The organism is Ferrovibrio sp., assembly GCF_964218355.1.
Taxonomy (GTDB): domain Bacteria; phylum Pseudomonadota; class Alphaproteobacteria; order Ferrovibrionales; family Ferrovibrionaceae; genus Ferrovibrio.
Map to the genome: position 1 here is coordinate 1 of NZ_CAXPMC010000004.1, position 45651 is coordinate 45651.

The window sequence follows — 45651 nt, forward strand, 5'->3', positions numbered from 1 at the left end:
TCTTCAAGCTGGACGGGCGTGCCGCCGGCGGCGGCGCACAGGCACAGGCCGCAGCCAGACCCGCCCAGGCCGCACCGGCCAAACCCACACCGGCCCAGCCCGCACCGGCCAAACCCGCACCGGCCAAACCCGCACCGGCCAAGCCCACACCGGCCCAGCCCAGGCCCCAGCCCAGCCCAGCCCCCGCACCGGCCGCCGCCGCAGACGACAGCGACTGGCAGGAATTCTGAGCCGCTTCAAAGGCTTTCCGCGGCCCCGCAGCATGGGTTGACGGGGCCCGGTTTGCCCGGCATGGTCGCGCCGCTTTCGACTCCGGAGCGGGATTCCCGACACATGCAGCAGGCCGTTTCCACCGCCGTCCCCACCCACAAGGCAGCCGCCAGCCACGCCGACATGGCCAATGCCATCCGGGCGCTGGCCATGGATGCCGTCCAGAAGGCGAATTCCGGCCATCCCGGCATGCCGATGGGCATGGCGGATGTTGCCACGGTGCTGTTCAGCCGCTTCCTGAAATTCGATCCGCAGAATGCCGCCTGGCCCGACCGCGACCGCTTCGTGCTGTCGGCCGGCCATGGCTCGATGCTGCTCTACGCCCTGCTGTATCTGACCGGCTATCCGGACATGACGCTGGACGAGCTGAAGAATTTCCGCCAGATCGGCAGCCGCACGGCCGGCCATCCGGAATTCGGCCATGCCGGCGGCATCGAGACCACCACCGGCCCGCTCGGCCAGGGCATCGCCACCGCCGTCGGCATGGCGCTGGCGGAGCGCATGCTGGCCGCGCAGTTCGGCGATGCGCTGGTCAGCCACTACACCTATGTCATTGCCGGCGACGGCTGCCTGATGGAAGGCATCAGCCACGAGGCGATCTCGCTGGCCGGCCACCTCAGGCTCGGCAAGCTGATCGTGCTGTTCGACGACAACGAGATTTCGATCGACGGGCCGACCAGCCTGTCGGTGTCGGACGACCAGCTGGCGCGTTTCAGGGCCAGCAACTGGGCCGTCACCCGCGTCGACGGCCATGATCCGGAAGCCGTGGCTGCCGCCATCGCCGCGGCGCAGAATAGCGACCGGCCGAGCCTGATCGCCTGCCGCACCGTGATCGGCTATGGCGCGCCGACCAAGGCCGGCACCGCCGCCACCCATGGCTCGCCGCTGGGCGCCGAGGAAATCAAGGGCACCCGCGAGAAGCTGGGCTGGCCGCATGCCCCCTTCGAGATTCCCGACGCCGTGCTGAAGGCCTGGCGCGAGACCGGCACCGCCGGTGCGGCGAAGTCGAAGGCCTGGCAGGGCGTGCTGGACGGGCTGTCGGCGGAGCAGCGCGCAGACTGGACCCGCCGCATCAGCGGCGACCTGCCGGCGGCTTTTGAGAAGACGATGGCCGAATACAAGGCCAAACTGGTGGCCGACAGGCCGAAATGGGCCACCCGCAAGTCATCGCAGATGGCGCTGGAAGCGATCAATCCGGTGGTGCCGGAAACCATCGGTGGCTCGGCCGACCTGACCGGCTCCAACAACACCAAGACCGCCGGCCTCGCACCGGTGAAGCCCGGCGACTTCGGCGGCCGCTACATGTATTACGGCGTGCGCGAGCATGGCATGGCGGCGGCGATGAACGGCATCGCGCTGCATGGCGGCCTGATCCCCTATGGCGGCACTTTCCTCGTCTTCACCGACTATTGCCGCCCGTCGATCCGCCTCTCGGCCCTGATGGAGCAGCGCGTCATCTATGTGATGACCCATGATTCGATCGGTCTCGGCGAGGATGGCCCGACGCATCAGCCGGTCGAGCATCTGGCCGCCCTGCGCGCCATCCCGAACCTCCTTGTGCTGCGCCCGGCCGATGCGGTCGAGACCGCCGAGGCCTGGCAGGTTGCCCTGCAGCAGAAGCATCGCCCCAGCGTGCTGGCGCTGACCCGCCAGGATCTGCCGGCCCTGCGCATCACCGACAGTGCGGAGAATCTGGTGGCGAAGGGTGGCTACGAGCTGCTGGCCGCCGAAGGTGGCAAGGCGAAGGTCACCCTGCTGGCCACCGGTTCCGAAGTCAGCATCGCCGCCGCGGCGCGCGACCTGCTGCAGAAGGACGGCATCGCGACCCGCCTCGTCTCCATGCCGAGCTTCGAGCTGTTCAACGAGCGGCCCGAGGCCGAGCAGGAAGAGGTGCTGGGCCCGGATACCGTGCGCATCGCCGTCGAGGCCGGCATGCGCCAGGGCTGGGACCGCTATCTCGGCACCCGCGGTGGTTTCGTCGGCATGACGGGCTTCGGTGCCTCCGGCCCCTACGACCAGCTCTACCGCCATTTCGGCATCACGCCCGAGGGCATCGCCGAAGCGGCCCGCAAGCGGCTCTGATCGCAGCCAAATCCCGTCTTTCGCAGATTTCCGGCACTGCCGCCCCTGTTCCCCGGGGGCGGGACTGCACATTTTGTGACGGGCTTCTGTTGGCCGGTCCGGCAGCCCCATGGTATAGCAGCCCTTCGATAACCGATTGATTGGACCGGATTTCCCGTGACCGATACTTCCGACGCCAGCCCGGACCGAGACGCGCCGGCCGGATCTGCCGCCCTGATCCGCCGCCTGCTGGCCGAGCAGGTCCGGCCCCATGTCGGATCGCTGGCGCTGGCGCTGGTCAGCATGGCCGTCGTTGCCGCAATGACGGCGGCCACCGCCTGGCTGCTGAAGCCGGCCATCGACCGCGTCTTCACCGACCGCGACCCCTACTGGACCCTGGCCGTGCCGCTGATGGTCGTCACCGTCGTGGTGATCAAGGCGATTGCCTCCTATTTCGAGGGCACGCTGATGACGCGTTTCGGCGAGCGCATCATCGCCGATACCCAGATCCGCATGTATGCCCATCTGATCCGCTCCGATCTCGCCTGGCTGCATGATTCCCATTCGGGCCGGCTGATCGCCAGCTTCCTCTACGATGCCACGCTGCTGCGCGAGGCGGTCAGCAAGGCGCTGACCGGGATGGTCAAGGACAGTTTCAGCCTGATCTTCCTGACCGGCGTGATGTTCGCGATGCACTGGCAGTTCGCGCTGATCGTCTGCGTGATTTTCCCCTTCGTCGGCCTGACCACCCGCCGGCTGGGCAAGAAGGTGCGCAAGGGTTCGGCGCGCAGCCAGCAGGAAACCGGCAAGCTGACCACCATCCTGAGCGAAACCTTCGACGGCGCCCGCATGGTCAAGGCCTATGGCATGGAACAGCGCGAGATCGAACGCGCCCGTGTCTCGGTGGAGACGCGGCTGAACCATGTGATGAAGGTGGTGCGCGCCCGCGCGGCCGCCAGCCCGGCCACCGAGGCGCTGGGCGGGATCGCCGTGGCCATCATCATCTATATTGGCGGCGTCAGCGACACCCTGACGCTGGGCACCCTGATGGCCTTCATCTATGCCGCCCTGTCCGCCTACCAGCCGCTGAAGTCGCTGGCCAACCTGAACACCGCCCTGCAGGAAGGACTGGCCGCGGCCGAACGCATCTTCGCCCTGCTGGATATCGAACCGAAAATCCGCGAGGCGAAGGATGCGCCCGCCCTGGCCGTGGCCGGCGGCGAGATCCGGCTCGAACAGGTGCGCTTCCGCTACACCGACGAGAAGTCGGCGCTCGATGGCGTGACTCTGGCGGTGCCATCGGGCCGCAAGGCGGCCTTGGTCGGTGCCTCCGGCGCCGGCAAGTCGACCGTGCTGAACCTGATCCCGCGCTTCTACGATGTCATGGAAGGCCGCGTCACCATCGATGGCCAGGATGTGCGCGATGTCAGCCTTGCCTCGCTACGCCGCTCGATTGCGCTGGTCAGCCAGGAACTGACCCTGTTCGACGACACCGTGCGCGCCAACATCGCCTATGGCCGGCCCGAGGCCAGCCAGGCAGAGGTCGAGGCGGCGGCCCGCCATGCCGCCGCGCATGACTTCATCATGGGCCTGCCACAGGGCTACGACACGCTTGTCGGCGAAAACGGCGTCAAGCTGTCGGGCGGCCAGCGGCAGCGCATCGCCATCGCCCGCGCCATGCTGCGCGATGCGCCGATCCTGCTGCTGGACGAGGCCACCAGCGCGCTGGACAGCGAATCCGAGCGCCTGATCCAGGCGGCGCTGACCGAGCTGATGCGCGGCCGCACCACGCTGGTGATCGCCCACCGCCTGAGCACGGTGATCGATGCCGATGTGATCTTCGTGCTCGACCAGGGCCGGCTGGTGGAACAGGGCACGCATCCGGAGCTGCTGGCGCGCGACGGCGCCTATGCCCGGCTCTATGCCACCCAGTTCGCGGCCGAGGCCGCGGTTTCCTGACCGGTCGATGCGCGCCCTGCTCAAGCGGTTTCTGCACAGCCGGCTGGCCGTCCGCATCGGGGCCGATGCCGTCGCCCTCTATGTGCGCCTCGTCCGCTTCTCCTCGCGCTGGCAGCTGCTGGGCAGCGAACATCCGGCGCCGTTCTGGCAGGATGGCAGGCCGTTCATCACCGCCTTCTGGCATGGCCGGCTGCTGATGATGCCCACGGCCTGGACCGGGCGGCGGCCCGTATCGGTGCTGATTTCCCAGCATCGCGACGGCGAGCTGATCGCCCGCGCCATGAGTGCCTTCGACATCGGCACCATCCGCGGCTCGGCCGCCAAGAACGGCCGCGACAAGGGTGGCGGCGCCGCCCTGCGCGCCATCGTGCAGCGGCTGCGGCAGGGCGAATATGTCACCATCACCCCGGATGGCCCGCGCGGCCCGCGCATGCGGGCCGGGATCGGCATCGTCGCCGCCGCCCGGCTCGCCCGGGTGCCAATCCTGCCCGCCGCCTATGCCGTGGCGCGGCGGCGGGTCGCCCGCTCCTGGGACCGCTTCATCATCCCCTGGCCGTTCAATCGCGGCGTCTTCATCTGGGGCGCCCCCATCGATGTCAGCGACGCAGAGGAAAGCATCGAGCAGGCGGCACAGCGCGTCGAGGATGCCCTGAACCGCCTGACCGCCGAGGCCGACCGCCTGTGCGGCCAGATGCCGGTCGAACCGGCCGAGCGACAGGCTGATGAGCGACAGGCCGATGCCTAGCGCCCCCGCCTTCTGGGCCGCCGGCAGCCCGTCGCCCTGGCCCGCCCTGCTGGCCCCGGCCGCCGCACTCTACGGTCTTGGCAACCGGCTGAAGCGGGCCTTCACCACGACACAGGCAGCCGCATTGCCGGTCATATCGGTCGGCAACCTGGTGGCCGGCGGCGCCGGCAAGACCCCTGCCGCCCTCGCGCTCGCCCCCCTGCTGGCGCAGCAGGGCCGGCAGCCGCATTTCCTGACCCGCGGTTATGGCGGCCGTGTGGCCGGGCCGCTGCGGGTCGATCCGGCGCACCACGATGCCGCGCAGGTCGGCGACGAGGCCCTGCTGCTGGCTGCCGCCGCGCCCGCCTGGGTGGCGCGCGACCGGCCGGCCGGCGCCCGCGCCGCGAAGGCCGCCGGCGCCGGCTGCGTGATCGCGGATGACGCCCACCAGACCTGGGCACTGGCGCGGGATCTCTCGCTGCTGGTGGTCGATGGCGGCTACGGCTTCGGCAACGGGCGGCTGCTGCCAGCCGGCCCGCTGCGCGAGCCGCTGGCCGCGGGGCTGGCCCGCGCCGATGCCGTCATTCTTGTCGGCCCTGTCATGGCGCCGCTGCCGGATATGGGCGGCCGCCCGGTTTTCGGCGCCCGCCTGGTTGCCGATCCCGCCGATGCCGCCCGCCTGCGCGGCCGCAGGGTGCTGGCCTTCGCCGGCATCGGCCGGCCGGAGAAATTCTTCGCCACGCTGGAGCAGGCCGGTGCGGTCGTGGTCGGCCGCGAGAGCTTTCCCGACCACGCCCCCTACAGCCCCGACACGATCATGCGGCTGGCCGAAACGGCACAGCAGGCCGATGCCGTGCCGGTGACCACGGCCAAGGACCATGTGCGCCTGCCCGTCGAGGCCCGGCCGATGGCGGAAGCCCTTCGTGTCAGCCTGCGCTTCGACGATCCCGACGCCGTCGGCCGCTTTCTGCAGGAAAGGCTGCCCCGTGCCTGACCGCGTCCGGCCGCATGAATATCTTGCCGCCTGCGGCGCGCATTTCGCCGTATGGCTGTTCCGCCGGCTGCCGCTGGAACGCGCATCGGCGCTGGGCGGCTGGCTGGCACGCCGGCTCGGCCCGCTTTTCAGCGTGCACCGGCTTGCCGCGCGCAACCTGGCCCGGGCGATGCCGGAACTGGACGCGCCCACCCGCGCGCGCATCCTCGACGGCATGTGGGACAATCTCGGCCGCGTGCTGGCCGAGTATCCGCATCTCGGCCATATGCAGCAGGGCCCGGCCGATGCGCCGGGCAGGATCGAGGTGGTCGGCATCGAGCATCTGGCCGGTATCCACGAGAACGGCCGGCCGGCGATCTTCTTCTCGGCCCATTACGGCAACTGGGAACTGCCGGGCCTGGCCGCCTCCTGGCATGGCCTGGCGCTGGTGCAGGTCTACCGTGCCGCCAACAACCCGCTGACCGAGAATCTTCTGCAGCGCCTGCGCGAGCCGGTCGGCGGCCGGCATTTCCCGAAGGGTGCCGAAGCCGCCCGCGAACTGATCCGGGCCCTGAAGCGCAACGAATCCCTGGGCCTGATGGTCGACCAGAAGCTCAATAACGGTGTCGCCGTGCCGTTTTTCGGCCGCGACGCCATGACGGCGCCGGCCATTGCCGAATTCGCTTTGCGCTTCGGCTGCCCGGTTTTTCCCGCCCGCGCCGAGCGCCTTGGCGGCACGCGCTTCCGGGTCACCGTCGAGCCGCCGCTGACCTTCACATCGACGGGCGACCGCGAGGCCGACGTCTACGCGGCATTGCTGCAGATCAACCGCAAGCTGGAAGACTGGATCCGCGACCGGCCCGATCACTGGTTCTGGGTGCACAGGCGCTGGCCGAAGGACTGAGAACTGCCGGAATCCCCGCTCAGGGTTTGCGGGCCGGCAGCAGCAGCAGCGGATCAAGCCGCACATCGAACCAGTTGACCCGCCAGTCGAGATGCGGGCCGGTGGCACGGCCGGTGGCGCCCACCGTGCCGATTGCTTCGCCCTGCTTCACCTGCTGGCCCACTGTCACACCGACCTCCCGCAGATGGGAATAGGCCGCCGTGATGCCCATGCCGTGATCCAGAATGACGGTGCCGCCGGTATAGTACAGGTCCTTCTCGGCCATCACGACGATACCCGCGGCAGACGCCACCACCGGACTGCCGGCCGGCGCGGCGATGTCGACGCCGAAATGCGGCTGACGCGGTTCGCCGTTCAGGATGCGCTGGCTGCCATAGACGCCACTGACCGGGCCGTCCGCCGGCCAGATCCAGCCCTGCAGGAAATCGGTGCGCGGGCTGTTCTGCCGGCGCACCTCCGCGATCTTCTCGTTTTCGCGGCGGATGCGCTCCAGCACCGCGGCCGGCGGCGTCACCTGCGCCGGTGGCAGTCCGTCGATGCGCTGGATATCGTAATCGCGGCGGGCGATCTGCAGCCGCACCAGAACCTGTTGGCCATCCGGCTGGCGCACCTGCAGCGGCATGTCGGCCGCCTCGTCGCGGCCGAAACCGAAGACATACTCGCCATTCGGCCCCACCGGCACCGGGCGGTCGCCCAGCCGCAGCACCGTGCCCGGCACCACACTGCCGGTGATCATGCCGCCCTGGATGAAATCGCCGCGCCAGGACATGCCGGCCGGCGGCTCGTTCGCCAGCGCCGGCGCGATGCCCAGCAAAGCGACGAGAGCGGCGAAAAGGTGCTTCATGAGCCGGCGCCCGGATCGCCGTAGATGCCGCGCAGGGCGGCCACGGCATCGGCATAGGCCTCCTGCCGCTCGACGCTCCAGTAGCGCAGGCGGTCGAGCCGTATCTGCACCCCGGTCACGGCGCAGACGACATAGGAGCCCGGGAACACGATATCGAAGGCGGCATCGCGATAGCGCAGCCTGGCTTCGATATCGCGGGACAGCGGCGGCGTCTGCATCAGAACAGTTCCCCCTGCTTGACCGGCTTGCGCGGGACGGCGGCGGGCGCCGCACGCCGCGGCGATTTGACCGGCGCCGGGGCATCCCCATCGCCATCGATGCGGGCCGCGCGGCGGCCATCCTGCATCTCGATGCTGATGGCATCGCCCGGCTGCAGGCCGGTCACCTGTTTCAATGCCCGGCCGTCGGCGCCATAGACAACGGCAAAGCCGCGTGCCAGCACGTTGCGGTAAGACAGACTCTCCAGCAGCTTGGCCGGCTGCGCCAGGCGCTGCGCCGCATCGGCCTGACGCTGGCGCAGCGCGCGCAGCAGCCGCGCATCGGCCTCGGCCAGGCGACGGCGATAATCGGCCACCTCGCGCTTCAGCAGGGTCGGCCGCAGCTTGGCGATCTGGGTGTCGAGCCGGCCGCGCTGCACCTGCAGGCCGACTTTCAGGCCGGCCTTCAGCCGTTCGGACAGATCGTCGAAACGCTGGCGCGCCATCTCCAGCTGTTCGCGCGGGCCACGCAGGCCACGGGCCAGTGCATCGAGGTTATGGCGCTTTTCGCGCGCCAGCCGCAGCATGGCGCGGCGCAGGCGGTCGTCGAGGCTGCCGACATCGCCGATCAGGTCCAGCCGCACCGGTACCGCCATCTCGGCCGCCGCCGTCGGTGTCGGAGCCCGGCGGTCGGAGGCGAAATCGATCAGCGTGGTATCGGTCTCGTGGCCCACCGCTGAGATCAGCGGAATGGCGGATTCGGCGGCAGCCCGCACCACGGCCTCTTCGTTGAAGGCCATCAGGTCTTCGAGACTGCCGCCGCCGCGCGCAACGATCAGCAGGTCGGGACGCGGAACCGGCCCGTCCCCGGCCAGCGTGTTGAAGCCGCGGATCGCGCGGGCCACCTGCTCGGCGGCGCCCTCGCCCTGCACCAGCACCGGCCAGACGATCACATGGGTCGGGAAGCGGTCTTCCAGGCGGTGCAGGATGTCGCGGATCACCGCGCCGGTCGGCGAGGTCACCACGCCGATCACCCGCGGCAGGTAGGGCAGCGGCTTCTTGCGTTCCTGGGCGAACAGGCCCTCTGCGGCAAGTTTCTGCCTGCGCTGTTCCAGCAGGGCCATCAGGGCGCCGAGCCCCGCCAGCTCCATCCGCTCGACCACCATCTGGTATTTCGAGCGGCCCGGATAGCTGGTCAGCTTGCCCGAGCAGATCACCTCCATGCCGTCTTCCGGCCGGATGCCGAGCCGGGCGGCGCTGCCCTTCCAGCAGACCCCGTCCAGCACCGAATCGGCATCCTTGAGGGAAAAATACAGATGGCCGGAGGCGGCCCGCTTGAAGCCGGAAATCTCGCCGCGCACCCGTACCCAGCCGAAGGTCTCCTCGATGCTGCGTTTCAGGCGCAGCGAGAGCTCGGTAACGCTGTATTCCGGGACGTTGCTGGCCGTCTGGGCCTGGGCTGAATCACTCATCCTGCGAACCTTGCATGCCGCGCCCGCATGATACAAAGATTGCCCCCGCCGCTCTAGGCCTCCGGGCCGCCAGACCCCTCTTTTACGGGAAGCCGGACATGAATGTTCTCGTCATCGGATCGGGCGGGCGCGAGCACGCCCTGTGCTGGAGCCTCGCCGCCTCGCCGCTGGTCAACAAGCTGGTCTGCGCCCCGGGCAATCCCGGCATCGGCCAGGTGGCGAAACTGGTTGCCGTCGATCCGCTCGACCGCGATGCCGTGCTGCAGCTCTGCCGCGACGAGCATATCGACTTCGTGGTGGTCGGACCGGAAGCCCCGCTGGTGGCCGGCTTGGTGGATCATCTCGAAGCCGCCGGCTTTGCCTGCTTCGGCCCGACGAAAGCTGCCGCACGGCTGGAGGGCTCGAAGGGCTTCATGAAAGACCTCTGCGCCAAATACGGTATCCCGACCGCTGCCTATGGCCGCTTTTCCGATGCGGCCGAGGCCGCGGCTTTCATCCGCAAGCAGGGCGCACCGATCGTGGTGAAGGCCGATGGCCTCGCCGCCGGCAAGGGCGTGACCGTGGCGATGACCCTGGACGAGGCGCTGGCGGCCAATGCCGCGCTGTTCACCGTGCCCGGCGCCGAGGTCGTGATCGAGGAATTCCTCGATGGCGAAGAAGTCAGTTTCTTCGCGCTGGTCGATGGCGAAACCGCGCTGCCGCTGGCATCGGCGCAGGATCACAAGCGGGTCGGCGACGGCGATACCGGACCCAATACCGGCGGCATGGGCGCCTATTCGCCAGCCCCGGTGCTGACGCCGGAGCTGGAGCGCTTCGTGATGGAGCGCATCGTGCAGCCGACCGTGGCGGCGATGAAGGCCGAGGGTTGCCCGTTCAGGGGCGTGCTGTTCGCCGGCCTGATGCTGACCGCCACCGGGCCGAAGCTGCTGGAATACAATACCCGCTTTGGCGACCCGGAATGCCAGACCCTGATGCTGCGGCTGAAATCCGACCTGCTGCCGGCCCTGATGGCATCGCGCGACGGCGTGCTGAAGGATTTCGACCTGCGCTGGCGCGACGAGCATGCCGTGTGCATCGTGATGGCCGGCGAAGGCTATCCGGGCGAACCCCGCAAGGGCACCATGATCAAAGGCCTTGATGCCGCTGCGTCTCTGCCAGATGTGGTGATCTTCCATGCCGGCACCAGAGCCGGGCCGGATGACACCATCCTTGCCAATGGCGGCCGGGTGCTGGGCATCTGCGGCCTTGGCGCCACCACCCGCGAGGCCCAGGCACGGGCCTATGCCGCTGTGGACAAAATCGACTGGCCGGAAGGCTTCTGCCGCCGCGACATCGCCTGGCGCGCCATCGCGCGCGAAGGCTGAGCCGGATTTCTCCGGGCGATTCCAGCCGCATCCGGACGGTCCGCAAGCGGGCGGTTGCGCCGCCCGCCATCGCTTGGCTATCGTGTCCGGGAGTGCCCGGTCCGGCGCTCCAACGACACGAGGAAACCGAAGTATGAGCGATCAGGATCGCTTCGCCGGCACCATGCCGGTGCAGGAGCGCCACAGGTTTGACGAAGCCGCGCTGGAGCGCTGGCTGAAAGAGAATGTGCCCGACTACAAGGGGCCGCTGACCATCCTGCAGTTCAGGGGCGGCCAGTCCAACCCGACCTTCATGCTGGCCACCCCGGCGAAGAAATATGTGCTGCGCCGCAAGCCGCCGGGCAAGCTGCTGCCCTCGGCCCATGCCGTCGACCGCGAATACCGGGTGATCACCGCGCTGGGCAAAACCGACGTGCCGGTGGCCCGCACCTACGGCCTGTGCGAAGACGACAGCGTGATCGGCACGGCCTTCTATGTGATGGACTGCGTCGAGGGTCGCATCTACTGGGACCAGCGCCTGCCGGACCTGAGTCGCGACGAGCGCGCCGGCATCTTCGATGCCATGAACAGGACCATCTCTGCCCTGCACAAGGTCGACTACAGCGCCATCGGTTTGGGCGACTATGGCAAGCCGGGCGACTATTTCGCCCGCCAGATCGCGCGCTGGAGCAAGCAGTACAAGGCCTCCGAGACGGAAGAGATTCCGGCCATGGACAGGCTGATCGAGTGGCTGCCGGCGCATATCCCGCCGGGCGAAGAGACCAGCATCGTGCATGGCGACTACCGGATGGACAACATGATCTTCCATCCGACCGAGCCGCGGGTGATCGCCGTGCTCGACTGGGAACTGTCGACGCTGGGGCATCCGCTGGGGGATTTCACCTATCACCTGATGTCGTGGCGGCTGGCGCCGGAAACCTTCCGCGGCATTGCCGGCGTCGATTATGCCGCGCTCGGCATCCCGACCGAGGCCGAGTATATCGCCGCCTATTGCCGGCGCACCGGCCGCGACGGCATTCCGCATCTCGATTTCTACATGGCCTACAACATGTTCCGCATTGCGGGCATCCTGCAGGGGATCATGGGCCGGGTGAAGGACGGCACCGCTGCCAGCCAGCATGCGATCGAATCGGGCAAACGCGCCCGCCCGATCGCCGAGCAGGCCTGGGCGCTGGTGGAGAGGATGACGGGAGGCAAATAGGCATGGCAGCATCCGCCGACCTGACCCCCGTACAACCGCAACACCGGTTCGACGAGGCCAGGCTGGCGGCGTATCTTGCCGACCATCTGCCGGATTTCCGCCTGCCGCTGAATGTGCAGCAATTCCGCGGCGGCGGTGCCAATCCCGCCTTCCTGCTGCATGCGCCGGGCCGCAGCTACGTGCTGCGCAAGCGCACCCTGCCGAAAAAGGGCCTCGACATTGCCGCGTCCACCGCGCGGGATTTCGGCCTGATCAGCGCCCTGCACGAGGCAGCCCTGCCGGTTGCCGCGCCGCGGCTGGTCTGTGCCGATGCCAGCGTCATCGGCACGCCTTTCTACCTGCTGGACCACGTGCCGGGCCGGCATTTCCGCGATCCCAACCTGCCCGGCATGGACCCCAAGCAGCGCCATGCCCTCTATGACGCGATGGCGGCCGCGCTGGCGCAGATCCATGCCCTGCCGCCAGCGCAGACCGGCCTGCCGGCCAATGGCGACGGGCAGGATTATCTGGTCCGGCAGATCGCCGCGCTGATCGAGCAGTATCGCGGCAACCGCACCGAAGAGATCGCGCCGATGGAGCGGCTGCTCGACTGGCTGCCGGCTCATGTGCCTGCCGAACGCACGGCCACGCTGATGCACGGCAATTTCCGTATCGACAACCTGGTCTTCCACCCGGCCGAACCGCAGGTGGTTGCCGTGCTCGACTGGGATCTTGCGCTGATCGGCCACCCGCTGGCCGACCTTGCCATCAACTGCATGCCCTACCGCGTCACCATCCCCGGCATGGGCAGCCTGCAGGGACTCGACTTCATCGAAAGCGGCATCCCCGGCGAAGCCGATTACGTCGCCGCCTATTGCCGCCATGCCGGCCGCCCGGCTCCCGAGGAAGGCGGCATCGCGCACTGGAATTTCTATCTCGCCTTCGCGCTGTTCCGGGTGGCCGTGATGGCGCAGGGCATCGTGAAGCGCAGCCAGGCCGCCGGCAACGGCACAGCGCCGCCCGCGCCGGCACTGAAGGCCTATGCTGCCGTGGTCCGTTCGGTGTCGCACCAGGCCTGGCATCTGGTCGATGGCGGCGACGACTGATGCTGCGGCTGCGGCCGGCACGGGCGGATGAGCTGCCGGCAGTGACCGAACTCTGCCTGCGGTCCAAGGCCGTCTGGGGCTATGACGCCGCCTTCATCGCCGCCTGCCGCACCGAACTGACGGTGACGCTGGACGATCTGCGGGGCTCCTGCTGCGTGGTCGCCGAGCAGGCTGGCGAGGCCGTCGGCTTCGCCCAGGTCTCGGTTGCCGGCGATACCGCCGTGCTCGACAAGCTGTTCATCGAGCCTGCCTGCCTGCGCAGCGGTATCGGCCGGCGGCTGTGGGTCTGGGCGGTGGAAACGGCAGGCCGCCTGGGGGCCCGCCGCCTGCTCATCGATGCCGACCCTGATGCCGCGGATTTCTACCGCCGCATGGGCGCCCGCCCTGCCGGCACGGCCCCTTCCGGCTCCATCCCCGGCCGCCGGCTGCCGCGCCTGGCCCTCGACCTGTAGCAGCTCAGCCGGCCAGCCCGCGGAAGGCGCGCAGGGCGAAATCGGCGGCGCGGCCGTAGACGGCGGCCTTCCACGGTGCCGTATCCGTGTAGAAGGCATCGCGGATATTCCGCTTCAGCCGCCGCCCCAGTTCGGACTCCGCATCGCCCCTGGCATGCAGCCAGTGGTCGCCGCGCAGCGCCTCGGTCACCATCGGCATCGGCACGGTGCCGTATTCGAGCGCGATGGCGATCAGTTCCACCTGCGGCGGCAGGTCGCGGAAGGCTTCCGGCAGGGTGCCGGTCACCTTCGCCGAGGTCGAGGTGCCGGAATTCGGATTGGTCACTTCCGGACCGAACACGGCGCGCGAGCGCTCCTCGCTGCCCATGCCGTCGGGGCCGATATAGATCGGCTCGCCATAGCCCATCGGCCCGAGGCCGGTATGGAAATCGATGCTGGCGAGTTTCTTCACCCCGGCCGGCACATGCTCCCGCAGGATGCGGCGGAAGGTGTCGTTCGACCAGGTCGGCTTCTGCCCGCCGAAGAACAGACCATCGGGCCGGGTATACTGGCCGCCCGACATCGCCGACTGGAAGGCGAAGGCGCCATGCTTCTGCTGGTAGGCCATGATCGCCGCATCCGCGGCGGCGCGGCCTTGGCCCTCCCAGTGATCGGGGATCAGGAAATCATGGACCTCCTCGTAGGGCCTGTTCTCGGGCAGCGGCTTCGAGAAGTCCTGGAAATTGCGGTTGAGGTCGACATTGTCCTCGGTCACCCGGCGCAGCCAGGCAAAGCCGTGGGGATTGATGGCATGCACCATCACCGCCCTGCAGCCGGCCGGCATCGCCTCGAACAGGCGGTCGCGGAAATGGCCGATCTGGGCGCCCGACCCGCAGAAGCCCTCGGCACCATGGGTGCCGGAGATGGTCAGATACACCCGGTCGGCATCGGCCGGACCGAGACAGGCGACATCGGTGGTCAGCACCTCGCCGCCGGGCCCCCTGGCATGGGGATTCTCGTAGGCGGTCAGCGTGGCGCCGGCCGCCTTCGCCTCGGCACGGAATTTCTCCCGTGCCTCGGCGTAGGTGGCAGAAAAATACTGCTCGACTGTCATGGGGGGGAGGCTTTCTTTTTTACGAGCTCAGTTCCAGCGGGCGAGTTCCAGCCGCCCGATCTGGTTGCGGTGCACCTCGTCGGGGCCGTCGGCAAAGCGCAGCGTGCGGGCCTGGGCATAGGCCGCGGCGATGCCGAAATCCGAGGTCACGCCGCCGCCGCCATGCACCTGCATGGCCCAGTCGATCACCTGGCAGGCCATGGTCGGCGCCACCACCTTGATCATGGCGATTTCCTTGCGCGCCGCCTTGTTGCCGACGGTGTCCATCTTCCAGGCCGCATGCAGGGTCAGCAGGCGGGCCTGGTCGATCAGGCAGCGGGCCTCGGCGATGCGCTCCAGCGTGACGGTCTGCTCGGAGACCGGCTTGCCGAAGGCGACACGGCTCTTGGCGCGCTTGCACATCTTCTCCAGCGCACGCTCGGCCTGACCGATCAGGCGCATGCAATGGTGGATGCGGCCCGGACCGAGGCGGCCCTGCGCGATCTCGAAACCGCGCCCCTCGCCCAGCAGCATGTTCGAGGCCGGCACACGGACATTCTCGAACACCACCTCGCCATGGCCATGCGGCGCATCGTCATAGCCGAAGACCGGCAGCATGCGCAGCACCTTCACACCCGGTGCATCGCGCGGCACCAGGATCATCGACTGCTGCTTGTACTTGTCCGGATTCTTCGGGTCGGTCTTGCCCATGAAGATCAGGATCTTGCAGCGCGGATCGCCGATGCCGGAGGTCCACCATTTGCGGCCGTTGATCACATACGAGTCGCCATCGCGCCGGATCTCGGCCTCGATATTGGTGGCATCCGACGAGGCCACCGCCGGCTCGGTCATGGCGAAGGCCGAGCGGATCTTGCCCTCCAGCAGCGGCGCCAGCCATTCCTTCTTGTGCTCCTCGGTGCCGTAGCGTTCCAGCACTTCCATGTTGCCGGTATCGGGCGCCGAGCAGTTGAACACCTCGGGCGCCCAGTGCACGCGGCCCATGATTTCGCACAGCGTGGCGTATTCGTGGTTCTTGAGCCCGGCGCCGCGCTTGGATTCCGGCAGGAACAGGTTCCACAGGCCCTGCGCCTTCGCCTTTTCCTTCAGCTCCTCGATCACCTTGGTCGGCTGCCAGCGGTCGCCCTCGGCAACCTCCTGTTCGAAGCGGTGCTCGTTCGGATAGACGTGGTCGTCCATGAAGCGGCTGACTTTTTCCTGCAGCTCCTTGACGCGATCGGAGAATTCGAAGTCCATGATGTTTCATCCCTTGATTTATAGTGAACCGATATCGGTAGACCCGGGCAGTCTATGCCCGTCGCCCCGGCTCGGCTAGGCACAGGGATCAGCGCCGGGCGGCGAAAAACTGCCGCAGCAGCCCGGCGGCTTCGTCCTCGCCGATGCCCGGATAGACCTCCGGGCGATGATGACAGGTCGGCTGCGCGAAGAACCGCCCGCCATGGGCGACGCCGCCGCCCTTGGGATCCCCGGCACCGTAATACAGCCGCCGCAGGCGGGCGAAGCTGATGGCGCCGGCGCACATGGCGCAGGGCTCCAGGGTGACGTAGAGGTCGCAACCGCTTAGGCGCTCGGCGCCGAGCGTGGCCGCGGCCCGGCGGATCGCGAGGATTTCCGCATGGGCGGTGGGATCGTTCAGCGCCCGGGTCTCGTTGCCGGCCCGGGCGACAACCGCTCCGCCGGCCGGATCGACGATCACGGCGCCGACCGGCACCTCGCCGCGGGCGGCGGCGGCACGGGCCTCCTCGAGGGCGATGTCCATGGGCGACGACATGGCCGGCAGCCTGCGGGAGGCTTCCGCGGGCGTCAAGCTGCTGCCCCTTGTTGCCCGGCGATTCCGCTGCGCCTATAAGGGGCTATGCGCAACCCCGCCCCGCCCGCCGCCGCGCCCCTGATCGGCATCACCCTCGACTCGGAAGAGCCCGGCGGCTATTCGAAATTCCCCTGGTATGCCCTGCGGCAGAATTACTGCTCGGCGGTGACGGCGGCCGGCGGCATCCCGCTGGTGCTGCCGCATGAGCCCGGCGCCGTGCCCGCCTATCTCGACCTGCTCGACGGCCTCGTGGTGACCGGCGGCAATTTCGATGTCGACCCGGCCCTGTTCGGCGCCACCGAGAAGCACGGCACGGTGAAGACCAAATCCGCCCGCACCGATTTCGAATGGGCGATCACCCGCGGCATGCTCGACCGCGACAAACCGGTCTTCGGCATCTGCGGCGGCCAGCAGCTGCTGAACGTGGTGCTGGGCGGCAGCCTGATCCAGCATATCCCCGATGCGGTGGCCGATGCCCTGCCGCACGAGCAGCCCAATCCGCGCGACCAGGCCGGCCATACGGTCGCCATCGCCGCCGGCACCAGGCTGCATGCCATCACCGGCGCCGCCGAGCTGCCGGTCAATTCCGCCCATCACCAGGCCGTCGACCGGGTCGCCCCCGGCGCGGTGACCGATGCGGTGGCGCCCGACGGCGTGATCGAGGGCATCGAGCATCCGGGCTACCGCTTCTGCATCGGCGTGCAGTGGCATCCGGAATTCTTCATCAGCGAGGGCGACCGCAAGCTGTTTGCCGCCTTCATCGAGGCCTGCCGCCGATGACCGACGAAACCGCACCCGGCGAAAAGGGCGAGCGCATCGCCAAGCGGCTGGCCCGGGCCGGCATCTGCTCGCGCCGCGATGCCGAACGCTGGATCGAGGAAGGCCGCGTTTCGGTCAACGGCAAGAAACTCGCCACCCCCGCCTTCCTGGTCGGCCCCGGCGACCGCATCGTGGTCGATGGCAAGCCGGTGGCCGCCGCCGAGAAGACCCGGCTGTGGCTGTATCACAAGCCGCGCGGCCTGATGACCACCCACCGCGACCCGGAAGGGCGGCCGACGGTGTTCGAGAAGCTGCCGAAGGAGATGCCGCGCGTCATCTCGGTCGGCCGGCTGGATTACAATTCCGAAGGCCTGCTGCTGCTGACCAACGATGGCGCGCTGGCCCGCAAGCTGGAACTGCCGGCCACCGGCTGGCTGCGGCGCTACCGCGTGCGCGTCTACGGCCATCCCACCGACGAGACGCTGGCGGTGCTGCAGAAGGGTGTCAGCGTCGATGGCGTCGCCTATGGCCCGATCCATGCCAGCGTGGAGAAGGCCCAGGGCGACAATACCTGGCTGGTCGTCAGTCTGCGCGAGGGCAAGAACCGCGAGGTGCGCCGGGTGATGGAGCATCTCGGCCACCAGGTCAGCCGGCTGATCCGCGTCGCCTACGGCCCCTTCCAGCTCGGCACCCTGCCGCCCGAGGGCGTGAAGGAAATCCCCGGCAAGATCGTCGCCGAGCAGACCGGCGACGCCATCACCGCCGGCCGCACCGGCGCCAGGCCGAAAAAGCCCGGCGGCTGGGCCAAGGCGGCGCCGAAACCGAAACGCGGCCAGAAGCCGGCGGCCAGGAAAAAATGAGAATCGTCGGCGGCAGCCATCGCGGCCGGCCCCTGATCGCCCCGCCCGACCGCACCACCCGGCCCACGACTGACCGGGTGCGCGAAGCCCTGTTCAACATGCTGCTGCATTCGCCGAGCCTGATGACCGACGAAGGCAAGTCGCGGCTGGAGGCCGGCATCGTGCTGGACCCCTTCGCCGGTTCCGGGGCACTGGCTTTCGAGGCCCTGTCGCGCGGCGCCCTGCATGCGCATCTGTTCGAGATCGACCCGGCGGCACGGCGGGTGATCCTGCGCAATGCCGCCGATCTCGGCTTCGGCCCGCAGATCACCCTGCGCGGCGCCGATGCCCGCAATCCCGGCAAGCCGGTGGAACCCGCCAGCCTGGTCTTCCTCGATCCGCCCTACCGCTCCGGCCTCGGCACCCCGGTGCTGGCCGGGCTGGACCGCGAGGGCTGGCTGCGGCCGGACGCCCTGGTGATGGTCGAGACGGATGCCAAGGGCAGCTTTGCCATCCCGCCCGGCTTCGCCCTGCTGGAGGAACGCCAGCAGGGGCCGGCGCGGCTGACCTTCCTGCTGAAACAGCCGGCCTGACCGGCCAGTCCGGGCCAATTCAGGCCCATGGACACCAAGCGGCGCCAATCGGAGCCGGTTCCGGCCAACGGAACGCCAATCCGCGCCGATCCCGGCCGGTAAAATCCCGTTCAGGCCATAGGAATTCGCGGATAACCGGGATAAAAGCCAATTCGGTCCCGCTTCCCGGCGGATTCGCCTTCCTGCAGATTCACGATGTCCGACAGCGGCCGGCGGCCTGGCCGCCGGATCGGAACAATATAGGAACATATTGTGAGGAAACAAGCCCCGGCTCAGCGCCGGCCGAACAGCTTCTCGATATCGGCCAGCCGCAGTTCGACATAGGTCGGGCGGCCGTGGTTGCACTGGCCGGAATGGGGGGTCGCCTCCATCTGGCGCAGCAGCGCGTTCATCTCGTCGAGCGTCAGCCGGCGGCCGGCCCGCACGCTGCCATGGCAGGCCATGGTGCCGCAGACATCCTCCAGCCGCGCCTTCAGTGGCTGCACGCTGTCGTATTCGGCCAGCGCATCGGCCAGATCGCGCACCAGCGTCTGCACGGCGACATCGCCGAGCAGGGCCGGCACCTCGCGCACCACCACGGCGCCGCCGCCGAAGCCTTCCAGCACCAGGCCGAGTTCGGCCAGTTCGTCGCTGCGCGCGGCCAGCCGCGCGGCCTCGGCCTCGCTGAGATCCACCACCTCGGGCAGCAGCAGCGCCTGGCGCGGCACCCGGCCGCCCTCCAGATGCTGTTTCATGCGTTCGTAGACCAGCCGCTCATGGGCGGCATGCTGGTCGACGATGACGATGCCGTCCGCCGTCTGCGCCACGATATAGGTCTCGTGCAGCTGGGCGCGGGCGGCACCGAGCGGATAGGCCTGCAAAGGCACCGGCGCCGGCATGTCGTCCCGCGCGTCGCTGCCGCGCGCACCGGGCGGCAGTTCGTCGCCGTCTGCCGGGAAATCGCCCGAGAAATCCCCTTGCGGTGCGTTATAGAGCGCGGCGGCCTCGGCCAGCCCCGGCACCGATGCCGGCCGCAGATTGTCGTAGCCGCGCCAGCGGCTGCCGCCGCCGAAGGGCAGGTTGAGGTTGGGTGCAGTCTGGGGTTTCAGCGCGCCCAGCGCCGCCTGCGCCACCGTGGTGCTGGCGCGGTGGCCGGCCTCGGCCAGCGCATGGCGCAGGGCACCGACGATCAGGCCGCGCACCAGTCCGGCATCGCGGAAGCGCACCTCCGCCTTGGCCGGATGCACGTTCACGTCGACCTGGTCGGCCGGCACATCGAGAAACAGCGCTGCCACCGGATGCCGGTCATGCGACAGGAAATCGGCATAGGCGCCCTTCACCGCACCGACGAACAGCTTGTCGCGCACCGGCCGGCCGTTGACGAAGAGATACTGGTGCTGGGCATTGCCGCGGTTGTAGGTGGGCAGGCCGGCATGGCCGGTCAGGCGGATGCCTTCGCGCTCGGCCGCGATCGGCAGCGCGTTGTCGGCGAAATCGCGCCCCAGGATCTGTTCCAGCCGCGCCAGCCGGCGGTCGGCCAAGTCCGCCTGCATCAGATCGGGCGCGATGGCGCCGGCGCGGAACGACACCCGGCCGTCCTGCTGCAGGGTGAAGGCGATATCGGGATGCGCCATGGCCAGCCGGCGCACGATCTCCTGCACGGCCAGTTCTTCCGACCGGTCGGATTTGAGGAATTTCAGCCGCGCCGGCACGGCATAGAAAAGATCGCGCACCTCGATGCGGGTGCCGGGCCCGGCGGCGGCCGGCTTCACGGTGCCGACGCGGCCGGCATCCACCTCGATGCTGTGGGCGGTGCCGTCATCGGCGCGCCGGCTGGTGATGGTCATGCGGCCGACGGCGCCGATGGACGGCAGCGCCTCGCCGCGGAAGCCGAGCCAGCGGATATCCAGCAGGTCGTCGGAAGGCAGCTTGGAGGTCGCATGGCGCTCGACCGCGACCGGCAGTTCGTCAGGCCCCATGCCGCGGCCGTCATCGGCGACGCTGATCAGGTTGCGGCCACCGCCGGCAATGGCGATGTCGATCCTCGTGGCACCGGCATCGATGGCATTCTCGACCAGCTCCTTGATGGCGCTGGCCGGCCGCTCGATCACCTCGCCGGCCGCAATCCGGTTGACCAGCGTCTCCGGCAGGCGGCGGATCGTGCTTGCGGTTCCGGTCATGCCGGCCTCAGCCGCCAAGGCCGGCCGGCTGGCCGACCACCACCACCAGCAGGCGGCCATCGCCAAACAGCCGCCGCGCCACCCGCTGCACGTCGTCGCGGGTGACGGCATTGATCAGGCCCGGATAGGCCTGGATGTAATCGGGCGGCAGGTCGGAGATGCGCATCGCCACCAGCATGCCGGCAATGGCGCTGTTGGAGGTCAGGCGCAGGGGGAACGAACCGGTCATGTAGGCCTTGGCATCGGCCAGTTCGTCTGCACCGACGCCGTCCTTCGCGATGCGGGCGAATTCGCCGCGCACCAGCGCCAGCGCCTCGCCGACCTGGGCATTGGCGGTGGCAAACGAGCCGGCGAACAGCGCACCGGCCTTGCGCGGGCTGAGCTGGACGCCGATGCCGTAGACCAGGCCGCGCTTTTCCCGCAGTTCCTCGAACAGCCGCGACGACATGCCGCCGCCGCCGAGAATCTGGTTCAGCACGCTGGCGGCATACCAGTCCGGATCGTCGCGCGGGATGCCGGGGCCACCGAACAGCACCTGGCTCTGCGGATTGGGATAGTCGATCACCACCGGCGCCGCGGCGGTCTGCGGCACCACCATCGGCGGCAGCGCCACGGCGGCACGGGCCGGCAGCTGGCCGAAGCTGGCATCCACCAGGGCGGCCAGTTCGCCCGGCTCGATATCGCCGACGGCGCCGATCACCAGATTGTCGCGCGCCAGCACGCCGCGGGCATAGGCCGCCATCGCCTCCGCGGTGATCTGCGGCAGGCTGTCGGCCGACGGCGACGACCGTCGGCCATAGGCATGGTCGCCCCAGGCGAGCTGCACGAAACGTTCGCCGGCCAGGGTGTTCGGATTGCTGCGGCTGCGCTGCCACGACACCAGCGCCTGCGCCTTCACCCGCGCCACCGGCTCGGCGTCGAAACGCGGCGCCGTCAGCGCCAGTTTCAGCAGCTCGAAGGCGCGGGCCCGGTTGGCGGTCAGGGTCTTCAGGTCGACGGTGACATAGTCGCGGTCGGCACCGAAGGCGAGCGAGACCGCCTGGTCGCGCAGGGCATTCTGGAAGGCATCGGCGGCAAGATCGCCGGCACCTTCGGTCAGCAGCTCGGCGGTCAGCGAGGCCAGTCCCTCCTGCCCCGCCGGATCGCTGGCCGAGCCGCCGCGCCAGGCCGCCTGCAGGGCGAGGATCGGGATCGCCGGTTCGCGCACCAGCCACACCTCGATGCCGGCGGCGGTGGTCACCTTCTCGATCTGCGGTGCCGCCAGGGCAGCGGCCGGCCCGGCGGCGGACACCAGCAGAAGCAGGAAACAGGCGAAGAAACGCGGAAGGGTCTGTCGCATCGGCCGCGATCCTCAGCTCTGGTCCCTGGGCAGCAGGCGGCCGGTGACCGAACGCCGCAGATCGAAGACCGCGCGCGCCGCCGCCAGCACCTGCTCGGCGGTGACGGCCTGCACCAGCCGCGGCCAGGCCTCGACATCCTCGACCGTCAGGCCGGTGGTCAGCGCCATGCCGAACAGCCGCGCCGCGCCGGTCAGGCTGTCGCGGGCATAGACGGCCTCGGCCAGCATCACCGATTTCGCCTGTGTCAGTTCTGCCGCCGTCACGCCATCCTGCAGCAGGGTGGCCAGCACCCGGTCCAGGGCGGCTTCCGCCTCGTCGAGGCTGCGGCCGGATTTCGGCGCGATGCCGAAGCCGAAACTGGTCGGGTCGAGCGACAGCGAGGAATACCAGCTGCCCGCCGAGGCGGCCGGGCCGTCGCCCTCGACCAGGGCCTTGTAGAGGCGGCCGGCCGGGGCATTGAGGATTTCGGCCAGCACCTCCAGCGGCAGGGCATGCTGCGTCTCGCCGGCCGAACGGCTGGGGGCCAGATAGCTGCGGCGCAGGCTTGGCTGCGCAACCCGGCCGTCGCGCATCACGATGCGGCGCTCGGCCAGCTGCGGCGGTTCCTGCACGCGGGCACGCGGCGGCACCGGCCGCATCGGGATCAGGCCGTAATACTTTTCCGCCAGCCGCTGCAGCTCGGCCGGCCCGACATCGCCGGCAACCACGAGGATGGCGTTGTTCGGCGCGTAATGACTGCGGTAGAAACTCATCGCGTCATCCAGGGTCAGCCGGCTGACCACATCGGGCCAGCCGATCACCGGGCGGCCATAGGGATGCGCCAGATACAGCGCCGCATCGAACTGTTCGGAAAACAGCGCCGAGGGGTTGTTGTCGGTGCGGCTGAGCCGTTCCTCCAGCACCACCTGCAGCTCGCGCTTCGCCTCGTCGGCCGGCGGCGAAAGCTGCACCATGCGCTCGGCTTCGATCTTCATCACCAGCTCCAGCCGGTCGCGGGCGATCAGCTGGTGATAGGCGGTGTAGTCCGACGAGGTGAAGGCGTTGTCGCGGCCGCCCTGGCGGGCGACGATCTTCGAGAATTCGCCCGGCGGCACCCCCGGCGTGCCCTTGAACATCAGGTGTTCGAGATAATGGGCGACGCCGCCCATATTCGGCGCCTCGTCGGCGGCACCGACCCGGTACCAGACCATATGCTGCACCACCGGCGCGCGGTGATCCTCGATCAGCACCACCTGCAGCCCGTTGCCGAGGCTGAATTCGGTGGGGCGGAAAACCTGCGCGCCGGCCGGGCCGGCGGCGATTGCGGCAAACACGGCCAGCAGCAGGGCCGCGACCGGATTCAGGACACGAAGCAAGACGGGGCCCTCCGTTCGGCGGAAGCCCGGCGCCGCCTGGGACTCAGAACAGCCCCTCGAGCGGACCGCGCTCCTTGCGCTTGATGGTCGGCACGGTGCCGGCGGTCGGCGGCTTGCCGGTGGCGGCATTCTCGCGCAGGCGCTGGGCCTCCTTGGCGGGATCGACCGCCAGGCCCGGATCCTCGGCCTTCTGCCAGAAGACCAGCCGGTCGACGAAGCTGCTGTCGCGCTCGGCCAGCTGGGTGAATTCGTCGTTGATCTTGCGGCGGATGTCCGGGTCCGGATTGGTGGCCCTGGCCTGCTGCAGCAGGGCGGCCTCGCCGCTGGACAGCGCGGCCGAGCCGGCGGCCGTGCCGGGCGCGGTGCCGGTCAGGCCCAGCGCGCTGCGGGCGCGGTCCTGGGCGGTGCGGTCCTGCGGGCGTGGGGCGCCGGGCTCGGGCGGCCGCAGGCCGAATTCCGGCGGCAGCGCCAGCGGCGCCTTGGTGACCACGGCGAACTCGTCGGGGGCCTTCTTGTTCAGGCCGAGCGCCTCGCGGGTGCTGTCGCAGCCGCCAAGCAGGGCCGGCACCGCCAGCATCGCCAGAACGGTAAGCAGGCGGCGGCCGGACGGGTTCGGTCGAACCATGGCGAAACGGTCCTTTCTCTCGGGACTGACTTTCAGGGCGGCGATTTTACCCCCGGGGGACCGCCCGGCACAAGGCTGCGGCCCTGCTCTGACACGGGGCCTGACACGGGCCTGGCACGGGGCCCGCAGCCGGGGCGGGAACAGGGTCAGGCCTGGTCGACCAGACCGGCCGGAAAGCGGAGCGTCGCCACCGTGCCCTGGCCCTCGTCGCTGTCGATTTCCAGCGTGCCGCCATGCAGTTCCATGAATTTCCGGCTGATCGTCAGGCCCAGTCCGGTGCCCTCGCTGCGCCGGCTGATGCTCGGATCGCCCTGCCAGAAGGGTTCGAAAATCCGGCCCAGATTGTCGCGCCGGATGCCGATGCCGGTATCGGTCACGGCGATCGCGACGCCGCCATCCGATTCGCGGCACCCGCCGATCCGCACCACCCCGCCCGGCGGCGTGAACTTGATCGCGTTGGACAGCAGGTTGAGCAGCACCTGCTTGACCGCCCGGGCATCCAGCCGGGCCGCCGGCAGGTCGGCCGGCAGCTCGTTGACCAGGCTGACGCCGCCCTCGCCCGCACGGCCCTTGACGATGGTCAGGCAGTCGTCGACCAGGCTTTGCAGCGGACCCTGCTGCAACTGCAGTTCGTAGCGGCCGGCCTCGATCTTCGACATGTCGAGAATGTCGTTGATCACGTTCAGCAGATGCCGGGCGCTGGTCACCACGTCGCCGGCATAGTCGAAATACTTCTCCGAGGACTCGCCCCACATGCGCAGCGTGATCACCTCGGCAAAGCCGATGATGGCATTCAGCGGCGTGCGCAGCTCGTGGCTCATGTTGGCGAGGAATTCCGACTTGGCCCGGTTGGCGGCCACGGCATGCTCGCGCTCGCGCGCATAGGAGGCGGCCAGCCGCTCGAGGTCCTCGGCCTGGCGGCGCAGCTGCAGGTTGGCCTCGTCCAGCGCCTGTTCGGCCAGCTTGCGCTCGGTGATGTCCAGCGCGATCGACAGGATGCCGGTGATCCGCCCGGCGCCGTCGCGCAGCGGCACCTTGCTTTTCAGTTCGGCCCGCAGCCGGTCGCCGGCCAGGTAGTAGACCAGCTCGCGGTTCAGCACCGAACGGCCGCTGGCCAGCAATTCGCGCTCCATCTCCTCCATGCCGGCGACAAAGGCCTTGCGGGAATCGGTGGCGACGCCGCCGATCTCCAGTTCGGAGAGGCGGCGGCCGATCAGCTGCTTGTCGCTGACCCCGAGGATGGCCAGCACGTTGCGGTTGGCAAGGATGTAGCGGCCATCGGGACCCTTCACACTGATCGGCGCGGGAATGGCATCGATCACGCTGCGCAGCAGGTCGCGGTTCTGGGCGACGGCGGCCTCCATCGCCACCCGGCCGCTGATGTCGGTGCCGGCGCCGCGATAGCCCTGGAAGCCGCCGCGGGCATCGAAGACCGGCACGCCGCTGATCGCATACTGCGCGCGGGCGCCGCCGGGCCCGGCCACCTCGAAGGTGAAGTCGCGGAAGGCGCGGCGCTGGGCGATGTCCTCGCGATGCGCCTGCCAGCGCGGGTCCTCGCGGGTGGCGGCATCCTGCAGCAGCTGCTGGTAGCCCAGCTCCGGCGACAGCGGGCCGGGATGCGAGCTGTGGGTCAGGCGCAGATCGGCATCGCGCTCCCAGAACCAGTCGGAGGCGGCGCTGGCGAAGTCGCGGAAGCGGGCCTCGGACTGCTGGCGCTGGCGCACCTCGCTGTCGCGTTCGGCCAGATAGGCGGCGCTGGTGCCGAGGATGTCGTTGACGCGCTGGGCCAGCAGGCCGAACTCGTCCTCGGCATGGGCCGGCGGCACCGCCACCCGGGTTTCCGCCGGGCGCCGCGGATTGATGCGTTCCAGCTGGCCGACCAGATCGAGCAGCGGCCGGGTGAGCGTGCGGTAGAACAGCACCGCCAGCACCAGCGCCAGCAGCGAGTTGCGCACCAGTCCGGTGCCGAACACCGTCCAGGCGCGGTTGACGATGCTGCGCGCCAGCAGCCGCCCATCGACCGAGACCCGCATCTCGCCGACCAGCTCGCGGTCGCGCTGGGCGTAGAGCGGCTGGACCAGCGTCTCGTCGCCGGCCGGCAGCAGGCTGCGCAGCCAGCCCGGGCCCTCGGCGCCGCGCAGGCGTTCCTGGCTGGCCATGCGGCGGCCGTAATTATCGTAGATTTCCGCCTTCCAGATCGGATTGTAGAGCAGCAGACCGCTGACCACCCGGGCCGCCAGCTGCTCGTCGAGCGCATAGGCGGCCTGCGACGCCGGCTCGTTCAGCATGTCCATCACCTGGGCAACGGTGGTCTGGCGCTGGTCGAGTTCGCTGCGGATATCGAGCAGCAGCTGGAACGCGCTGGACAGCAGGCCCAGCGCCAGCGCCGCCAGCACGGTGATCTTGACCTGTTTCGCCGATATCTGCTTGGCAAAGGAACGTCCGGGCACGGCAGGCTTCATGCCGCGGTCCCGTTCCGCTGCCGGCTGGCCGCGCCTGTCGCGTTCCCCCACAGACTCGCGCGACGGGATCCCTGCCGAGATCGAACCATCGGTCCCCCTCATGCGATCATGACGGGAATGCTGCCACTAATCCTCGGCCAGTGCAACGCAGGGGCGAAGACGGAGCGAAAAAGATAGACTGTCGGGATTCAGCCGCCCGCCCGGCTGGCCGGGCGGAAACCGTCGAGCAGCAGCAGGCCGACCCCGATCACAATCGCGCTATCGGCCAGGTTGAAGGCCGGCCAGTGCCAGCCGAAGGCATGCAGGTCGAGGAAATCGTAGACCGCGCCATGCCGCCAGCGGTCGATGATGTTGCCGAGCGCGCCGCCGATGATGATGCCGAGCGCCAGCCCGGCCAGCCGCGACGTGCCACGCCACAGCCAGACCAGCAGCCAGACCATCACCGCGGCCGCCACGCCGATCAGCAGCAGGCTGCGCATCTCGCTGTCATGCTGGAACAGGCCGAAGCTGACGCCGGTATTCCAGACCTGCACCAGGTTGAAGAAGCCGGTGACGCGGATCACCGGCGGCACCTGCTGCGCCATCAGGTCGAGAATCCAGACCTTGCTGAGCTGGTCGAGCACGGTCACCACCAGGGCGGCGGCCAGGCCCGCCAGCCTGATGCCCTGCCCGCGCATCAGGCCACCGCGGCGACGCAGCGCCGGCACAGGTCTTCGTGACCGGCGATCTGGCCGACTTCGGGCAGCACCTGCCAGCAGCGCTCGCATTTATGCCCCTCGGCCAGGCCGGGCTCGACGGCCACGCCCTTCGCCTCGTCGCTGCGATAGGCCTGCGCCGGCCCCTCGCCCTCGCGCAGCGTGATGCCCGAGGTGATGCAGATCTCGGCGAAATCGAGATCGACCAGCGCCGCAAGGTCCTCGCCGCCCACCCAGACCACCGGATGCGCCTGCAGGCTGGCACCGATGCGCTTCTCGGCACGCTCGATTTCCAGCGCGCCGGTCACCGCGCGGCGGACCCGGCGGACACGGTCCCAGCGGTCGCCCAGCGCATCGTTGCGCCATTCTTCCGGCAGCGTCGGGAACAGTTCGCGATGCACGCTGCCGTCCCCGGACGGGTGCCGGGCCAGCCAGGCTTCTTCCGCGGTGAAGCAGATGATCGGCGCCAGCCATTTCACCAGGCAGTCGAACAGGGCATCCAGCACGGTGCGGGTGGCGCGGCGGCGGTTGCTGTCGCGCGCATCGCAGTACAGCGCATCCTTGCGGATGTCGAAATAGAAGCCCGACAGGTCGACGGCGCAGAAATTGTACAGGGCCACATACATGCGGTGGAAATCGTAGCCGAGGCAGCTTTCGCGCACGACGACATCCAGTTCCGCCAGCCGGTGCAGCACCCAGCGCTCCAGCTCCGGCATCTCGTGATAGGGCAGCCTTTCGCTGTCCTCGAAGCCGGCCAGGTTGCCGAGCAGGTAGCGCAGCGTGTTGCGCAGGCGGCGATAGGCATCCACCTGGGCCTGGATGATCTTCGGCCCGACACTGAGATCCTCGTTGTAGTTCGCCGAGGCGACCCACAGGCGCAGGATATCGGCCCCCGACTGCTTGATGACGTCCTGCGGCTCGACCGAGTTGCCGAGCGACTTCGACATCTTGCGGCCCTTCTCGTCGAGCAGGAAGCCATGGGTCAGCACCGCGTCGTAAGGCGCGCGGCCGCGCGTGCCGCAGCTTTCCAGCAGCGAGGAGTGGAACCAGCCGCGATGCTGGTCGGAACCTTCCAGATACAGCGAGGCCGGCCATTTCAGGTCGGGCCGCTGTTCCAGCACGAAGGCATGGGTCGAACCGGAATCGAACCAGACATCGAGAATGTCGGTCACCATCCTCCAGTCGGCCGCGTTGTAGCGGTCGCCGAGAAAATCCTCCGGCTTCGCCGTGAACCAGGCATCGGCGCCGCCTTTCAGACAGGCCTGCACGATGCGTTCGTTGACCGCCTCGTCGCGCAGCAGCTCGCCGGTCTCCCTGTGCTCGAACACGGTGATCGGCACGCCCCAGGCGCGCTGGCGGCTGATCACCCAGTCCGGCCGCTGCTCGATCATCGCGTAGAGGCGGTTGCGCCCCTGCGGCGGATAGAACTCGGTCGCTTCGATCGCCGCCAGCGCCTTTTTCCGCAGGTCGTTGGTGGTCATCGAGATGAACCACTGCGGCGTGTTGCGGAAAATCAGCGGCGCCTTGGAGCGCCAGGAATGCGGATACTGGTGGCGCAGCCGGCCGCGGCCGAGCAGCGCGCCGGCCGCCGTCATCGCCTCGATCACGGCGAGATTGGCTCCGGCCTCCTTGCCGGCATCGTCCAGCACCCGCTGGCCGGCGAACAGCGGCACATGCGGGAAATAGCTGCCATCCTCGTCCACCGTGTGCGGCACCTCGATGCCGTTGGCGATGCCGAGCCCATAGTCGTCGGCGCCATGGCCCGGCGCGATATGCACGAAGCCGGTGCCCGCATCCATGGTGACGAAGTCGCCGGCCAGCACCGGCACGTCGTACTCATAACCCTGGCCGCGCAGCGGATGGGCGCAGACCGTGCCGAGCAGATCGGCGCCGGCCAGCACCGCCAGCTCGGTGACGCTTTCGATGGCGCAGGCCTTGACGATGCTCTCCACCAGGCCCTTCGCGACCACCACCTCGTCGCCCGGCTTTGCCAGCGATTTCTCGCCCACCGCATCGACGCGCAGCCGCACATAGGCGGCGTCCTGCGCCAGGGCGATGGCGCGGTTGGCCGGCAGGGTCCATGGCGTGGTGGTCCAGATCACGATGCTGGCGCCCTCCAGCGCCTTCACGCTCGCCTTCACCACCGGGAATTTCACGAAGACGGTATGCGAGGTATGCTCGTGATACTCGACCTCCGCTTCGGCCAGCGCCGTGCGTTCGACGATCGACCAGAGAACCGGCTTCGAGCCCTTGAACAGGCCGCCATTCATCAGGAATTTCTGGATCTCGCGGACGATCTGGGCCTCGGCGGCGAAGCTCATCGTCGTGTAGGGATTCTTCCAGTCGCCGATCACGCCGAGCCGCTTGAACTCCTCGCGCTGCACGCCGATCCAGTGCTCGGCGAAATCGCGGCATTCCTTGCGGAACTCGTCGATCGGCACATCGTCCTTGTTCTTGCCGGCGGCGCGGTATTTCTCCTCGATCTTCCATTCGATCGGCAGGCCGTGGCAGTCCCAGCCCGGCACGTAATTGGCGTCGTAACCCAGCATCTGCCGGGTGCGGTTGATGGTGTCCTTGAGGATCTTGTTCAGCGCATGACCCAGATGCAGGTTGCCGTTGGCATAGGGCGGGCCGTCATGCAGGACGAATTTCTCGCGGCCGGCGCTGTCCCGCCGCAGGGTCTCGTAGAGACCGATTTTCTCCCAGCGGGCGAGGATTTCCGGCTCCTTCGCCGGCAGGCCCGCTTTCATCGGAAATTCGGTGGCGGGCAGGAAAACGGTGGAACGGTAGTCCTTGGTCATCGGTTTACTCGGGGATGGCGCGCCCCGGACCGCCAGGCCGGCGTCGCAGAAGGCGCGGATTTCAGGGAAAAATCGTGGAAATCCCGGCCCTCAGGAGAGGACCGGGCCGCTAATTCGTGCCGGCGGCAGACCCCGGGATATGACGAATTGCCCAAGCATGGCGATGATTTATCATCCCGGTCCGACCCTGTCGAGTGAACCAGCCGCCCATGACCCGCCGTCCCGTCCATCTGCGCCGTTCCTGGCTGTTCCTGCCGGGCGCCAACCCCGCCATCCTGGAAGCCGGCGCCATAGCCGCAGCCGACGTGGCGATCCAGGAGCTGGAGGATTTCACCCCGCCGGAGCGCCGTCCCCAGGCCCGCCAGCAGGCCCCCGCCCTCTATCCGGCCTGGCGCGCCGCCGGCCGGGTGGCGGCCGTACGGATCAACCCGCTGGACGGCCCGGACGGCGCCGCCGACCTTGCCGCCGTGATGGCCGGCGTGCCCGACGTGGTGATGATGCCGAAGGTGACCGCACCCGCGCAGATCGCCCGGCTGGATGCCGCCATCGGCGACCACGAGGCGGCGCTCGGGCTCGAGCCTGGCAGCACCGAAATCGTGCCCAATATCGAAAGCGCGCGCGGCCTCGTCCATACCATCGCCATCGCGCAGGCCAGCCGGCGGGTCACCGCATGCCTGGTGGCCAGCGAGGACATGGTGGCCGATCTCGGCGCCGTGCGCAGCCGCGCGGCGACCGAACTGGCCTATGTGCGCCAGCGCTTCCTGATCGAGTGCCGGGCCGCCGATGTCGTCGCCATCGACTGCCCCTATACCTTCGGCGATGAGGCGGGCGCCGCGGCCGAGGCGCAGACGGCCCGCCGGCTGGGCTATACGGCGAAAGCTCTGGTGCGGCCGGCCCATGCCGGGGCGGTCAATGCCGCCTTCACGCCGGCCGCGGACGAAATCGGGCAGGCCCGGCGCATCGTTGCCGCCTTCAGCGCCGCACGCAGCCGCGGCGAGGACCGCGTCACGCTGGACGGGCATCTGGTGGAAATGCCCACCTATACGGGCGCCCAGCGCCTGCTGGCGCGGGCGGCAGAATTCGGGCTGGACTGACACAGGCGACCCGCAAAACACAGGCGGACCCCATGGACGGCTGCGACAGGCTGTCGCTGGCCGTCGGCGTCCACTGGCGCTAGCATCCGGGCGGCATTCCGCCCCCCAATCCGCCCCCAAGGCAAGGATTCACCGATGCGTCTCAAAGACAGACTGGCCCGGCACGGCGCTTTCGCTTTCCGCTGGCGCGGCCTCGGCCCGCTGGTTCTGCTGCCGGCAGCGATCCCCGCTTTGGTGGAATCCGTGCGGATCGAACTCTGGGCCGGCGAAACCTGGAACGACCTGTGGATGGCCGCCTGCCTGCTGCTGTCCTTTGCCGGCCTGGCGATCCGGGTGGCAACCGTCGGCTTCGTGCCCGCCGGCACCTCGGGGCGCAACACCAGCGGCCAGCGCGCCACCCGGCTGAATGTCACCGGCATGTATTCGGTGGTGCGCAACCCGCTCTATCTGGGCAACTTCATCATCCTGCTGGGCATCGTCCTGTCGCTGAAGGTCTGGTGGTTCGCCGCCGTCTTCGGCCTCGCCTATGCCCTCTATATCGAGCGCATCGTCATGGCCGAGGAAGACTTCCTTGCCGGCCGGTTCGGTGCCGGCTATGCCGCATGGACTGCCCGCACGCCCGCCTTCTGGCCGCGCTGGCGCAACTGGCGGAACCCCGACATGGCCTTTTCGCTGCGCACCGTACTGCGGCGGGAATATAACGGCTTTTTCTTCATCCTCCTCGCCTTCACGACGCTGGAGGCCTTCACCGACATGGCGATGGAAGGGCAGTCGCTGGATTTCTGGCTGGCCGACGACTGGACCTGGCCGGCGCTGTTCATGCTGGGCCTTGCCGTCCACTTCACCCTGCGCACCCTGAAGAAGCAGACGCGGCTTCTGCATATCGACGGCCGCTAGCCGCCCTGCAGCACCTTCTTCGCGTCGCGCACATCGGCGGCGATCTGCGTCTTCAGCGCCTCGGGACCTTCGTATTTCAGTTCCGGCCGCAGGAAGGCGTGGAATGCCACCCGCATCTCGCGGCCGTAAAGGTCGCCGCTGAAATCGAACAGGTAGACTTCCAGCTTCACGCCGGTCTGGTTCGCGAAGGTCGGGCGGATGCCCAGGCTGGCGACGCCGTCATGCAGACTGCCGTCGATCTCGCAGCGCACGGCATAGATGCCGAATTTCGGAATCTGGAAATCGGTCAGTGCCACATTGGCCGTCGGATAGCCCAGTTCGCGCCCGCGCTTGTCGCCATGCTCGACCGTGCCGGCAATTTCCCAGGGCCGGCCGAGAATGCGGTTCGCCTCGGCCAGCTCGCCCTTTTCCAGCAGGGCGCGCACGCGACTCGACGAATAGACCTCGCCATCCTGCTGGGCGGCGACCACGGTGACGCCGATATCATGCCGTGCGCAGAGCTCGCGCAGCATGGCGGTATCGCCGGCCCGCGCCTTGCCGAAGGTGAAATCGTAACCGACCACCACATGGCCGAGACCGAGGGCTTCGGCGAGGACATGGTCGACGAATTCCTCAGGAGACTGTCCGGCCAGTCGCGCATCGAAAGGCATCGCCAGCAGCGCGTCGATGCCGAGTTGTTCCAGGATCCGTGCCCTGGTCGACAGGGCATCCAGCCGGAATGGCGGCGAGGACGGCACGAAAAAGCGGCGCGGATGCGGCTCGAAGGTCATCACCAGCCGCGGGCGGTTCCGCTTTGCCGCCTCGGTGCAGACGGTGGCGACCAGCGCCCGGTGACCGAGATGCACGCCGTCGAAATTGCCGATCGCCGCCACTGCGCCACGCAGGGCGGGCGGAAAGCTTTCGGCGGATCGCAGCAGGCGCATGGTGGAAACCGGATGGTCGGCTTACTTCGCCTTCGCCCTGCGGCTGACCATCAGCACCGCCTCGCCGTCGATCACCACGGTGTCGCCGACCCGGCATTCGCAGGCGAATTTCACCCGGCGCTTCTCTTCGGTGATCTCGGCGATGGTCACCCTGGCGACCACGGTGTCGCCGATGCGCACCGGCGCCCTGAAGCGCAGGTCCTGCGACACGTAGATGCAGCCCGGGCCCGGCAGCCTGGTGCCGAACACGGTGCTGAGCAGCGCGGCGCCCAGCATGCCATGGGCGATGCGCCCCTTGAACGGCGATGCGGCCGCAAAGGCCTCGTCCATATGCACCGGGTTGGTGTCGCCCGACAGGTCGGCAAAGGCAATGATGTCGGCTTCGCTGACCGTCTTGGTATAGGTCTCGGACATGCCGACCTGCAGGTCTTCCAGGTAATAGCCGTGCAGGGCCTGAAACGTCATGCTGCGATCCTCGGAATGCCGCCCGTGCGGCTGCCGGGCAGGTCTTGCTGGTTGACGGACGGAATGGGCGCGGTGACTATACGGACCCCTCCCACCCCCGGCAAGCTTCCGCCCCTGCGACCTATGGCCGAGATTCGTCCGCTTTCCGACTTTCCAACCGGTGACCGTAGCGGCATCCGCTACATCCTGACCGATATCGACGACACGCTGACGACCCATGGACGGCTGACCGCCGCCGCCTATGCGGCGCTGGAGCGCCTGCAGGCCGCCGGCTTCCGCGTCATCCCGATCACCGGCCGGCCGGCCGGCTGGTGCGACATGATCGCCCGCTTCTGGCCGGTCGATGCCATTGTCGGCGAGAATGGCGCACTGGCGATGCGCTATGACCGCGATGCGCGGCGCATGCACCGCACATTCTTCCAGTCAGAAGCCGGGCGCGCGGCAGCACGCAGGAAGCTGGCGGCGCTGGCGGAAACCATCCTGCATGCGGTGCCCGGCACGGCACTGGCATCGGACCAGCAGTATCGCGAATGCGACCTTGCCATCGATTTCTGCGAGGACGTGCCGCCGCTGCCGCCCGCGGCCGTCGACCGCATCGTCGCACTGTTCGAACAGGCCGGCGCCACCGCCAAGGTCAGTTCGATCCACGTCAATGGCTGGTTCGGCGACTGGGACAAGCTGGTGATGACCCGGCGGCTGTTCGCCGAGGCCTGGGGCGTCGATCTCGACGCGGTGCGCGGGCAGGTGGTGTTCGCCGGCGACAGCCCGAATGACGCTCCGATGTTCGGCTTCTTCCCGCACAGCGTCGGCGTTGCCAATGTGCGGCCCTTCCTCGACCGCATCGCCACGCCACCCGCCTATGTCAGCGAAGGCGAAGGCGGCGCCGGTTTCGTCGAACTGGCTGCGGCGCTTCTGGCCGCGCGCCCCTGACGGATTTTCAGGCGGCCTTGGCCAGTTTGGGCACGCCGAACAGGTGGCCCTGGCCGAGCGGGAAGTCGAGATCGGCCAGCTTCAGCAGATGCGCCTCGGTCTCGACCTTGCTGAGCACCGGTACGATGCCGTGGCGTTCGCAGGCCTCGCGCAGATCCTCGGCGGCAATCGGCGCCTGCGCCATGCGCGCCGGGTCGCCCAGCAGGCCGGCATCGAATTTCATGAAGCGCACGCCGGCTTTCGCCAGCCCGGCGAAATCGGCGTCCAGCCGGGTCACGCCATCGACCGACAGCGCGAAGCCCAGCGCCGCCAGCCGGCTCAGCCGGTACATGCCGGCGCGATCGAGGTCGCGGATGCCGTCATGGGCGAATTCCAGCACGATATTGCCGGCCCGCTCGCGTTCGCGCTGCAGAAATTCGTAGAGCGGGTTGAAAGTCTCGATCCGCGCCAGCATGGCCGGCGAGAGATTGAGGAAGAAGGCCGCATTCCTGGCGCGGCTTTCCAGCTTGCGCACCAGCTGTACCGAGCGCAGCAGCATCAGTGCATCGAACTCGTCGCGCAGGCCCGACGCTTCCAGCGCCCCGATACATTCGGCAGCCTGGTATTCACGGCCGGCGGCGTCGCGCGGCCGCGCCAGCAGCTCGAAAAACTTGATGCGGCGCTGCGGCAGGCTGACGATCGGCTGCACATGCAGCTCGACCCGGTTGTTGTTCAGGGCATCGCGCACGGCGTCCAGCAGCAGGCCGTCATCGGCCGGGGCCGTCGCCTCGTCGGCATCCGCCTCCATCAGCTGTGCCGCCTGTTCATAGGATTGCACGGCCGAAGCGGAAACGACGCGCAGCTTCGGCTCGCTGCGCGGCACCGGCATCGCGGCCGCCGGCCGCATCTCCGGCAGCGGGCCGCGCATCGCCACCAGTTCCTCGCTGAGCGCATCGATCTCGGCCAGCAGGCGGGTCTGCAGCCGGCGGCGCTGCCAGCGCTCGCGGATCGTCCAGAACAGCAGCAGCAGGGCCAGTGCGATAATGCCCGGATGCTGGGCCGCCAAGCCGGGCACGAGGCGGGTGGCGCTGACCCCCAGCACGAGGGCGGCGAGAGACAGGGCGGCAAAGGTCAGCAGACCGGGCAAACTGGGCATGGCAGCCTCCCGCGCAGGGCGCGGCTGTGGATCACGGGGGCCGGCCGGCCGGGCGGCCCACTGGCCGGCACGGATGGCCGCGCTATAGTTAAGGCGCGGCTGCGTTAACGGAGGGTGAATCGATGCCGGCGCCGAAAACACCGCGGATTTCCGGGCGGATCAGCCGCCGCGACAGCCTCTGGCTGCTGGCCGGGACGGCCGCCCTGCTGGGCACACCGCCACTGGCCCCTGCCGCCCGCAGCCATACCCCGCAGCCCAGATCGACGAGGACCGGCATGACAGCCCATGATTTCAGCTTCACCAGCATCGACGGCAAGCCGCTGCCGATGAAACAGTTCGCCGGCAAGGCGGTGCTGCTGGTCAACACCGCCTCGCAATGCGGCTTCACCCCGCAATACACCGACCTGCAGAAGGTCTGGAGCACCTATCGCGACCGGGGCCTGGTGGTGCTGGGTGTGCCGTCGAACGATTTCGGCGGCCAGGAACCCGGCAGCGCGAAGCAGATCAAGGAATTCTGCGAGGTGAATTTCGATGTCGATTTTCCGCTGACCGACAAGCAGCATGTGATCGGCGCAAAGGCGCATCCGCTCTACAAGTGGATCGGCGCGGAACTCGGTGAGGACGCCCTGCCGAAATGGAATTTCCACAAATACCTGATCGCCCCGGACGGCATGCTGGCCGAGGTCTTCCCCAGCCAGGCGAAGCCGACCGGCAAGGCGGTGACCACGGCGATCGAGGCGGCGCTGAAAACGGCAAAGAAAACCGGCTAGGCGAAGTCGCGCCAGCCGGCCGCCACGCGGCCAAGCGTGGTCAGCCAGCAGGCGGCACCGAAGATCCAGGCCAGCAGCGGGAAATGCTGCGGCAGCAGCAGGCAGAGCAGGAAGAACAGGATGGTCTCGCTGCCCTCGGTCAGTCCGCCGAGATGGTAGAAGCTCTTGCGGCCGCGCAAGCTGGTCTCCAGGCCGCGCCGCCCGGCCATGATGGCATAGGCAAGAAAGCTGGACGCCGTGCCCATGAAGCTTGCCAGCAGGAAAGCGGCCGGCAGCGCCGCCGCAGCGGGATCGCGGATGGCGAACCCGAGCGCCAGCAGGGCATAGGCGACAAAATCGAGCACGATATCGATGAAACCGCCGCGATCGGTCGGCCCTCGGCCCGCGCCCGGCTGTCCCTGCATGCCCCGCCGGCGGGCCAGTGCGCCATCCAGCCCGTCGGCCAGCCGGTTGGCCAGAAACAGCGCCAGTGCCGGCACCAGATGATCCAGCGCCACCGCCGCCGCCGCGCCCAGCCCGAGGCCGAAGCCGGCCAGCGTGACGGCGTCGGACCCGAACGGCGCGCGGTCGAACGCCGCCGCCAGCCGGTTCAGCGGCGGATCGATCAGGCGGCGCAGCAGCGGGTCGAGCATGATGGTCCTTATGTAGCCGATTTCCGGCCGCCGCGCATGACCCGGCCGGCCGGGCCGGTTATACTGCCGGTCAACCTCCCGTGACTGCCGAGTGCCGATGACCATCGAAACCGAAGAACAACTGGAAATGCTGCGCCGGGTCGGCGGCGTGGTTGCCGCCGTCTGCCGCCTGATGGGCAGCCGGCTGGAACCGGGCATGACCACCCGCGAGCTGGACGAGATCGGCCGCGCCGCGCTGGAGCAGGAAGGCTGCCGGTCGGCACCGGTGCTGATGTACAACTTTCCCGGCGCCACCTGCATCAGCGTGAACCACGCGGTTGCCCACGGCATTCCGGACGACACCCGCATCCGCCCCGGCGACATGGTCAATATCGACGTCTCGGCCGAGCGCGACGGCATCTTCGCCGATACCGGCGCCAGCTTCATCGTGCCGCCGGCACGCCCCGAGCAGGAGCGCCTGTGCCAGACCACCCGCAAGGCGCTGAACCGCGCCGTGCAGGTGGTGCAGCCCGGCCGCCGCCTGAATACCATCGGCCGGGCCATCGAGCGCACTGCGCGCGCCCACGGCTATACGGTGATCCGCAATCTCGGCAGCCATGGCGTGGGCAACAGCCTGCACGAGGCCCCCGGCTTCATCCCCAGCTATTACGAGCCGGGCGACCGCCGCATGCTGACCGAGGGCATGGTGATCACCATCGAGCCTTTCCTGTCCACCGGCGCCGATTTCGCCGAGGAGATGGATGACGGCTGGACACTGGCCACCGACGAGGGCGTGCTGACCGCGCAATACGAACACACGCTGGTGATCACCAAACGCGGCCCGATCGTGGTGACCGTGTAACGCCGGACGCTTCACCTGCAATGAACTACCGTCATGCCTTTCATGCCGGCAATGCCGGCGACGTGCTGAAGCACGTCGTGCTGCTGGAGCTGCTGGCCGCCCTGCAGCGCAAACCGAATCCCGTGCACCTGATCGACAGCCATGCCGGCATCGGCTGCTACGATCTTGCATCCGACGAGGCCCAGCGCGGCGGCGAATTCCGCTTCGGTGTGCAGGCGGCGCTGGCCGACACGGCGGCGCCACGGATCCTGCCGGCCTATGTGGCGGCGCTGCACGATCTCAATCCCGGGCTGCGCGATGACGGCAGTAGCCTGCAGGTCTATCCCGGTTCGCCCTGGCTGCTGGCGCGCAGCTTGCGCGGCCCCGAAGACCGGCTCAGCCTGTGCGAGCTGCACCCGCAGGATGTCATCGCCCTGAAGCGCACCATGACGGCGGAATTCGGCCGCGACCCGCGCATCGCCGTGCATCACCGCGACGGCTTCGAGGCGCTGAAGGGCCTGACGCCGCCCAGCCCGCGCCGCGGCCTGGTGCTGATCGATCCGGCTTACGAGGCGAAAGACGAATTCGCCGCCGTGGCCCGCAGCGTACAGGCGGCGCACCGGCGCTGGCCGACCGGCATGCTGGCCGTGTGGTATCCGATCAAGGAGCAGAAGACGGTCGATGTCTGGAAGGCGACTCTGGCCGGGGGCCTCGGCGCCGAAACCATCGCCGTCGAGCTGACCATCCGCGCGGCCCGCGAGGCGAAGCAGATGAACGGCAGCGGCCTGGTGATCGTCAACCCGCCCTGGCAGCTGGCCGCAACGCTGCAGCCGATGCTGGATTTTCTGGGCAGCCGGCTGGCCCGCGAGGCCGGGGCCGGCACCCGCATCGAAACGCTGGTGCCGGGCGCCTGAACGGCGGCTGGCCGCCGGCGGTCAGCCCGAGGGTGCTGCCTGGCGGCTCGGCCTGGTAGCCCGCCTAGTGGATGGTGCCGGAACCGGGCGGCAGGTCGTCGTCGTCCTCGAGGTCGTCATCCTCGAGGTCGTCCTCGTCCAACTCGTCGAGATCGTCGTCGGGCTCGTCGTTGCTGGCGGCACCCGGCGGCGGCGTGGCGACCGGGCCGGCCTGATGGTGGCTGAGCTTCCAGCCCTTGCCCTCACGCACAAAGACATTGCTGGCGATCAGATACTGGCCTTCGACCCGCTCGAAACAGGTCACCAGCGCGACATCGCCCCACAGGGTCACCCGCGGCGCCAGCATCTCCACCGGCGGCTGTGCCGGATTCTGCAGGATCCGCCGCCAGCCTTCGAGCACGGCATCGCGACCGAACAGCGGCGGCCAGCCGGGATGGATGCAGCAGACCGGGGCCAGCTTCGCCCAGATCGCCGCCATCTGCTCGGCATCGTGGGCGGCGAAGGCGCGGTAAAAGGCCTGATTGAGCGCCAGCAGGGTGGTTTCGTCGTCCGGCGGTGCAGTCATGCCGCCACTCTATGATGCAAATCCTCATTCCGATAGAGGGGGTTACCCTAAAATCACGGCGGCGGCCGCAAGCGGACCCGCCGGCGGCTTGCCCCCCTGCCCCCAACCTGCTTCTCTCCGGCGCCATGACACATCCCGATGTCCCCCGCCGCCCGCTCTGGTCCGTGCTGATGGTCTGCACCGGTAATATCTGCCGCTCGCCGACCGCCGACGGCCTGCTGCGCCATGCCCTGCACGAAGCCGGCCTGCAGGATCTGGTGCTGGTCGATTCCGCTGGCACCCATGGCTACCATGTCGGCGAGCCGCCGGATCCGCGCAGCGTCGCCACCGCCCGGCAATATGGCGTCGATCTCGCGCCGCTGCGCGCCCGCAAGGTGGCGGCGGACGATTTCACCCGTTTCGACCGGATTCTCGCCATGGACCAGGGCCATTTGCAGATCCTGCAGAAACTCTGCCCGCAGCCGGAGCACAGCCGGCTGAAGCTGTATCTGGATTACGCGCCGCGTTTCGGCCGCGAGGTCCCGGACCCCTATTACGGTGGCCCGGAGGGTTTCGAGGCGGTCTGGCAGATGTGCATGGCCGCCACCGCCGCCCTGATGACGGAAATCCGCAACCGGCCCGGCATTGCAAATGAATCGCAGCAGGTATCCGGAAAATAACCTGATCGGCCGGCCGTTTCGTGGGATCAACGGGTATGCTGCGTCCCCGTATCCTGCCTTTGTTCACGGCCCTGCTGGCCGGCCTGCTGGCCGCCCAGCCGGCGACGATGGCCCGCGCGGCGGATGAGGAACCGCCTTACAGCCGCGGCGAACTGATCGCCGCCTGCATCCAGAATGCCAAGGCCGGCCTGAAGACCGGCCAGGTGATGAGCAATTCCCAGCGCATGCAGGCCGAGGAACACTGCCGCGCCTATGCCGAGGAGCAGCTGCGCCGTCAGGCTGCCGGCGAGAAGATCGCCCTGCCCGGCCGCCAGCCTGCCCGGCCGCGCTGACCAGATCCGCGCACTCCTAAATCCCTGTGATCCTAGGCCTGCAGGGCCGGCGGCTTCGGCCCGCCGGTCGCCCAGTCCAGCAGTTCCACCGTATGCAGCACCGGCATCGCCCGGCCGTCTTTTGTGGCCGCGTCGAGCCCGCCGGCGATCTGCACCAGACAACCGATATTGCCGGCCGCCACCACATCGGCACCGGTGCCGGCGATATGCGCCGCCTTGCGGTCGCGCAGCCGCGTGGCAATTTCCGGCTGCAGCAGATTGTAAGTGCCGGCCGAGCCGCAGCACAGATGCGCCTCCGGCACGTCGCGTACCGTAAAGCCCGCTTCGGCCAGCAACTGCTTCGGCAGGGCCGTGATCTTCTGGCCATGCTGCAGCGAGCAGGCCGAGTGATAGGCGATGGTAAGCTTCCCGGCAGCGCCGGTCGGCTTCAGGCCGAGATCGCGCAGCAGCTCGGTCACATCCCTGGCCAGGGCGGCGACGGCCGCCGACTTTTCCGCCCATTCCGGCTCGTTGCGCAGCATGAAGCCATAATCCTTGACGGTGGTGCCGCAACCGGACGCATTGATGACGACGGCATCCAGCCCGCCATGTTCGCGCACGCGCCACCAGGCATCGACATTGGCCTTGGCCTTGTCGAGCGCATCGGCCTCCTTGCCCATATGATGAGTCAGGGCGCCGCAGCAGCCAGCCCCCTCCGCCACCACCACCTCGCAGCCATGCCGGGTCAGCAGGCGGATGGTCGCCTCGTTGATTTTCGGATCCAGCACTTTCTGCGCACAGCCGGTCATCAGCGCCACACGCAGGCGCCTTTCGCCCTGTGCCGGAAAGACCTGGGGCCGGTCCATGGCCGAGGCCTTCGGCAGATGCCGCGGCGCCATTGCCACCATGCCCTTCAGCTTGCCGGGCAGCAGGGCGGCGAAAGGCCGCGCCATCTGTGCCAGCCGCAGCGACAGCCGGAACAGGCCCGGATCAGGCAGCAGCCGGGCCAGCATGTGGCGCAGCAGGCGATCGACGAACGGCCGGCGATAGGTCTCCTCGATATGGGCACGGGCATGGTCGACCAGATGCATGTAATGTACGCTGCTGGGACAGGTGGTCATGCAGGACAGGCAGCTGAGGCAGCGGTCGACATGGCGGACGGTCTCTTCCGTGGCGGCCTCACCGCCCTCCAGCATCTGCTTGATCAGGTAGATGCGGCCCCGCGGGCTGTCGCGTTCGTCGCCCAGCAGCACATAGGTCGGGCAGGTCGCGGTGCAGAAGCCGCAATGCACGCATTTGCGCAGAATCTCGTTCGATACCGCGATATCCGGATCGGCCAGCTGGGCGAGGCTGAAAGAGGTCTGCATGGCTTCAGGCTCCGGCCGCCATGCGGCCCGGATTGAGGATGTTGGCCGGATCGAAGCTCTGCTTCACCCGCGCTGCCAGCGCGGCCAACGCCGCCGGCTGCGGCTGAAAGACCGGCACGACGGCACGGGCGGCGGCATCGGCGCGGATCAGCGTGGCATGGCCACCGCCGGATGCGGCAACAGCATTCCGCACCGTATCGGCATGGGCATCGCCCGCCGGTGGCAGCGACAGCCAGACCAGGCCGCCGGCCCAGTCGAAGTACCATTCGGCCTCCGGCACCGCCTGTGCAATCGCGGCGGTCACGGCAGCGCCCGCCATCGGCGCCACCGACAGACGCCACAGCACGCGGTCCTGCGGCAGCACGAAGCAGGCGGCATCGCGGATTTCGCGCCACAGCCACGCCGAGTTCATCGAATGCAGTTCTTCCAGTTCGCCGAACCCGCCGAGCAGGTCGCGCAGCGCCTGGCAGCGTGCCGTCACCGAGATGTCGGTCCCCTCGATGCGCAGGGCGGTGACCGCGCGCCCGGACTGACCGACATAACCGACGCCGGAGCGGGCGGCGATACCGGCCGGCAGGTGCGCCAGACCGGAGACTTCATGGGGCGAGGTGGCCGCCGCCGCCATCGCCGCCGCAGCCCCGGTATCGTCGAGGCCGAAAACCAGCAAGGTGCGGGTTTTCTCCGGCGCCGGCAGCACCTTGACCGTCACTTCGGTCAGCGCCACCAGCGTGCCGAAGGCGCCACAGACCAGCTTCGGCAGGTCATAGCCGGTGACATTCTTCACGACTTTGGCGCCGGCGCGGAATATCTCGCCGCGTCCCGAAACCGCCGTGAAACCGAGCAGATGGTCGCGCATGGCCCCGGCCTTGAAACGGCGCGGGCCGGCGAGGTTGCAGCCGATGGCGCCGCCCATGGTGCCGCGGCCCGCCGGCTGGCCCCAGAGCGGGCCGTAATCCGGCGGCTCGAACGCCAGCATCTGCCCCGCAGCGGCCAGCTGCTTTTCGAGATTGGATACCTGGGTGCCTGGCCTGAGCGTGACGATCAGTTCGGCCGGTTCGTATTCCAGCACGCCGGCCAGCCTGCCGACATCGAGGGCATATTCATGCCGTGCCGGCCGGCCGAGGCCGGCCTTGCTGCGATGGCCATGCAGGTCGAGCGGCTTGTTCTCCGCGGCAGCCCAGCGGATCACATCGGCCACGTCGCTGTTGCCGGCGGGGATGAAGGTCTCCGGCATCGGTCAGAACCGCGGCAGGTCGGGGAAAGCCAGCTGCCCCCTGTGCACATGCATGCGCCCGAGTTCGGCGCAGCGGTGCAGCACGGGGAAGACCTTGCCCGGATTGAGCCGGTGATTGGGATCGAAGGCGCATTTCACCCGCTGCTGCTGGGCGAGATCCTCTTCCGAGAACATGGCCGGCATCAGGTCGCGCTTCTCGACGCCAACGCCATGCTCGCCGGTCAGCACGCCGCCGACCTCGACGCAGAGCCGCAGGATGTCGGCGCCGAATTCTTCCGCCCGCTCCAGCTCGCCCGGGTTGTTGGCATCGTAGAGGATCAGCGGATGCAGGTTGCCGTCGCCGGCATGGAACACGTTGGCGACGCGCAGGCCATGCTTCTTCGACAGGCCCGCCATGCGGGTCAGCACCTCGGGCAGGGCCTTGCGCGGGATGGTGCCGTCCATACACAGATAGTCCGGCGAGATTCGGCCCACGGCCGGGAATGCCGCCTTGCGGCCGGCCCAGAAACTCAGCCGCTCGTCCTCGTTCTCGGAGATGCGCGAATAGACCGCGCCGCAGGCATCGGCGATGGCCTTCACGCGGCCGAGCAGGTCATCGACCTCGGCCGGCGGGCCGTCCAGTTCGATGATCAGCAGAGCCTCGACATCGCGCGGATAGCCGGCCTGCACGAAATCCTCCGCCGCATGGATGGCTGGCCGGTCCATCATCTCCATGCCGCCGGGAATGATGCCGGACGCGATCACCTTGGCCACGCAGTCGCCGGCCGCCTCCGAACTCGGGAAGCCCGCCAGCATGGCGCGCTGGCTGGCCGGTTTCGGCAGGATGCGCACGGTTACTTCGGTGATCACGCCAAGCAGACCTTCCGAGCCGCAGACGAGTCCCAGCAGATCGTAGCCCTCGGCATCCAGATGCCGGCCGCCAAGGCGGATGACATCCCCGTTCATCAGCACCATTTCGATGCCGAGGATGTTGTTGGTCGTCAGACCGTATTTCAGGCAATGCACCCCGCCGGAATTCTCGGCGACATTGCCGCCGATGGTGCAGGCGATCTGGCTGGACGGGTCCGGCGCGTAATAGAAGCCGCGATGTTCCACCGCCCGGGTGATGCCAAGGTTGGTGACGCCCGGCTGCACCACGGCACAGCGGTTGTCCCAGTCGATATCGAGAACGCGATTGAACTTGCCCAGCCCCAGCAGCACGCCGTCGGCCAGCGGCAGCGCACCGCCCGACAGCGAAGTGCCGGCACCGCGCGGCACCACCTTCACCTGCAGGCGGTCGCACAGCTTCAGCACCTCGGAAACCTGCGCGGTATCCTGCGGCAGCACCGCCACCAGCGGCAGCTGGCGATAGGCGGTCAGGCCATCGCATTCATAGGCACGCAGAGACGTCTCATCGACGATCACCCCCTCGCCCGGCACGATCTTCCGCAATCCGGCGATCAGGGTCTCGCGCTGGGCCAGGATTGCGGCCTCCGGTTCCGGCATCAGCATGGCATCAGCCCTTCTTCAGCGTGGCGGCATAGCGCGCCGCCGACTGCTGGATATGCTCGCGGGCGGCGCGGGCGGCGGCGGCGGTGTTGCGCGATTCGATGGCAGCAAACAGCTTGCGGTGTTCGGCCTGGGAAGCCCGGGTATTGCCGGCAGTGACGGCATCCGGCATCCAGGCCAGCGCCCGGCTGGCCGAGAAATGCTGCGACAGGAAAGCCGCGAACTGCGCCAGATAGGGATTGCCCGCGGCGCGCGCGATGGCGGCATGAAAGGCGTCGTCGGCGGCAGCGCCATCGGCCGCATTGGCCAGCGCTTGGTCCATGCCGGCCATGGCGGCACGGATCACGATCAGGTCGTCTTCACTGCGGCGCTGCGCGGCCAGTTCGGCCATGCCGGCCTCGATCACCGCGCGCAGCTCGAAGATATGGGCAAGATCTGCTTCCGGCAGGCCGGCTTCCGCCCCACCCGCGGCAAGGATGCGGAAATTGGCCGAACCGGGACGGGCGGCGACAAAGGCACCGGCCCCCTGCCGGGTTTCAACAAACCCGTCGGTCTTCAGCCGCGCAATCGCCTCGCGCACCACGGCCCGGCTGACGGAAAACCGTTCGACCAGCTGTTTCTCGGTGGGCAGGCGGGCGCCGGGGGCGAATTCGCCGGCCCGAATCGCGGCGGCCAGCCGGCTGGCGAGGCTGTCGCTGAGCCCGGCGGAACGGGCGAGAAGGGCGGCATCAGAATCGGGCATCGGGGCAACTTGTCAGACAACCTGACAAATCCCCTCATTTCGGCCTGCTGTCAACCCGGAAAGGATGCCTGTGAAAGCAGAACGGCCCGGCTGCTGGGCAGCCGGGCCGTCGAAACAGTCTGTCCTGCGCGGCCAAAGGCCGGGCAGCTTCAGCCCTGGCGGGCCTTGAAGCGCGGGTTGGTCTTGTTGATCACGTAGACCCGGCCCTTGCGACGGACGACGCGGCAATCCCGGTGGCGGGTCTTGGCCGACTTGAGCGAATTCACGACCTTCATGACACTGACCTCAGAAATGTCCGGCAACCGGCAGGGACTGCATCCCGTGAGGCTGCCCGGATCGGGCGGCAACAAAAAGCCGAGCGCAGCCGAGCCCGCCCGGTGAAAAGTGGCCGGACCATAAAGGCGGGCCCCGGCCCTGTCAACCGGAAAACCCGCCTTTTTGGCCCGGAATAACCCTTCAGAATTCCTGCCAGTCGCTGTCGTCTGCGGCGGCGGCCGGTGCGGGGGCTGGGCTGGGCTGGGGCCTGGGCTGGGCCGGTGTGGGCTTGGCCGGTGCGGGTTTGGCCGGTGCGGGCTGGGCCGGTGTGGGTTTGGCCGGTGCGGCCTGGGCGGGTCTGGCTGCGGCCTGTGCCTGTGCGCCGCCGCCGGCGGCACGCCCGTCCAGCTTGAAGA

45 protein-coding genes are annotated in these 45651 nt (G+C 68.7%); 21 read left to right on the forward strand and 24 right to left on the reverse strand.

Features of this window, described 5'->3' with window-relative positions; all coding sequences use genetic code 11:
- The 6 genes from ACEQZY_RS01245 to ACEQZY_RS01270 form a co-directional block, all read left to right on the forward strand.
- On the forward strand, positions 1–230 hold a 230-nt coding region (locus tag ACEQZY_RS01245), incomplete at its 5' end, for a hypothetical protein (protein WP_370151736.1).
- A 103-nt stretch (positions 231–333) separates the two neighbouring features.
- Complete coding sequence (tkt, locus tag ACEQZY_RS01250) at positions 334–2352, forward strand: transketolase (protein ID WP_370151738.1); 2019 nt, start codon at positions 334–336, stop codon at positions 2350–2352.
- 156 nt (positions 2353–2508) lie between these two features.
- On the forward strand, positions 2509–4290 hold the full coding sequence (locus tag ACEQZY_RS01255; protein ID WP_370151740.1) for an ABC transporter ATP-binding protein: 1782 nt from the start codon (positions 2509–2511) through the stop codon (positions 4288–4290).
- 7 nt (positions 4291–4297) lie between these two features.
- Positions 4298–5035, forward strand: a complete 738-nt coding sequence (locus tag ACEQZY_RS01260; RefSeq protein ID WP_341705346.1) for a lysophospholipid acyltransferase family protein — start codon at positions 4298–4300, stop codon at positions 5033–5035.
- The gene (gene lpxK / locus ACEQZY_RS01265) at positions 5028–6008 is read left to right on the forward strand and encodes a tetraacyldisaccharide 4'-kinase (RefSeq protein ID WP_370151742.1); all 981 of its coding nucleotides are present in this window, start codon (positions 5028–5030) and stop codon (positions 6006–6008) included. The genes ACEQZY_RS01260 and lpxK overlap by 8 nt, the downstream gene beginning before the upstream one ends.
- Positions 6001–6891 carry a lysophospholipid acyltransferase family protein gene (locus tag ACEQZY_RS01270; RefSeq protein ID WP_370151744.1) on the forward strand — a complete coding sequence of 297 codons (891 nt, stop codon included), beginning with the start codon at positions 6001–6003 and terminating at the stop codon, positions 6889–6891. The genes lpxK and ACEQZY_RS01270 overlap by 8 nt, the downstream gene beginning before the upstream one ends.
- Positions 6892–6910: 19 nt before the next feature.
- Here ACEQZY_RS01270 and ACEQZY_RS01275 read toward each other — a convergent pair whose 3' ends face one another.
- Genes ACEQZY_RS01275 through xseA form a run of 3 tightly spaced genes read right to left on the reverse strand, consistent with a single transcriptional unit; the run spans position 6911 to position 9404 of the window.
- Positions 6911–7735, reverse strand: coding sequence for a M23 family metallopeptidase (locus ACEQZY_RS01275; protein WP_341704019.1), 825 nt, complete (start codon positions 7733–7735; stop codon positions 6911–6913).
- On the reverse strand, positions 7732–7953 hold the full coding sequence (locus ACEQZY_RS01280) for a DUF2093 domain-containing protein (protein ID WP_341704018.1): 222 nt from the start codon (positions 7951–7953) through the stop codon (positions 7732–7734). The genes ACEQZY_RS01275 and ACEQZY_RS01280 overlap by 4 nt, the downstream gene beginning before the upstream one ends.
- Positions 7953–9404, reverse strand: coding sequence for an exodeoxyribonuclease VII large subunit (gene xseA, locus ACEQZY_RS01285; protein ID WP_370151747.1), 1452 nt, complete (start codon positions 9402–9404; stop codon positions 7953–7955). Before xseA ends, ACEQZY_RS01280 begins: the two co-directional genes overlap by 1 nt.
- Before the next feature lie 98 nt (positions 9405–9502).
- On the opposite strand from xseA, the gene purD reads away from it, so the two are divergent.
- The 4 genes from purD to ACEQZY_RS01305 all read left to right on the forward strand — a co-directional run bounded on the left by purD (position 9503) and on the right by ACEQZY_RS01305 (position 13506).
- On the forward strand, positions 9503–10768 hold the full coding sequence (gene purD / locus ACEQZY_RS01290; protein ID WP_370151749.1) for a phosphoribosylamine--glycine ligase: 1266 nt from the start codon (positions 9503–9505) through the stop codon (positions 10766–10768).
- 133 nt (positions 10769–10901) lie between these two features.
- The gene (locus ACEQZY_RS01295) at positions 10902–11969 is read left to right on the forward strand and encodes a phosphotransferase (protein WP_341704015.1); all 1068 of its coding nucleotides are present in this window, start codon (positions 10902–10904) and stop codon (positions 11967–11969) included.
- Between the two features lie 2 nt (positions 11970–11971).
- The gene (locus ACEQZY_RS01300) at positions 11972–13054 is read left to right on the forward strand and encodes a phosphotransferase (protein WP_341704014.1); all 1083 of its coding nucleotides are present in this window, start codon (positions 11972–11974) and stop codon (positions 13052–13054) included.
- On the forward strand, positions 13054–13506 hold the full coding sequence (locus ACEQZY_RS01305) for a GNAT family N-acetyltransferase (RefSeq protein ID WP_370151752.1): 453 nt from the start codon (positions 13054–13056) through the stop codon (positions 13504–13506). The genes ACEQZY_RS01300 and ACEQZY_RS01305 overlap by 1 nt, the downstream gene beginning before the upstream one ends.
- Before the next feature lie 4 nt (positions 13507–13510).
- Here ACEQZY_RS01305 and ACEQZY_RS01310 read toward each other — a convergent pair whose 3' ends face one another.
- The 3 genes from ACEQZY_RS01310 to ACEQZY_RS01320 all read right to left on the reverse strand — a co-directional run bounded on the left by ACEQZY_RS01310 (position 13511) and on the right by ACEQZY_RS01320 (position 16355).
- Entirely contained in the window at positions 13511–14599 is a 1089-nt protein-coding gene (locus tag ACEQZY_RS01310; protein ID WP_370151754.1) for a M14 family metallopeptidase, read from the reverse strand.
- A 27-nt stretch (positions 14600–14626) separates the two neighbouring features.
- On the reverse strand, positions 14627–15832 hold the full coding sequence (locus tag ACEQZY_RS01315; RefSeq protein WP_341704011.1) for an acyl-CoA dehydrogenase family protein: 1206 nt from the start codon (positions 15830–15832) through the stop codon (positions 14627–14629).
- 88 nt (positions 15833–15920) lie between these two features.
- Complete coding sequence (locus ACEQZY_RS01320; RefSeq protein WP_370151801.1) at positions 15921–16355, reverse strand: nucleoside deaminase; 435 nt, start codon at positions 16353–16355, stop codon at positions 15921–15923.
- A 96-nt stretch (positions 16356–16451) separates the two neighbouring features.
- On the opposite strand from ACEQZY_RS01320, the gene ACEQZY_RS01325 reads away from it, so the two are divergent.
- The 3 genes from ACEQZY_RS01325 to rsmD are packed head-to-tail and all read left to right on the forward strand — an operon-like array spanning position 16452 to position 18597.
- Positions 16452–17186, forward strand: coding sequence for a gamma-glutamyl-gamma-aminobutyrate hydrolase family protein (locus tag ACEQZY_RS01325; RefSeq protein WP_370151755.1), 735 nt, complete (start codon positions 16452–16454; stop codon positions 17184–17186).
- Complete coding sequence (locus tag ACEQZY_RS01330) at positions 17183–18025, forward strand: pseudouridine synthase (protein ID WP_370151757.1); 843 nt, start codon at positions 17183–17185, stop codon at positions 18023–18025. The genes ACEQZY_RS01325 and ACEQZY_RS01330 overlap by 4 nt, the downstream gene beginning before the upstream one ends.
- Positions 18022–18597: a 16S rRNA (guanine(966)-N(2))-methyltransferase RsmD gene (rsmD, locus tag ACEQZY_RS01335; protein WP_370151760.1), complete on the forward strand. Its 576-nt coding sequence runs from the start codon at positions 18022–18024 to the stop codon at positions 18595–18597. The genes ACEQZY_RS01330 and rsmD overlap by 4 nt, the downstream gene beginning before the upstream one ends.
- Before the next feature lie 272 nt (positions 18598–18869).
- Here the strand turns inward: rsmD and mutL are convergent, their stop codons facing one another.
- The 7 genes from mutL to ileS all read right to left on the reverse strand — a co-directional run bounded on the left by mutL (position 18870) and on the right by ileS (position 30034).
- A complete protein-coding gene (gene mutL, locus ACEQZY_RS01340; protein WP_370151762.1) occupies positions 18870–20756 on the reverse strand; it encodes a DNA mismatch repair endonuclease MutL in 1887 nt (628 codons plus the stop codon).
- Positions 20757–20763: 7 nt separating this feature from the next.
- A complete protein-coding gene (locus ACEQZY_RS01345; protein ID WP_370151765.1) occupies positions 20764–22095 on the reverse strand; it encodes a M16 family metallopeptidase in 1332 nt (443 codons plus the stop codon).
- A gap of 12 nt (positions 22096–22107) precedes the next feature.
- A complete protein-coding gene (locus ACEQZY_RS01350; RefSeq protein ID WP_370151768.1) occupies positions 22108–23451 on the reverse strand; it encodes a M16 family metallopeptidase in 1344 nt (447 codons plus the stop codon).
- 43 nt (positions 23452–23494) lie between these two features.
- Positions 23495–24076 carry a DUF3035 domain-containing protein gene (locus ACEQZY_RS01355; RefSeq protein WP_370151769.1) on the reverse strand — a complete coding sequence of 194 codons (582 nt, stop codon included), beginning with the start codon at positions 24074–24076 and terminating at the stop codon, positions 23495–23497.
- Positions 24077–24222: 146 nt separating this feature from the next.
- Positions 24223–26526 (reverse strand): ATP-binding protein, encoded by a 2304-nt coding sequence (locus ACEQZY_RS01360; protein WP_341704406.1) that lies wholly within the window; start codon positions 26524–26526, stop codon positions 24223–24225.
- Positions 26527–26726: 200 nt separating this feature from the next.
- Positions 26727–27245 (reverse strand): signal peptidase II, encoded by a 519-nt coding sequence (gene lspA, locus ACEQZY_RS01365; RefSeq protein WP_370151772.1) that lies wholly within the window; start codon positions 27243–27245, stop codon positions 26727–26729.
- Positions 27215–30034 carry an isoleucine--tRNA ligase gene (ileS, locus tag ACEQZY_RS01370; protein ID WP_370151774.1) on the reverse strand — a complete coding sequence of 940 codons (2820 nt, stop codon included), beginning with the start codon at positions 30032–30034 and terminating at the stop codon, positions 27215–27217. The genes lspA and ileS overlap by 31 nt, the downstream gene beginning before the upstream one ends.
- 209 nt (positions 30035–30243) lie before the next feature.
- On the opposite strand from ileS, the gene ACEQZY_RS01375 reads away from it, so the two are divergent.
- Together ACEQZY_RS01375 and ACEQZY_RS01380 are read left to right on the forward strand one after the other, a co-directional pair.
- Positions 30244–31128 carry a CoA ester lyase gene (locus tag ACEQZY_RS01375; RefSeq protein WP_370151777.1) on the forward strand — a complete coding sequence of 295 codons (885 nt, stop codon included), beginning with the start codon at positions 30244–30246 and terminating at the stop codon, positions 31126–31128.
- Positions 31129–31263: 135 nt separating this feature from the next.
- Positions 31264–32025 carry an isoprenylcysteine carboxylmethyltransferase family protein gene (locus tag ACEQZY_RS01380; protein ID WP_370151780.1) on the forward strand — a complete coding sequence of 254 codons (762 nt, stop codon included), beginning with the start codon at positions 31264–31266 and terminating at the stop codon, positions 32023–32025.
- On the opposite strand, the gene ACEQZY_RS01385 is transcribed toward ACEQZY_RS01380, so the two are convergent.
- Together ACEQZY_RS01385 and ACEQZY_RS01390 are read right to left on the reverse strand one after the other, a co-directional pair.
- Positions 32022–32948 carry a bifunctional riboflavin kinase/FAD synthetase gene (locus ACEQZY_RS01385; protein WP_370151781.1) on the reverse strand — a complete coding sequence of 309 codons (927 nt, stop codon included), beginning with the start codon at positions 32946–32948 and terminating at the stop codon, positions 32022–32024. The genes ACEQZY_RS01380 and ACEQZY_RS01385 overlap by 4 nt on opposite strands.
- A gap of 21 nt (positions 32949–32969) precedes the next feature.
- Entirely contained in the window at positions 32970–33413 is a 444-nt protein-coding gene (locus ACEQZY_RS01390; RefSeq protein ID WP_341704412.1) for a MaoC family dehydratase, read from the reverse strand.
- Positions 33414–33536: 123 nt separating this feature from the next.
- Between ACEQZY_RS01390 and ACEQZY_RS01395 the strand changes: the two genes are divergently transcribed.
- Positions 33537–34343 (forward strand): HAD-IIB family hydrolase, encoded by an 807-nt coding sequence (locus tag ACEQZY_RS01395; RefSeq protein ID WP_370151783.1) that lies wholly within the window; start codon positions 33537–33539, stop codon positions 34341–34343.
- Positions 34344–34350: 7 nt separating this feature from the next.
- Here the strand turns inward: ACEQZY_RS01395 and ACEQZY_RS01400 are convergent, their stop codons facing one another.
- Positions 34351–35478 carry an EAL domain-containing protein gene (locus ACEQZY_RS01400; RefSeq protein ID WP_341704414.1) on the reverse strand — a complete coding sequence of 376 codons (1128 nt, stop codon included), beginning with the start codon at positions 35476–35478 and terminating at the stop codon, positions 34351–34353.
- Positions 35479–35600: 122 nt separating this feature from the next.
- Between ACEQZY_RS01400 and ACEQZY_RS01405 the strand changes: the two genes are divergently transcribed.
- Positions 35601–36248, forward strand: a complete 648-nt coding sequence (locus ACEQZY_RS01405; RefSeq protein WP_341704415.1) for a glutathione peroxidase — start codon at positions 35601–35603, stop codon at positions 36246–36248.
- On the opposite strand, the gene ACEQZY_RS01410 is transcribed toward ACEQZY_RS01405, so the two are convergent.
- Positions 36245–36880 carry a CDP-alcohol phosphatidyltransferase family protein gene (locus ACEQZY_RS01410; protein ID WP_370151786.1) on the reverse strand — a complete coding sequence of 212 codons (636 nt, stop codon included), beginning with the start codon at positions 36878–36880 and terminating at the stop codon, positions 36245–36247. The two genes, ACEQZY_RS01405 and ACEQZY_RS01410, sit on opposite strands and share 4 nt — an antisense overlap.
- A gap of 97 nt (positions 36881–36977) precedes the next feature.
- Here ACEQZY_RS01410 and map point away from each other — a divergent pair, with 97 nt between their 5' ends.
- Positions 36978–37721, forward strand: a complete 744-nt coding sequence (gene map, locus ACEQZY_RS01415) for a type I methionyl aminopeptidase (protein WP_341704852.1) — start codon at positions 36978–36980, stop codon at positions 37719–37721.
- 20 nt (positions 37722–37741) lie between these two features.
- Positions 37742–38614: a 23S rRNA (adenine(2030)-N(6))-methyltransferase RlmJ gene (locus ACEQZY_RS01420; RefSeq protein ID WP_370151788.1), complete on the forward strand. Its 873-nt coding sequence runs from the start codon at positions 37742–37744 to the stop codon at positions 38612–38614.
- A 64-nt stretch (positions 38615–38678) separates the two neighbouring features.
- On the opposite strand, the gene ACEQZY_RS01425 is transcribed toward ACEQZY_RS01420, so the two are convergent.
- Positions 38679–39179, reverse strand: a complete 501-nt coding sequence (locus ACEQZY_RS01425) for a nuclear transport factor 2 family protein (protein ID WP_370151790.1) — start codon at positions 39177–39179, stop codon at positions 38679–38681.
- Positions 39180–39304: 125 nt separating this feature from the next.
- On the opposite strand from ACEQZY_RS01425, the gene ACEQZY_RS01430 reads away from it, so the two are divergent.
- The gene (locus tag ACEQZY_RS01430; RefSeq protein WP_341704855.1) at positions 39305–39838 is read left to right on the forward strand and encodes a low molecular weight protein-tyrosine-phosphatase; all 534 of its coding nucleotides are present in this window, start codon (positions 39305–39307) and stop codon (positions 39836–39838) included.
- Positions 39839–39873: 35 nt separating this feature from the next.
- The gene (locus tag ACEQZY_RS01435) at positions 39874–40170 is read left to right on the forward strand and encodes a hypothetical protein (protein ID WP_341704856.1); all 297 of its coding nucleotides are present in this window, start codon (positions 39874–39876) and stop codon (positions 40168–40170) included.
- Between the two features lie 32 nt (positions 40171–40202).
- On the opposite strand, the gene glcF is transcribed toward ACEQZY_RS01435, so the two are convergent.
- From glcF to ACEQZY_RS01465, 6 genes are all read right to left on the reverse strand, one after another.
- Entirely contained in the window at positions 40203–41516 is a 1314-nt protein-coding gene (glcF, locus tag ACEQZY_RS01440) for a glycolate oxidase subunit GlcF (RefSeq protein ID WP_370151792.1), read from the reverse strand.
- A 4-nt stretch (positions 41517–41520) separates the two neighbouring features.
- Positions 41521–42750, reverse strand: a complete 1230-nt coding sequence (glcE, locus tag ACEQZY_RS01445) for a glycolate oxidase subunit GlcE (protein ID WP_370151794.1) — start codon at positions 42748–42750, stop codon at positions 41521–41523.
- A 3-nt stretch (positions 42751–42753) separates the two neighbouring features.
- Positions 42754–44241, reverse strand: a complete 1488-nt coding sequence (locus tag ACEQZY_RS01450; RefSeq protein ID WP_341704859.1) for an FAD-linked oxidase C-terminal domain-containing protein — start codon at positions 44239–44241, stop codon at positions 42754–42756.
- 4 nt (positions 44242–44245) lie between these two features.
- Positions 44246–44980 carry a FadR/GntR family transcriptional regulator gene (locus ACEQZY_RS01455; protein WP_370151797.1) on the reverse strand — a complete coding sequence of 245 codons (735 nt, stop codon included), beginning with the start codon at positions 44978–44980 and terminating at the stop codon, positions 44246–44248.
- Between the two features lie 149 nt (positions 44981–45129).
- Entirely contained in the window at positions 45130–45255 is a 126-nt protein-coding gene (ykgO, locus tag ACEQZY_RS01460) for a type B 50S ribosomal protein L36 (protein WP_300301874.1), read from the reverse strand.
- Between the two features lie 181 nt (positions 45256–45436).
- Positions 45437–45651 (reverse strand): hypothetical protein (locus tag ACEQZY_RS01465; protein WP_370151799.1); only part of this gene is annotated, 215 nt, incomplete at its 5' end.

What these genes read in the sequence shown, in the direction of transcription:
- ACEQZY_RS01295 (WP_341704015.1), top strand. Translation starts at nt 10,902, where the DNA reads ATGAGCGATCAGGATCGCTTCGCCGGCACCATGCCGGTGCAGGAGCGC.
- ACEQZY_RS01300 (WP_341704014.1), top strand. Translation starts at nt 11,972, where the DNA reads ATGGCAGCATCCGCCGACCTGACCCCCGTACAACCGCAACACCGGTTC.
- lpxK (WP_370151742.1), top strand. Translation starts at nt 5,028, where the DNA reads ATGCCTAGCGCCCCCGCCTTCTGGGCCGCCGGCAGCCCGTCGCCCTGG.
- ACEQZY_RS01325 (WP_370151755.1), top strand. Translation starts at nt 16,452, where the DNA reads ATGCGCAACCCCGCCCCGCCCGCCGCCGCGCCCCTGATCGGCATCACC.
- ACEQZY_RS01455 (WP_370151797.1), bottom strand. Translation starts at nt 44,980, where the DNA reads ATGCCCGATTCTGATGCCGCCCTTCTCGCCCGTTCCGCCGGGCTCAGC.
- ACEQZY_RS01310 (WP_370151754.1), bottom strand. Translation starts at nt 14,599, where the DNA reads ATGACAGTCGAGCAGTATTTTTCTGCCACCTACGCCGAGGCACGGGAG.
- ACEQZY_RS01375 (WP_370151777.1), top strand. Translation starts at nt 30,244, where the DNA reads ATGACCCGCCGTCCCGTCCATCTGCGCCGTTCCTGGCTGTTCCTGCCG.
- ACEQZY_RS01330 (WP_370151757.1), top strand. Translation starts at nt 17,183, where the DNA reads ATGACCGACGAAACCGCACCCGGCGAAAAGGGCGAGCGCATCGCCAAG.
- glcF (WP_370151792.1), bottom strand. Translation starts at nt 41,516, where the DNA reads ATGCAGACCTCTTTCAGCCTCGCCCAGCTGGCCGATCCGGATATCGCG.
- ACEQZY_RS01280 (WP_341704018.1), bottom strand. Translation starts at nt 7,953, where the DNA reads ATGCAGACGCCGCCGCTGTCCCGCGATATCGAAGCCAGGCTGCGCTAT.
- ACEQZY_RS01390 (WP_341704412.1), bottom strand. Translation starts at nt 33,413, where the DNA reads ATGACGTTTCAGGCCCTGCACGGCTATTACCTGGAAGACCTGCAGGTC.
- ACEQZY_RS01320 (WP_370151801.1), bottom strand. Translation starts at nt 16,355, where the DNA reads ATGGACATCGCCCTCGAGGAGGCCCGTGCCGCCGCCGCCCGCGGCGAG.
- ACEQZY_RS01385 (WP_370151781.1), bottom strand. Translation starts at nt 32,948, where the DNA reads ATGCGCCTGCTGCGATCCGCCGAAAGCTTTCCGCCCGCCCTGCGTGGC.
- ACEQZY_RS01355 (WP_370151769.1), bottom strand. Translation starts at nt 24,076, where the DNA reads ATGGTTCGACCGAACCCGTCCGGCCGCCGCCTGCTTACCGTTCTGGCG.
- tkt (WP_370151738.1), top strand. Translation starts at nt 334, where the DNA reads ATGCAGCAGGCCGTTTCCACCGCCGTCCCCACCCACAAGGCAGCCGCC.
- ACEQZY_RS01435 (WP_341704856.1), top strand. Translation starts at nt 39,874, where the DNA reads ATGCTGCGTCCCCGTATCCTGCCTTTGTTCACGGCCCTGCTGGCCGGC.
- ACEQZY_RS01260 (WP_341705346.1), top strand. Translation starts at nt 4,298, where the DNA reads ATGCGCGCCCTGCTCAAGCGGTTTCTGCACAGCCGGCTGGCCGTCCGC.
- ykgO (WP_300301874.1), bottom strand. Translation starts at nt 45,255, where the DNA reads ATGAAGGTCGTGAATTCGCTCAAGTCGGCCAAGACCCGCCACCGGGAT.
- mutL (WP_370151762.1), bottom strand. Translation starts at nt 20,756, where the DNA reads ATGACCGGAACCGCAAGCACGATCCGCCGCCTGCCGGAGACGCTGGTC.
- ACEQZY_RS01410 (WP_370151786.1), bottom strand. Translation starts at nt 36,880, where the DNA reads ATGCTCGACCCGCTGCTGCGCCGCCTGATCGATCCGCCGCTGAACCGG.
- ACEQZY_RS01380 (WP_370151780.1), top strand. Translation starts at nt 31,264, where the DNA reads ATGCGTCTCAAAGACAGACTGGCCCGGCACGGCGCTTTCGCTTTCCGC.
- ACEQZY_RS01400 (WP_341704414.1), bottom strand. Translation starts at nt 35,478, where the DNA reads ATGCCCAGTTTGCCCGGTCTGCTGACCTTTGCCGCCCTGTCTCTCGCC.
- ACEQZY_RS01405 (WP_341704415.1), top strand. Translation starts at nt 35,601, where the DNA reads ATGCCGGCGCCGAAAACACCGCGGATTTCCGGGCGGATCAGCCGCCGC.
- map (WP_341704852.1), top strand. Translation starts at nt 36,978, where the DNA reads ATGACCATCGAAACCGAAGAACAACTGGAAATGCTGCGCCGGGTCGGC.
- ACEQZY_RS01275 (WP_341704019.1), bottom strand. Translation starts at nt 7,735, where the DNA reads ATGAAGCACCTTTTCGCCGCTCTCGTCGCTTTGCTGGGCATCGCGCCG.
- xseA (WP_370151747.1), bottom strand. Translation starts at nt 9,404, where the DNA reads ATGAGTGATTCAGCCCAGGCCCAGACGGCCAGCAACGTCCCGGAATAC.
- ACEQZY_RS01305 (WP_370151752.1), top strand. Translation starts at nt 13,054, where the DNA reads ATGCTGCGGCTGCGGCCGGCACGGGCGGATGAGCTGCCGGCAGTGACC.
- ACEQZY_RS01315 (WP_341704011.1), bottom strand. Translation starts at nt 15,832, where the DNA reads ATGGACTTCGAATTCTCCGATCGCGTCAAGGAGCTGCAGGAAAAAGTC.
- ACEQZY_RS01420 (WP_370151788.1), top strand. Translation starts at nt 37,742, where the DNA reads ATGAACTACCGTCATGCCTTTCATGCCGGCAATGCCGGCGACGTGCTG.
- ileS (WP_370151774.1), bottom strand. Translation starts at nt 30,034, where the DNA reads ATGACCAAGGACTACCGTTCCACCGTTTTCCTGCCCGCCACCGAATTT.
- rsmD (WP_370151760.1), top strand. Translation starts at nt 18,022, where the DNA reads ATGAGAATCGTCGGCGGCAGCCATCGCGGCCGGCCCCTGATCGCCCCG.
- ACEQZY_RS01450 (WP_341704859.1), bottom strand. Translation starts at nt 44,241, where the DNA reads ATGCTGATGCCGGAACCGGAGGCCGCAATCCTGGCCCAGCGCGAGACC.
- ACEQZY_RS01430 (WP_341704855.1), top strand. Translation starts at nt 39,305, where the DNA reads ATGACACATCCCGATGTCCCCCGCCGCCCGCTCTGGTCCGTGCTGATG.
- ACEQZY_RS01345 (WP_370151765.1), bottom strand. Translation starts at nt 22,095, where the DNA reads ATGCGACAGACCCTTCCGCGTTTCTTCGCCTGTTTCCTGCTTCTGCTG.
- purD (WP_370151749.1), top strand. Translation starts at nt 9,503, where the DNA reads ATGAATGTTCTCGTCATCGGATCGGGCGGGCGCGAGCACGCCCTGTGC.
- glcE (WP_370151794.1), bottom strand. Translation starts at nt 42,750, where the DNA reads ATGCCGGAGACCTTCATCCCCGCCGGCAACAGCGACGTGGCCGATGTG.
- ACEQZY_RS01395 (WP_370151783.1), top strand. Translation starts at nt 33,537, where the DNA reads ATGGCCGAGATTCGTCCGCTTTCCGACTTTCCAACCGGTGACCGTAGC.
- ACEQZY_RS01425 (WP_370151790.1), bottom strand. Translation starts at nt 39,179, where the DNA reads ATGACTGCACCGCCGGACGACGAAACCACCCTGCTGGCGCTCAATCAG.